This is a genomic window from Halalkalirubrum salinum (assembly GCF_005543295.1).
GTDB lineage: Archaea > Halobacteriota > Halobacteria > Halobacteriales > Haloferacaceae > Halalkalirubrum > Halalkalirubrum salinum.
In genome coordinates this window covers 1-57671 of record NZ_SRSG01000026.1, presented here as the reverse complement: position 1 = coordinate 57671, position 57671 = coordinate 1, and the positions used below count along the sequence as shown (strand labels likewise).

Genomic DNA, 57671 nt, shown 5'->3' with positions numbered 1-57671 from the left:
GCGTCCAGTCGCAGTTCGAACGCGGCAACGGGGAGTTCAAGATCGTGTTCGACGAGCACGGCAGGATGGATCTCCCCGAGAACGCCAACGTGTTCACCGTCAACGACGATCGCTGCCGCACGGCCGGGGATGAACGTCGGATGGTCGATCGCGGGCGTGGCGAATTCGACATCGAAGTCCGCACACAGCGCTTGCAGACGGGCTTTCGCGTCCTCGTAGCTGGCGTCGTTTCGCGCGAGCACCGCGGCGATCGATCGGTGCTCGGCGACGTTCGTGTTCTCCGTTTCGTCGACCCGTGCTGCGAGCCCAATTTCGGCGATATCCTGCGGATACGCCCGATGGGTGTTGTTTTCGAGCACCATCAGTAGCGAGGGCAGCACCCACGATCGAAGCTGGGTGTAGTCCTCGCTGTAGGGCTCAGTAATGACCGCGGGCTCGCCCGCACCAAAGTCGTCAGTTCCGGGTTCGATTCGCATTCGATCGTAGTTGTCTTCCACGGAGATCATGTGGAAGTTCAACAGGTCTTCGAAGCCGAGGCCGATGAGGCTCGCGCGGGCGGCGTCTTCGAGACGCGTCCGTTCGTGGCGGCCGCCAACGGTGCCGACATCCGGGTATGCCGGCTCCAGATTATTGAACCCATACGCGCGCCCGACATCGTCGATCAAGTCGTACGGATGCAACACGTCGACGCGATATGGCGGCACCTCGACCGTGTAGACCGTCTGCTCTCCAAGCGTGTACGTTGCGTCCAGTCCCGATCGCTCGAAGTGGTCGACGACCTCGTCAGCGGTGAGTTCGATCCCCAGCATCCGCTCGATTTCGGCGTGTGAAACCGCCTTTTCGTCCGTCTCGAAGTTCGGTCGAACGAGTTCCGCGCCGACGTCGGCGTACGGACCGGTCGCGTCTGGGTAGTGGATCTCGACTTCCTCGATCGTCCCACCGCGGGCGTCGAGCGCATAACAGAGGATGTTACACATGTGGTCGATCGTCCACTGGTCGGTTCCCGTTAGCTCGATGAGCAGGTCTCGCGAGTCCGTCGAGACCTCTGTCCGGCGGCCGTTGATGACCGGTGGAAACGAAAACAGCCCGAGCTCGTCGTAGATCGCCGGGTAGCGATCGTACTCGCTCACGAGGTCGGCGAACTTCTTCCCGGTGTCGTGTTCGGTGAGTACCTCACCGGGCGTGAGTGCAGCGTCCGAGTCCAGGGGCACGAACCGATCGCCGTCTGGCTCGATGCCAGTGTAGGTAATCGAGTTTCCGGTGGCGTCTTCGGCGAGAACCTTGCCTTTCAGCATCGTCAGGTCGTGAATGCCGATCGCGCCCTTCGCACGCTGACGGCCCATCGTCGCATGCAGCTTCTCTTGCAGTTGGATGAGCGAATCGAGCGCCTGCTCAGTGAGGTTCACGCCACGGACGACCGCGCCGGTGACGTAGGGACGCTCGTCGGGGACGTCTGGGTCAACTTCGTAGACCCAGTCAGGATCGTTCGTCTTCGGGACGTAGACGCCGCGGTCGTCGCCGTACTGGTAGCGCAGCGATCGCGCGACACCCTCGACCGAGAGTCGATCGAGCCGATCGGGCGCAAATTCCAGTTGCATCTCGCCCGAATCGGTTTCGCCCTCGTATTCGAGCCCGAGATTGAACAGATCGGTTTGCAACTCTTCGTCGGTCTTTTCGGCTGCGCCGGTGAGCCGGCGGAGTTCGTCGGGATCGACATCAACAACAGGCATCAGTAGAGCACCTCCGTTTCGCGAAGCAACTGCAGGTCACACAACGTTCCGTGAACGTCGCGGATATCCTCGAAGCCGTACATCAACATGAGCAGCCGCTCGAGTGCGAGCCCCCACGCCATCACGTCGACTTCGATTCCGAGCGGTTCGAGCACCTCCGCGCGGAACATCCCGGAGTTGCCGATCTCGACCAGTTCGCCGGTCGTCGGGTGCGTCCCGAACAGCTCGAAGGACGGCTCCGTGTAGGGATTGTAGTGGGGTTTGAACTCCAGATCGGTAATCCCGAACTGGGCATAGAACTCCTCGAAGGTGCCCATCAGGTCACGAACCGAGAGATCCTCGGCCATCACCCAGCCCTCGATCTGGAAGAACTCGAGGAGGTGGGTCGGATCGAGCGTGTCGTTACGGTAGACCTTCTCGACCGAAAAATACCGCTTTGGCGGCTCGATGTCCGCGCCGGCGTATCCGGAGAGGTACCGCATCGACAGCGAGGTCGTGTGCCCGCGCAGCGCGATCGCCTCGGCGAATTCGCGGCTCCACGGGGAGTGATAGCCGTCGCCGTCCTCGCTCACCCCGTTTCGGTGGGCGTCTTCGACCCGCTCGGCGAGGTCTTCGGGCACCGACCCGATCGGATCGACATCGAGCGCGAACCGATCCCAGTGGGTTCGCGCCGGGTGGTCCTGGGGCATGAACAGACAGTCGTTGATCCAAAAGTCCGCGTCGGCGTGTGGCCCCTCCATCTCTTTGAATCCCATCCCGACGAGGACGTCCTTGACCCGATCGGCGGTCTGTCTGAGGATGTGTTTCCGGCCGCCGTCGAGTTCGGGCGCATCGGCCTCGACGTTGTACTCGGTGAATTCGACATCTTCCCACTCCCCGGAGGTGAGCAGTTCGGGTGTGAGCCGATCGACCGTCTCTGCAGCCTCGATCCCTTCCATCAGCGCGGTCACGCCATCGTCGGTGAGTGTCACCGATCGGACCGTGCGCTCAGAGCGTTCGAGCAGCTCACGGCGTTCGAGTTGCTCGAGCAGTCCCGTGTCGTCGACGGACTCGCCGTCCGCGATCGCTGCAAGCGCGGTGCGTTCAGAGTCGGTGTCAGGATCGGCATCGGGATCCGCTGAGACGGCCCCGGCGTCGATCGAGCCGTACCCTTTGCGGGCGAAGTTCGAGAGCGCGATGTTGACCGCCGATCCCTTGAGTCCAGCCGTACCGAGCAGTTGTCCCATCTCGACGGGCTCATTGGCTGCGCCCGCCTCGATCGCTGCACGGTAGAGCCGCACCTCCGGAAGCCCCTCGGTCAGGTACGTCTCGCCCTCGGCAGTGAGTTCGGCACTCGTGGCCGTCGTTTCGTCGATCGAGACCAACCCCTCGTCGCGGAGATCAAACGCCGCCCGGGTGACGGTCTCGGGCTTCAGGCCAGTTTCCTCGGCCAGGCTGTCGACGGACGTGGGGTCGGTCGCGCTCGCAGCTTCCATGACTGCGAGCTGTGATTCTGGAAGTCGCATACTGTCTTGATTGCATAACGGAGGGGTCCGCAGTTATCCGTTCCGGACTCCGGCCAGCGGCTATCCGGCGGCCGAATGGCGGCGATCAGGCGACGGCGGCCGCCTCGATCGCATCTGGGTCCACTTCGAGGAACCGCTCTTCACAGTCCGCACAGACAACCGCGATGACATCCCAGGAGCGACAGCACGATTTGACAGTCTCTTCAGTCATCGCCACCTCGCCGCCACAGACCGGACAGCGATCGAGGAACGACCGGAATGCTTCGAGAATTGCGAACCGCTGGACGGGCACGATATCCATCCACATATCGGTACTCGAAGACAGCACCTCGTGGGCGGCAAGATCGGCGAGCAATGCCCCTTCGCTCGTCCAGCGGGCAATCCGGTCGCCGTCGGCGCTCGCAACGTGCCGATCGAACTGGTCGGTCTCGAGGGTCACTGACTGCGCCGATGGGAGGCCACGAAGTGAATGGATAGCCGCCGCCTGGGCGTCACGATCCGCTTCGAGTTCGTCGAGTGCAGCCCGCCACCGATCGGCGAACGATGCCGTGAGACAGACGTCGTCGTCGCAGGGTTCGATGACGCCCGCCGACAGGAGCGTCTCGACGGGATCGACGAGATCTGCTTCGTCGGGGACAGTGTCGTCTATGGTATCGATATCGGGTTGATCGACCGGCGAGCCGTCCGCTGGAAGCTTATCGAACCGTGCGAGCAGCCAGTCGGGGAAGTATCGCTTTGTCAACTCGGGTGTCCCCGGGACGAGGTACCCACGGAGCCAGATCGAGCCGAGTCCGACAAGGGTGAAGGCGATCGCAAGCGGCACCGAAACGAAAAAAAGCGCAATCGCTCCGATCGCAGTCAATGCGACATTTACGATCGTACACGGGATGCAGCGGTTCTCGCCGGTGTACTCGGGTTGACGTATCTGGGTGAATAGGGACATAGCTACGTATACCACAACTGAAAAGATAAGCGTTTGCGCCAGGCACAGACAGCAGCCAGCGGCCGTGTTACATCATCAACGAGCGCACGGAGAACGCGCCTCGGCGATCGAAATGCGGTATCCGCGGCTGAAAGGAGTGTGCCAGCGAGTACAATTAGTGTGCGCCGCCGGGGCCACGGCGATCGAGATCGAGATCGATGTCAAGCTCCGAAAGCAGCTCCGCAGCTTCCTCGCGTTTTTCGTGATGATCGGCGAGGAACTCCTTCATGAGCTGTGCGGCCTGTTCTTTACAATCGCCACAGAGTCGATCGCCGCCGGCACACTCCTCGTAGACGCGGGTTGCGAACTCGTCGTCGTCCGCAGCGAGGAGGTACGCGTACAGCTCGTAGACGGGGCACTTGTCGGGCTCGCCGCCGAGTTCGCGCTGTTCGGCGGCGGTCTGTCGCCCACCGGTGGAGGCGGCTTTCACCTTGTCGTAGCCGTCTTCGGGATCGTCGAGCAGCGAGATGTGGCTCGCAGGGATCGACGAAGACATCTTCCCGCCGGTGAGCCCGGACATGAATCGGTGGTAGATCGACGACGGCTGCATGAAGCCAAAGCCGCCGTGGTCGAGTTCGACCTCGCGGGCCAACTCCTCAGCGGCTCCGAGATCGAGGTCAAACGAGTCGATGTGACCCTCGTAGACGCGTTTCTCACCGTCGATCGCCCCGATCATCGCCTCAAACGCCGCCTCGGGGCCGTGACGATGGAAGAACCGCACGCGAGGGCGAAGCGGTTCCTTGCCGGCGGATTCGAGCTTGCCGATCGCCGATCGGCGGGCGGGCTCGAACTCTGGGTCTATGTCGGCCATCGACAGCCACTGGGCGGCGTCCTCACAGCGGACCGGCTCATCGGCGGCGGTATGGCCATCTGCGTCAGGGGCCGTCTCAGACGAGAGCGAGTCGTATGCGTCTCCCAGGAGGACCCGCTCGGCGTCGTCAGCCTCGAAGCTCGCGAACGCCTCAGTTACTTTGAAATACCGCATTCTGACGGCCAGATCGCGGGCGAACCGGACGTGTGGGTCCTGATCGGGGCCGACCGGGATGACGGTCGGCTTCGGCTCGTCGGCCAACTGCGGATAGAGGATGTCGGCCATCTGGGTTACGACGCTTTGCATGTGCGAGACGCTCGTCTCGCCGTCGAAGCCGTAGATCGCCTCGAACTCCGAGAAGTTCGCCCGCGAGCCCAACTCGAAGCCCAGGTCCTGGACATCGCGGTTCGTCGACTGCCGGTAGAGCGTCCCTTCGTCGGGATCGAACCCGAGCGCGAGCAGGCTGAGCAGGTAGTTTCTCGCGTGCTCGTCGATCTCCGGCCAGCTGATCCCGCGTGCGGAGTGTGCCTCGAGATCAGCAATGAGCCCGTAGACGTCCCCGCCGCGCTGTTGATGCCAGATCAGCTCGTCGAAAACGAGCTTGTGGCCGATGTGGGGATCGCCGGTCGGCATGAACCCAGACAGCGCCGCAAAGGGGTCGTCGTTGGCCATCGCCGCGGCGACACGATCGTACTCGCGGTGCCCAAAGATGACACCGCGGCGCATCAGGTAGTGGGGATACGGCACGTCAGCGAGGACGTCCTCGAAGGATTCGATCCCGAACTCAGAAAAGAGGTCCCCGTAGTCGCCGATCGTCGAGGAGCCCCACGGATCGATGGCGACGCTGTCGGCTCCTTCTGCTGTGCCACCGTCCGCATAGATGTCGGTTGGGGTGTCCTCGTCGGTCATGGTGTCAAGCGGCTCGCCGAAAGCCACGTTATCTGTCCTGTCGCGTCGGTCAACGCAAAAACCATTCGTTTCCGGACCCCGCCGGCAAGTCGGACGTCGAGTGACAGCTCCCTAGGATCGAAAACGTGATCCGGCGGAACGACCCGAACCAGCCGCTCTGAGTGTGGCAGCTCCGAGACCGTCTCGACCGCGTCGTACGTCCGGAAATCCGCGCCGAATTTGAATCCCGTTTTGGGAACTACGTCCTGTGCGCGAAGGTGTTCGTACACTGCGAGCCGGCGATCGAACCGCTCGCCCTCAACTGCCCGGCCGCGTTCAACGATCGCCGCGTACGGATCAGACTCACCAGCCACAGAGAGTCGATCGATCGCCGCAAGTCCCGCAGCCTCGACCAATGACAGCTGGATCGCTCCCTCGACGATCGCCGCTCGTCCCGAGAGCGGCTGGCCGTAGAATCCCCGTTCGTGGACTGCGTCAGGTGGATCCCAGCAGACAACCCGATCGCCGATGAGTTCGGCCTCGATCGGCTCTGGTGGTTCGTACATCGAGGCCCCCTCGAACGACGGGCGCGTCAGCTCGAAGTAGGTGATCTCGCTTTCTTCGTCGACGATCGCAAGCGTCCGGCCAGCCAGCCCGGCGGCTGGGATCCGCTCACGCTCGCCGTGGACCGAGATCCGGTGTGCAACCGACCCGTCGCCGGGCCCGCTGCCGCGTGGGTAGACCGTGAAGTCGATCGGAGACGTCTCGTCGAGAGCGTCCGCACCAGGCCAGCCCTTCCGTGCCGGTGAGAGGTAAAAACCGCGATCGCGCAGGTCCGAGTAGACGAGAAAGCGCTTCGTGAACGCGGTCGTCTCCCCGGCTGTGTGGATGAAAAACGGCTCGAAGTCGAGGCGATCGCCATCGACGACAACCGCGTCGAGGTCGCCCCGGAACAGCAGGTGGGCGGCCTCGACGGCCGTGAGTTCGATGCGATCGCCGCCGGCTGGTCGGCCGTAGCCGCGGGCGTCGTAGAACCGCTGTTTCGCGTTGCCGCCGAGTTCGACGGCGTCCTCGCGGAGGGTTCCGTCCATGTACCGAGGGGGGTTCTGGGCAGACAAAGACGCACCGATCGTCCGCAACTCATAGCGTCGATGAGCACCACCAACCCAGAGCGTGGACGATCGCTGCTAACTCACAATGCAGACGATCGCCGCTAACTCACAATGCAGACGATCGCCGCTAACTCACAATGCAGACGATCGATCGCCGGACGGCCAAAACGGTCGACCGCCGTCAGTAGCGTGCGATCCGTGGTCACAGGTCCCGTCGAGACAGCGCTCGCCCGCGGGGGTGTCGAACACGGGGAGCCCACAAGCACAGGCTCCTGAGATCGTACCCGAAGGGATCGAAAACGTCGTCTCGCAGTCCGGATACGCCGAACAGCCGAGAAAGATTCGTCCGTCTGGGCTTTTCACCGACAGCGGCGAGCCACAATCTGGACAGTCCCACTCGCCCTCGAAACGATCGCGGACGGCATCGGCGAGACCCTCACACGCGTAGTCGACACAAAGTTCGAATCGCTCCCCGCGCTCGACGGCCATTTTCGGTAGTCCACACGCCTCACAGGTATCGTCGAGGATGGCCGCACCCGAGGGGAGGCCGTAGCGGTCCTCGCAGTCGAGACACCGTACGTCACCGCGAATCCGCACGAGCGGTCCCGAGCAGTCCGGACAGGTCCCGATCGGCGTGCCGGCCGCCCCGATCGGCGCAGACCACGCACGGCCCTTTGCATTAGAGACAACTCGTAGCGTCTGCTCGCCTGCCTGTGCGACGATCGAAAACCCGGCGTCGTCCTCCTCAATCGTGAGTTCGTCGGGACGGGTCAGCCACGCGACGGGCTGGTAGCCGTCAGCGTCGTGGACGAGTACGGTGCGATCGGGCTTGACCACGATCACGACCGTGCCGCGTTGGGTCTGGCTCCGCGTCCCGTCGAATTTCGTCGTGCAGTCGCCGGTGAACAGCCGAACAGTCTCGGACATACAGCGGGGTGGCCTCGCGATCGTACGTAAATCTCCGGCGACCAGGGCCAGTAAAGTACGCCTACTTTTCACTCGACGCGGACCGTCCGCGAGGCCTGCACCGGCAACAGCGGCAGATCGGGAAACGTCACCTCGATCGTATACTCGAGTTCGTCGGCCGCCGGCGAGCCAAACGCCGCGATCGGCGTCGTCGTCCGATCGGCGAGATACGCCGTGGTTTCGCTCATCTCGACGCCGTTGACTGTGACGCGAATCCCGGCACGGGCAGCACCGCCGTGGTTTTCGATCGTTGCCTCGACCAGTTTGTTATCGCCGGTCGCGATCTCGTCGGGCAGCACCCCCCAGTCGACCTCGATCCGTGGGAGTTCACCCGCAGCATCGACGACTCGTGTTGCGACCCCGGCAGAGAATCCGGCGTTCGTCAATTCGCGGTGGCCGGCCGCGAGCACGTCTGCCGGCGAGGTCAGCCCTGCGTTCGCGAGCGTCTCTGCACGCCCCGCGCCGACGCCGTCGATCGCAGTGAGCGCGACCGCGGAAGCAGCGACACCGTTTTCGACTCGCGATTCGACGCGGCAGGCGAGGTTTGCCGCCCGCGGCCCCGAGAAGCGATCCAGAAACTCCCCGAGCGCCGCGAGCAGCCGGAGGGCGTTCTGGCGGATTATCCATGCGTCACTGCGGAGGTCGCCCGGGATCGAATCGGCCATGCTCGCCTCCAAGATCGCACGGACCTTCCGGTGGCCGTCGTCGAGGTCAGTGTCGACTCCCCGGAGGACGTTTCCGATCGCGTCCGATTCGGCTTGTCTGGCAGAGACACTGTCGAAGGCCGCGCTCGCAGCGACCGTCTCGAGAATGTCGTCGGCAGTGAGCCGATCGCGATCGGCGAGCTGTCGGAACGCGTAGGCGGTATCGAGGTCGAGGTAGTACTTCGAGGTGAGCCGGCCAAGCGCGGTGGCGTCAATGCCGAGGTCGTCGTCGGTCTCGACGAAGCCGCGATCGACGAGCCGTTCGAGCGAGGATCGGACCCGATCGCGCAGGCCGTCGAAACCGTACTCTTCGGGCTTCGAGCGGGCTCGCTGGTAGTAGAACGTGGTTTCGAGCCACGACAGCACGTCCTCGAGATCGGCGATCGTCCCCATGGCGATCTCGGCGTTCAGGTGAGCGTCGAGATCAGCCGCGAGTCGCGACTCGATCTCCGTGCCGTCGGTGAGCAGCGTGCGGTACTTGTCGGCGTCGCCACGGTCGCACACGACCCAGCCGTAGCCCACGTCGTCGTAGCCCGGCCGCCCAGCCCGCCCGAGCATCTGGAGGATGTCGAGTGGGCTGATGTCGACCTCGCCCTCCAGCGGATCGTGGTGTTTGGTGTCTCGGATGACGACACACCGCGCCGGGAGATTCACGCCCCACGCGAGCGTAGAAGTCGAAAACAACAGCTGAACAGTGCCGTCTTTGAACCACGCCTCGACCTGGTCGCGATCGCCCTTCGACAGGCCCGCGTGGTGAAACGCGACGCCGTCAGGGATCGACTTCCGAAGCGTCTCGTTGTCCAATTCCTTTGCGGCCGTGTGGACATCGTAGTCGCCGCGAGCGCCCATTGGGATATCGCGTTCGGCAATCTCGTCACGAGCCTTCTGGGCCGCCCGAACGGTGTCCTGTCGCGACGAGACAAACACGAGCGCCTGCCCGCCGTCGGTGATGTGTGGCTCTGCGAGGTCGATCGCCTTCGAGAGCCGGATGTACTTGTCGACGAAGGCGTTCTGTCCGTGCGTGTACGTCTGTACGCCCGAGTGCAAGTCGACCGGGCGGTAGTCCTCGTCGAACGCAAAGACCGCGTCGGGCGGCGCATCGAGCCACGCGGCCACATCATCGATGTTAGGCATTGTGGCCGACAGCGCGACAATTCGGGGAGCACAGAGCCGCCGGAGCCGCGAGACGGTAACTTCGAGCACGCCGCCGCGGCCGTCCGAGTCCAGCAGGTGAACCTCGTCAATAACACAGCAGTCGATATCGGTAATGAACGAGTACCGCGGCGAGTCGTGCTTTCGGGTCGCCGAGTCGGTCTTTTCAGGCGTCATCACGAGAATGTCTGCCCGTTCGGCCCGGCGGGGATTGAGATCGCGCTCGCCAGTGACGACGTACACCGAGTATCCAAGCGACTCAAAGCGCTCCCAATCAGCCTCTTTTTCGTTTGTGAGCGCCCGAAGCGGCGCGATAAACAGTGCCGTCCCGCCGTCCTGGAGCGTTTTACAGATTGCGAGCTCAGCGAGTGCCGTCTTCCCGGAGCCAGTTGGTGCGCTCGCAACGACGTTCGCGTCGCTGTCGAGCAGTGCAGACAGCGCCTCGCGCTGCATTCGATTGAACTCCGAAAACCCGAACGCGTCGGCGAATTCTGGAACCGCATCGGCAACCTTCATCGGCTCTCACCGGCGGCAATCCTCATCACGCAAAGCCGAGTGCTCCGCAGGCAAATGCGTTTCCTTCGATCGCGCCAGGCCGCGAACTGCCCTGCCAACAACTCGATATACAAGTATGAGGTGATTTTTCGTAAAGATTTAACTCGGCGCGTTGACTGCATACGAGACAGAGTCACGCATGTACAACCGCCCCCCAGTACACCGAAAGGCATGAGCGATCGACCACACACCCCGACGGCGAGCCGGCGGGCCGTCCTCGGCGGGCTCGCGGGAATTGGACTGCTCTCTGTGGCCCCGACGGGCGCGGCCGCCGATCGGCTCGCCGCGCGCAGGCAGGTCACAGACGTGGGTGCAGCCTCACACCACCCCGGCGAGCCGCGGTTCGTCCACGTCGGCGAGACGCTCTGGAACCCGGCGTGGGTCTCCCCGGAGTACATCAGCGATCGCGATAACCTCGCCCCCCGGATCCCAGACCCGAGCGCCGATCCTGAGGGGTACGACGCCGCAGATTTCTCGTGGCGCATCGTCGATCGCCCGGACGGCAGCGACGCCGAGATCACGTACGCGTCCTCGCTGTTCGACGACCAGCCGCGCTACGACGCCGGCCGAGACAACGTCGGCGAGTTCGAGGCAGACGTCCCCGGACGGTACACGATCGAACTCGAGGCCCCGGACGGCACCCATGAGTGGACGATCCACGCCTTCCCCGAGGTCGACGACAGCGAGGGCGGTCCGCCGCGAATCGAGCTGTCCGGCTCCGTCGAGGGCTCGACGTTCGAGATCGAAACGAACGCGAAGACCGCGCCGAACAGCCGGACATCGATCGCCGATCTGGAGGCGATTTTTGTCGCTGACGACCGCGACGCGCTCGAAACCGAGGCGATCGAGGTCGACGGACTGACCGCAACGGTTCCCGTCGACGCACTCAACGACGAGCGTGCGCGCGTCCACGCGGTCGTCTACGACGGGAGTCAATCCAGCGTTGTTGACACGATCGAGCTCTCGCCGGACGGGGCAATTGAGCTGCCGAACCGCCCGCCAGAGTGGATGAACGACGCGGTCATGTACCAGATCTTCACGCGATCGTGGGCGGGTCGTCGCGGCGAAACGACGTTCCAGACGCTCGCAGAGGGCGACGAGATCGCCCGCGGCGTCGACTACCTCGACGAACTCGGGATCGACGTCGTCTGGCTCACGCCGATCCACCCCGCGGTGAGCGCCGAGCGGGAGTTCCCCGGCGGCGGCCCACACGGCTACGACATCACCAACTACTTCGACGTTGCCGATGATCTCGTTCCCGAGGGTGAGGAAGGGCTTGCGGCGTACGAGGCGTTCGTCGACGCCTGCCACGACCACGATATCAAGGTCTGTTTAGACGTCGTCATCAACCACTGTGGGCGGACACTGCCAAAGTTTCAGGACACGATCGAACACCAGACCGACGAGCCGGAGTTCTGGCCGATCGTCGAGGCGTGGGACGAGGAGTCGCCGTACTTCGACTGGTTCGATCGCCTCGACGTTCCCTTCGAACACGACGGCGAGACGCTCGAAGTCGCTCCCCATGCAACGGGCTTTTGGAACCTGCAGTTGCACCCGAACTTCAACTTCGACAACGTGGCCGTCCGCGAGTACATGCTCGCGTTCGCGGACTTCTGGGCCGGCGAGATCGGCGTCGACGCCTTCCGCTGTGACATCGCGTGGGGCGTCCCCCACAGCTTCTGGAAGGAGTTCCGCGAGGTCGTCCGCGCCGCCGACAGCGAGTTCATGCTGCTCGACGAGGCGATCCCCAACGATCGCGCGTTCTCGGAAAACGAGTTCGACGCACACTTCGACACCGAGGAATTCACCGTTCCGGCCCACCAGATCGCCCGCGGTGAGGCCGATCTCGACGCCCTCTTCGAAGCGATCCGGGAGCGTCAAAACGAGGGCTTTCCGGATCACACGCTGTTTTTGAACGCGATCGAAAACCACGACGAGAACCGGACGCTCAACGAGGCAATGGACGGCACGCGTGGCGATCCACGTAAAGCTCAGCGGGCGGTATGGGCCGCTGGCGTGGCGCTGCCAGGCGTCCCGTTCGTCTACTACGGTCAAGAGCGAGCGGTTTCAGAGTACGGCGAGAATCGCCATCAGGGCGACGAAGATCCCAGAACGGAAGGCGACGTCCGGCCGGACGGGATGCAACGAGCGTTCATGAACTGGGAGGAATACGACGAGGAGCACCTCGCGTTCTACCAGGAACTGATCGAGACCTACCACGAATTAGACGTACTCAAACCCGAGGCCGCGCTTTCGGGCGCGTGGTCGAACAGTATGAGCGACGCGCTCGTCTTCGGCCGGGACGCGAGCGGGCTCGACGACGTGGACGGTCCCGATCGCGCCATCGTCGTGATCAATCCCGATCCGGGCGAAGCGGGAGTGTTTCTCCGCCCGAGCGTCGACGGCGTCGACCTCGTCACCGGCGCAGATATCAGCCAGGAAACGGTCTCGAACGCAACGGAGGTCGCCGTGGACACGATCGCGATTCTCGAAACCCCCGATCTCCTCGAGATCGGCTCGCGCGTCGCGGCGTTCGACCCCGAAACCGGCACCGACGACGGCCCAGGCGGCTACGTCTATCCCGCTGACGAGGCGTACACCGAAGGCGCACTCGACATCGACGAGTTCACCCTCCATGAGACGCCCGAGGCCTACCAGTTCCGGTTGGTCGTCGACGGCGACCTGACGAATCACCGCGATCGCCCAGAAGGCTTCACCGTCCAGCACCTGCAGGTGTACCTCCGCGACCCCGAGGCCGACAGCGGCACGACCGCGATGCGAGAGGGCGCAAACGCGGCCCTTACCGAGCCGCACCAGCTGCGGGTGGTCGTCGACGGCGATCGCGGCGCGCGGCTCGAACAACACGATGGAGAGGAGGTAACCGAGGGACGCGTCCAGGTCAACGAGGTGACCGGCGCGATCGTCGCAAACCTCCCAAAAAACGCCTTCGAGCGCCCGCTGTCGGCCTACAGCGTCGCTCCGGTGTTGTTCGGCTACGATCCCGACAGGCCGGGCAACATTGCGCAGGTGGCTGCCGATGCGACCGAGACGACGTTCGGCGGCGGTGAGGACGGCGACGCGAATCCGAACGTGATCGATCTGGTGACCGACAGCACCGTCGATCGCGCCGACGCGCTCGCATACAGCGCGGACTCGCCCGCAGCGATCGGGTACATACCGCTTGAAACCCCGTTCGAGTCAGTAACGACGATCGACGTCCCGACGGGCGAACCGTACGGTCCAGGAACCTACGAGGTCCCGACCGGCGAAGACTACTACGAGGCCGCCTGGGATATCGACGAGTTTGCGATCGAGGCGTCCCGCGACGACGTGGCCTTCGAGTTCACGCTTGCGGAGCCCCCAGAGAACCCCTGGGGCTTCGATCCGGGCTTTAGCCACCCGTTCTTCCAGGTGTACGTCCACGATCCAGACGCGGATGGCCCCGAATCGACCACCGGACGGACGGGAACCAACATCGAGACGGAGGTACCCTACCACTACCGCGTGGTCGTCCACGGGGAGGGGACGATGGCCGTCGAGGACGCCGAGGGCAACGGCGTAACGAACGACGTGTCAGCAGAAACCGACGGCGAGACCGTTCAGATCGTCCTCCCACGGGCGGCGATCGGCTGGGACCGCGAGGCCGGGATTGCACTCGCGCCAACAGTAATGCCCTACGACGGCTTCGGCGACGGTGGGATCCGGCCGATCGGTCCCGAGGCCGAGGAACACACGATCGGTGGCGGCCGCGAAGGCGGGCGCGATCCAGCAGTCATGGACATGGTCACGCCCGACGGTGTCGATCGCACAGACGTGCTGTCGGAGTACGACGAAGACACCCGGGCGGCGATCCCGTTCGTGACGGTCGGCGATCTAAGCCGCGAGGATCTGCTCGCAGACGTCGGTGACGATGAATCGGAAACGGAGTCAGACGGAGCGGATGACGACACCGACGAAGACAGCAGCGAAGATAGCAGTGAAGATGATAACAGCGAAGACGCGTCGGACAACGAGTCTGAGGCACCCGAAGGCGAAGCCGACGGTGCGGACAACATTCCCGGCTTCGGACTCGGTGCGGGCGCGGCCGCGATCGGCGGCGGCGCACTCGCGGCAAAACGGCTGCACGATCGCGATAGCCCCTAATATTGGTTCTGATATTTTTACCAGCATCACTATATATCGAGGTTGCAACCGGGATGTATGTCAAGTAGATCATACAAGATTTCCAGCGAAGAGCGCCGGATGGTAAACGGTAGTCAACTGACAGGCGAGATCGGTGTTGACGAAGATGAGATCGCGTGGCGGAAAGAATACACCCAATTCACAGCGACTGATGCGCGCGAACTCGAATCGGTAGGCCACCTCTTTGCGGATATTGCCGAAGGGCTCGTTGACGACTTCTACGACCATCTCCAGAGCCACAATGAGACGATCGCAATCCTTGATTCCTCATCGAAGCCGATTCAGGCCCTCAAGAACGATCAACAGCAGTATTTGCGGGAACTCGGCTCAGGGCAGTACGGCCAGCAATACTTCGATCGACGGGCGCGGATCGGGAAGATTCACGATATGTTAGATCTCGGGCCGAAAATCTACTTTGGCGCGTATACGATCTACTACCGTGGAATTATTGAGCGGTTTGTCGAAGACGTCAAATCATCATTTGATCCAGAAGACTTTGAGACTGCAATAGAGACGCTTGCTGGGCGAATTTTAGCTGTGCAGAAGCTCATCAACCTTGACCAGCAGATTGCCATGGACACGTACATCTACTCCTACAACGAGCAGGTCGAGGATGCGATGGCAAAACAAAAAGCGCTTATGCAGCAGGTCGAGGCAGATCTCCAGCAGCCGATCGAGCAGGTTGCCGAAGCCGCACAGGGTGCCACTGAAAGCTCAAAGCGGGTCAACAAAACGGTGCAGCATCAGACAGACTCGATGAACGAGGTGGCTGGGGAGGTCTCAGACATGAGTGCGACAATTCAGGAGATCGCCTCAACAGCGACCGACGTCGCCGAAACGAGCCGTCGGGCAGAGGAGTTAGCTGAAGAAGGGAATGAATCAGCAGACACGGCGATCGAGCAAATGGTGTCAATTGAGGGGGCAGTGTCCGAGGTCGGCGACGAGATGAGCGAACTTCGATCGCAGATGGACGCAGTCAGTGAGTTCACAGAACTGATCAACAAAATTGCCGATCAGACAAATCTCTTGGCACTAAACGCGAACATCGAGGCGTCACGGGTCGGTGAAGACGGCCGCGGGTTCGCTGTCGTCGCTGATGAGGTCAAAGGACTCGCTGAGGAATCCAAAGAGAACGCCGCCGAGATCGAACAGACGATCGAAGCGGTGCAGTCGCGGACCCAAGAGACCACTGAGAGTCTGGTCGATGCAACTGAGAAAGTCAGTCAAGGAATCACCCAGGTGAGCGAGACGCAGGCTCGGCTCCAGACGATCGTCGAACGCGTCCAGGACACCGCACAAGGAATCGATGAAGTGTCGCGGGCAACTGATGATCAGGCTGCATCAACCGAGGAGGTTGCGAGTATGACGGATACGGTTGTGCGCGACCTCGAGGAGGTGGCCGAGGAGGTTGACGAAATCGCGGCGGCGAACCAACAACAGGCCACGCAGATCCAGGCGGTCTCGAAAACGGTCGATCGGCTCACCCAGTAAGTCGTCTCGTCCGCCAGACGAACCGTACGTTTTTGCCGTCAGGCCCGAAGTCTATGGTATGGCGTCCAGACGGCGGAAACCCGACTGGCTCAAGATGCGTCCCCCGTCGGGACAGCGATTCACGGAGATCAAATCAACCCTCCGCGATCGAAACCTCCACACCGTGTGCGAGGAGGCCAACTGCCCGAACCTCGGAGAGTGCTGGAGCGGCCGAGACGGCCCCGGGACAGCGACGTTCATGCTCATGGGCGATCGCTGCTCGCGAGGCTGTAACTTCTGTGACGTACAGACCGGCGGGATGGAACCACTCGACCCCAACGAGCCCGCGAACGTTGCCGAGGCAGTCGCCGAAATCGGGCTGGATTACGTCGTGCTCACGTCGGTCGATCGCGACGATCTCGCCGACGGCGGCGCTGCGCACTTCGCGGAGACGATCCGCGAAATCAAGCGGTGCGATCCCTCGATACTCGTTGAGGTACTCATTCCCGACTTTCAGGGCGAGCCCGAACAGGTCAGACAGATTATCGAGGCCGAACCCGACGTGATCGCCCACAACGTCGAGACCGTCGAGCGGCTGCAGTGGCCCGTCCGCGATCGTCGCGCGACATACGAACAGTCGCTGTCAGTACTCAAACAGGTCAAACGCGAATCAGACATCTACACGAAAACCAGCCTCATGTTGGGCCTCGGCGAGTACGCCCACGAGATCTACCAGACGCTGTCGGACCTCAAAGAAATTGACGTTGACATCGTCACGCTTGGACAGTACCTCCAGCCGTCGGCGTCGCATCTGGACGTCTTTGAGTACGTCCACCCTGACGCCTTCGACACCTGGGAGCGGATCGCAGAGGACGAACTCGGCTTCTTGTACTGTGCGTCGGGGCCGATGGTCCGCTCGTCGTACAAAGCCGGCGAGCTGTTCGTCGACGCGCTGGTGCGTGACGGCAAAACAGTCTCGGAGGCGCGCGCGGCCGCCGCGGCCGCCGAGTGAGGAGGCACTCGGCAGGACGATCGATCGCGTCGTAGACCGCTCGATCGGCGGTCGAACCGTCCCACAAGCCATATGCCGCCGTCACGCTAACGAGTGACTATGGTTGACGCGAAAGACCTCCTCAAGTGGGCGGCGATCGGTCTCGCGGTACTCGTATTGCTCCGGCTCGCACTATTTTTATTCGGTGTCGTCGTGAGCGCGATCATCTGGGCGATCCAGATCGCAATCCTGCTGGTCGTACTCGGCGCGATCGGGTTCGGCGTCTACTGGCTCTACACCACGTTCATCGCTGACTCCTCTACGGCAGGGTCGAAGAGTCGAGAAAAAATCTACGAGCGGTGAAAACAGCCTGCGGTTGGGTGGTTCTCACCAGAAGCCGAACTCCGCGGTGAGCAGATACCGCGTTCCAGGATGGACGATCGGCTCGTCCGGCTCGTCAGATCGCTCAGCGCCCCGATCGGATTCGTCGGCCATCGGATCACGGTCAGTTGGCGTCGATCGATCCGAGCGATCATCGATTTCGGAGTCGAACGGATTGTGCGTCGCACTCATATGTGAGTCAATACCATACACTCTATATAAAACTGCGTGTTGAGAGTAACGCCCGTTTTTGTGAACGCGAAAGTGGCGAGGAGTTACCCAGAAAAGAGGCTGGTATGAACGGGCGCAAACTCCGTGTCTGAGGAAGACTCCTCGTCATCGGAATCCGTGTCTGTGATCGCCCGCCCGTCGAGTCCCGCCTCGAGTAGGTCCGCAAGCGGCGGACCAACGTGTTCGGGTTCGACGAGGAAGGCGTCGTGCCCATGATCGGAGTCGATGACGTGGTGAGCAACCGGAACGTCGACCGATCGCATGGCCGTCGCAAGCGATTCGGACTGTTCGACCGTAAAATGCCAGTCGCCGGTGAACGACAGTACGAGCGCCTCGCCCTCAAAGGCCGATAGCGCCCGCGCGTCTGTCCCGTGGCCCTCTGCAAGGTCGTAATCGTCCATCGCACGGGTGAGATACAGGTACGCGTTCGCGTCGAAGCGATCGACGAAGTTGCCCGCGTTGTAATCGAGGTACGACTCAACCTCTCGGTACGGGAAAAACGCCCCGGCGCGATCGGCGGGGAACAACTCCGCGCCCGCGGGAGCGTCCCTGCCGGCCGATCGGCGGCCGAACTTCCGCTCCATCGACGCCTTCGAGAGGTACATCACGTGGCCGATCTGTCTGGCGAGCGCGAGCCCCTGGTCTGGGTGCTCGGCGTCGTAGTAGTCGCCGCCATTCCAGTTGGGGTCCATCCGGATCGCCCGCCGAGCGATCGAATTGAGCGCGAGACACTGCGGGTCAAGGCGTGCCGCAGCGGCGATCGGGACGATGAAGTCCGCGTCGTCCGGGTAGCGTTTGGCCCACTCGAGGACATTCATCCCGCCGACACTGCCGCCGAGAACTGCCCGAAGTCGGCCAACGCCGAGCGCGTCGAGCAGCTGTCGCTGTGCACGGGTCCAGTCGCCGATCGTCACTGGTGGGAAATCAGTGCCGTACGGTTCGCCGTCGGGTCCCTCCGAGGCCGGGCCGGTCGAGCCGTAACACGAACCGGGGACGTTCGCGCAGACGACGTAGTAGTCGTTCGTGTCGATCGCCTTGCCCGGACCGACGATGTCGGCCCACCACGCCCGCGCCTGCCCCGCAGTCCCGGGTGTTCGCCGGCTCGCGACATTCTGGCTGCCGGTGAGTGCGTGGCAGATCAACACCGCGTTCGAGCCGTCGAACTCCCCGTAGGCCTCGTAGGCGATGGTGAGTTCGTCGATCGACTCGCCGCACTCGAAATCGAACGCTCCGAGGTCGATCGCACCGCGATCGGTCTCGCTCATGGCTGTCCCTCCACGCTCGTCTCGGGGAGCGTCATGTCGTCGCCTCCGTGAGCGCCCGATCGAGATCAGCAACGATATCTTCTGGATCTTCGATTCCGACCGACAGCCGGAGTAGTTCGGGGTTGATCCCCGCCGCGCGCTGCTTGTCGGGGCTCAACTGCGCGTGCGTGGTCGAGGCTGGATGGATAATGAGACTCTTTGCGTCGCCGATGTTCGCAAGGAAGCTGATCAACTCGACGGTTTCACACACCCGTTTTGCGGCTGTGTAGCCCTCAGCGACACTAAATGTCACCATACCGCCGTAGTCAGCGAGGTATTCAGTCGCGTTGTCGTGGGTTGGATGCGTCTCGAAGCCAGGGTACGTCACCGTCTCGACCCGAGGATCGTCTGCAAGGAATTCCGCAACGTAGCGGGCGTTCGCACAGTGTTTCTCCATCCGAAGCGGGAGGGTTTCGATCCCCTGCAGCGTGGCCCATGCGTCGAACGGCGACTGTTGGTTGCCGAGCGATCGAACCGCTCGGTGACGCACTGCCATGGTGAACGCTCGATCGCCGAAGCGTTCGACCAAATCGACGTCGAAAGCGGGGTTTTCACCAGAAAGCTCCGTGTACTCCGCGTCAGGGTGTCCCCACGGGAACGTCCCGCCGTCGATAACAGCGCCGCCGATCGTCGTGCCCGAGCCGTGGATCCACTTCGTCGTCGACTCCCAGATGATGTCTGCACCGTGTTCGATCGGTCGACAAAGGACCGGGGTTCCAAATGTGTTGTCGACGACGAGCGGCACCGCGTGGTCATGAGCGATATCGGCGAGTCGTTCGAAATCCGGCGTGACGAGCGACGGGTTCGCAAGCGTCTCGACGTGAACAAAGGCTGTGTTATCGTCGATCGCATCCGCGTAGGCATCGTAGTCGAGTGTCTCGACGGTTTTGGTGTCGATTCCGCGGCGGCTCGTGAGCTTCGAAAAGTAGGTGCTGGTGCCGCCGTACATGTCCTCGCTGGCGACGATCGAATCACCAGCATCCGCAAGAATCGTAGTAATCGAATCGAGCGCACCCATGCCGGCGGCAGTCGCAACCGCGCCGACACCGCCTGAGAGGTCCGCTAGACGGTCTTCGAGCATTGACACAGTCGGGTTCGAAATGCGTGAGTACACGTGGTCTTCCGCTTCGAGCGCGTACAGTGCGGCGGCCGTGTCCGCGTCGTCAAATTCGTAGGATGTGGTCTGGTAGATCGGTGGCGCACGCGCGCCTGTCTGGGGATCGGGCGCCTGCCCGGCGTGGAGACTCCGCGTGTGGAACCCGTTGGTCATGTATCTCATGCATATATCTCCACTCGTTTATGACCGTCAGTTACGGCAAAAGCCGCCGCTGCCCGATTGTTGGCTGCTGGAGCGATCGCGGCGAACACGCCGGGGATAATCCGGGATAATTCGGCCAAATTCTGGGTTACGATCGACGTGCTATAACTGACCGCATCGCCACTAGCCAGATATGAACCGACAGGCCACGATTGCCTTTTCCCTGGTGCTGATCGCCCTCCTCGCGGTCATCCCGGCCGCCACAGCGGTCGGCAGCGGGCCACTCGCACAGTCCGACGGGAACACAGCACAGCTCAACGAATCAGCAGATGAAAACGAAACGAAGCCGGGCGAGCAGTTCGCTGGCGTCGTCGGCGTACAAAAAGCCGAAATTGACGGCGAAGTCGAAGCCCGATCGTTCGGACTGCAGGTCGCACAGGCCGCCTCGAACGAATCGCGAGCCGATCTCGTCGACGAGCGACTCGAGAATAACGAAGCCCGACTGGAAGAACTCGAGGCACAACAAGAAGCGCTCCGTGAGCAGCGTGAAGCGGGTGAACTGTCTGAAGGGCAGTATCGCGCACGAATGGCGCAACTAGCCGTCGAGATTCGGTCGATCGAGCGGACGACAAACGAGAGCGCTACGGCAGCCGAAGGAATTCCGACGGAGATGTTAGCCGATCGGGGCGTCGACGCTGAACGGATCTCGACGCTGAGAACACAGGCAAGTGAGCTTCGCGGTCCCGAGGTCAGAGAAATTGCCCGCGGCATCGGCGGCGATCGAGCCGGAAGCCCGATGGGCCCACCTGCGAACGCATCACAAGCCGCAAACGGCTCTGACATGCCCGGCGGCCCCGGCGGGAATGCCGGCGAGGAAACCGGACCGCCAGGCGATCGTGACCCAGGACAGCCCGACGATCGCGCGGGGAACGGCACCGACAACCAGGCAGGAACCAATACTGACGATGACAGAGACGGGCCATCCGGAGACCGTGACAGCGGATCATCGAACGATCGCTCTGAGACAGGCCAGTCGAACCAATCGTCCGAGCAGCAAGAGTGGGAATCCGTACAATAACGAGCCGTGCGACGTGTGACAACCGTTTTATTGGGGCAAATCATTGACCCGTCCGTGCGCCGAATCGTCACCGTCGGGGTTGTATGCTGGCTGCTCATCGCCGCATCGATCGGCGTCGGCGCAGTCACCGCGAGTACGGGGGCAATGCCAAATGGAGAGACCGTCGATCGCACACAGCTCGACGGGACGGCGCTCGAACAGACTGATATTGATCCCGATGACATCCTGTTATCAGTCGACGTCGCAGCGAACGGGACCGCGAGGTGGACGATCGAGTACCGTACCGAGCTGACGACCGACGAGGACGTCCAGGCGTTCGAAGCGATCGCCGACGAGATCGCGGCCGATCCCAGCGAGTACGAGTCCAGGTTCGAAGACCGAATGAACACGACCGCCGAGGAGGCCTCGGCGGCGACTGGCCGAGAGATGGCAATAACGGGGATGACCGTGAGCGCCGATCGCCGCGAGCTGCCACGGGAGTACGGCGTCATCAGCTACGAGTTCCAGTGGCAGGGATTTGCCACGACAGCGGACGATCAACTCGTGATCGGCGACGCAATCGAGGGGATGTTCCTCGATGAAGACACCCGCCTGCTCGTTTCGTGGCCGGAATCGTATGCGCTCGAAACCGCCTCACCGAACCCCACAGAGACCCGCGATCAATCGGTCATGTGGTCTGGGCCAACCGAGTTCGGCTCCGGACAGCCACAGATAGTCACGGCCGAGCGCGGGCTCCTGTCGGCGATCGGCCCCCTCGGTGGACTCGCGGCCGCGGCAGTTATCCTCGCGCTGCTTGCTGGAGGGATACTCTTCTACAGGCGGCGACGCGGGGACGACGCGGAGGGTACTGTACCAGAACCGGCCGCGGTTGACGGAACGACCGGTGCAGCCGCCAGTGGAACTGCTGGAACAGCTGCCGATGAAGCTGACACCGCAGACGCGGACGAGACCGACGAAACAGCCGACGCGATCGATCAAGAGCTGTTGAGCAACGAAGAGCAGGTCATCAAACTGTTAGCGCAAAACGGCGGGCGGATGAAACAACAGGCCGTCGCCGAGGAGCTGGGATGGACCGACGCCAAGACGAGCCAGGTGACCAAAGGGCTCCGCGAGGAGGGCGATCTCGACGGGTTCCGACTTGGCCGCGAGAACGTCCTCTCGTTGCCCGAAGAAGACGACTCGGAGTGAGAAAATTCGGGTGCCGTTTTTAGTAGCCCCAGCGTGTTGAGCCGCGTATGGCCCCCACAGACGACCCATCCAACGAGGACGAGACAGTGTCAACGGCGGATCCGACCGAGCTGTGGGGAACGGATTCAGACGTCGAGATGCCTGAACTCGAGCCGATCGAGATCGCTCCCCGGCAGTGGGCGTGGCTCGCTCGGGAGGTCGATCGCTGGCAGACCGAAGGCCTTGTCACTGACAAGCAGGCCGAAATACTCAGGTCGCGGTATGAATCGCAGCCGGCCGAACCGGAGACCGAAGATGGCGATGCCGCAGGCAGCCAGGCCGGTAGGGACCGATTAACGACTGATGATCAGCTCGTCTACGGACGATCGCGGCTCGTCGCGATCGTCTCGCTGATGGGCGCCGTTCTCGTGACGGCAGGAATTGTCGTCTATCTCACCGCCAACTGGGCCACAATTTCCCGGACAGCCCGCGCGGCCCTGTTGGTCGTCGCACCGATCGGCTCGTTTGCAATCGGCTGGCAGCTGTGGTCGACGCGCGTGGCACCCCGGTCGGGAGCCGCGGTGTGGACTGCTGGTAGCGGCCTCGTCGGACTGGCGCTTTTCATGCTCACTGACCTGTACGATCTCGCAATCGAGCCCAGGGTCCTGCTGGCGGCGTGGGCGATCGTCGCAGTTCCTGCGGGGCATCTCATTGCGTCACGACTGGCGACAGTACTTGGGTTGGCCGTCGTCGGAGCGCTCGTGATTTCGCTGTCAACCCCGGTGGTACCGTTCGTGTCCGTGGCGGCGTACGGCACATTGTTGGCGGCGATCGCTACCGCGCCGCTGGGTGCAAGCGACGAGGGAGTCGCCGACGCCTACCGGTTCGTCGGACTCCTCGGGATCGTCATCCCGCTTTTGTGGGCAATCAGCGACGGCTTCGCAGCCACAACGTCCCCGTTCGAGCCGGTTCGGGTATGGGGCCCGATCGCGATTGGGGCGACCATCGTTCTCGCGCTCTCTGCGCTTGCAACCCGGCGAGATTCCGCAGAGTCACGGTGGGTCGATCGCCTCGCATGGCCGGCCTTCGGCGGTGCCGCGGCCGCAGGCGCGATCGCATTGGCGGGAGCCCCACCAGCGGTGCTCGCCGGCGATCCGCTCGTATTCGTGCTCAACGCAATCTGTTTAGCCGTGTTGGTGCTTTCAGTCTGGGCGGGCTACACCGCGGGATCGACGGCACTCGTCAACGCGGCGATCGCTGCGTTCGTCGCACAGCTTGGGCTGTTCCTCCTGTCAACCGTCATCGACGGCCTCTCGGGGCCGATCGCGCTCGTCGTCGCAGGTGCCACGTTACTCGCGGTCGGCTACGGGCTCGAACGCGGACGTCGATCGCTGTTCGAGCGGATGCAGCATGGGTGATCGCTGTTCGAACGCATGCAGCATGAGTGATCGCTGTTCGCGCAAATGTGTCGCAGATAGTCGCCGAAAGCCGATCGCTGTTCGACGATCGCACAATCCGCGGATGACCACGGCGCGGCGACATCCTGATCGGTTTTTCATCCCTGGAGATCCTAGCCTAATCAATGCCAACAGACTCCACGCTGTCTGAGTGGTCGAATCCCTATCTGTTCGACCCACCGACGGAGTTCGAGCCGGTCGAGTCCCTCTCACGAGAGGCCGCCGAAGCGCAGGCTGACGAGCTCAGAGAGGCGATCCGCGAACACGACTACCGCTACTACGTCAAGTCTGATCCACTCATTGGCGATCGCGTCTACGACCGGCTGTTCGAACGACTCGTCGAACTCGAAGAGGCCTTCGACCTCGATCGGACCGACAGCCCCACCGCACAGGTCGGCGGCGAACCCGTCGACGAACTCGAAACGGTCGAACACACCGCACCGATGCTGTCGATCGACCAAAGCGGTGAGGCCGCTGCCGTCCGCGAGTTCGACGAACGAACGGCCCGCCGGCTGCGGGAGGCAGGATTCGATCCGGTGGAAATCGGCTACGTCTGCGAACCGAAGTTTGACGGAATCTCTCTGGAGGTGGTCTACGAGGACGGCCAACTCGTCCGGGCAGCCACCCGCGGCGATGGCCGCTCGGGTGACGACGTCACCGCCCAGGCGAGGAGAATCCGATCGATTCCGGGCCGGCTCCGCAGTGACTCCCCCGACTTCCTCGCGGTCCGCGGCGAGGTGGTGATGCCGAAAGATGGCTTCCGTGAGTACAACCGCGAGCGCGTCGAGCGCGGCGAGGAGCCCTTTGCGAACCCCCGAAACGCGACCGCAGGGACGATCCGCCAGCTCGATCCCGGGGTGGTCGCCGAGCGGCCACTGGATTGTTATTTTTACGACATCATGGTGCTCGAGGACGAGGCGATCGATCGTCCACAGACGCACGGCCACGAGCGCGATGCGCTCGACGAGTGGGGGCTGAAGACCGACGATGAGGCCGAGCAGGTCGACGATATTGAGGGTGCAATTGAGTACCGCAACGCGCTCGGCGAGCGCCGCGAGTCACTGAACTACGAGATCGACGGCGTCGTGATCAAAGTTGACAACACGGCCGCTTGGGAGGCGCTGGGATCGACGGCGCGATCGATCCGGTGGGCGTTCGCCTACAAGTTCCCCGCTCGCACGGAGGTCACACGGATCACAGATATCGTCGTCCAGGTCGGCCGGACAGGTCGGCTCACCCCGGTTGCGCTGTTAGAGCCCGTCCAGGTCGGTGGCGTGACGGTCTCGCGGGCGACGCTCCACAACCCCGGCGAGATCGAATCACTCGGCGTCGACGTCGGCGACGAGGTCCGGGTGCTGCGGGCAGGCGACGTGATCCCCTACATCGACGAGGTGGTGGAAAAACACGCAGACGGGACGTTTGAGTTCCCCGATCGGTGCCCCGTCTGTGACAGCGCAGTCGAGCGCGACGGACCCCTCGCGTATTGTACCGGCGGGCTCGGCTGTCCGGCCCAGCAGGTGCGAGCGATCGAACACTACGTCAGTCGCGGGGGCCTCGACATCGAGGGATTCGGCCCCGAGCGGATCGAACAGCTCCGCGAAGCAGGCCTGCTCGAATCGTTGCCGGACCTCTATCGGCTCGATCGCGACTCAATCGCCGAACTTGAGGGGCTTGGCAAGACGAGCGCGGACAATCTCGTCTCGGAGATCGAAGCCGCCCGCGAGCCGCCGCTTGCGGACTTTTTGACCGCGCTGTCGATCCCCGATGTCGGGTCGTCGACCGCCGAAAACCTCGCGCGATCGTTCGGTACGCTTGAGGCGATCGCCGATGCCGATGAGGCGGCGCTCGCCGAGGTTGACGACGTAGGGCCGATCGTCGCCGAAAAGATCGCGACCTTCTTCGAGAATCCAGAAAACGAGGCAGTGATCGAAGAACTACTGGCGCTCGGGGTCGAGCCGCAGTCGGTCGAGACAGACACCGGCAGCGACGAACTCGACGGGCTCACCTTCGTGTTCACCGGCTCGTTGTCGGCGCCCAGAAGCGACGCCCAGGCGCTCGTCGAGCGCCACGGCGCGAACGCAACCGGCAGCGTCTCGGGCAACACTGATTACCTCGTGATCGGCGAGAATCCTGGACAACGAAAGCGCGATGATGCGGAATCCGAGGACGTCGCGATCCTCGACGAGGACGCCTTCAGTGCGTTCTTGGCCGAGCACGGCATCGAGTGGCCGCCAGAGGAGTGAGCGGAGCGAGTGGACAGTTTGGAACCACGTGCGATCGCCGGACGATCGCACTGCAGCCGACTACGGGGCGGGCGGCTCGCCGTCGTAGGCGTCGTGATCCCTGAAGAAGTTCAGCATAGCGAACTTGAGCTTCGTGGGCGCAATGTCGGTTAGCTCCTCGCGTTCCTCGATTGGGAATGCCTTTCGCACGCTGTATTTGCCCATATCGGCGTTCGTGTAGCGTTTGTCCGCGAGAATCCGGACGCCGAAGTCCTCTGGCGATCGGATCACCCGGCCGAGCGCCTGTCTGGTCTTTCTGATCGTCGGAATCTCGACGGCGTACGCCCAGCCGGCGTCGCGACCGCCGGGGGAGCCGCCGTAGATGCGATCGTACGCCGCCTGGACGGCATCCATTCGCTCTGAAAGGTGCGGATAGGGAACACCGACCACGACGACAGTGCGGGCGTCGTCGCCGTCGAAGCTCACACCTTCTGCGAGTGTGCCCCAAAGCGAGGTGAAAAGCGCCGCATCCTCGCTCGTGACGAACTGCTGGCGGAGGTCTTCGGTCGGGACGCCCGCCTCGTCGAGCAGCAACTCGCCGAGGTCGCCTGCGGCTGGCCCGCCGATCGAACCGCTGAGTCGCCCGTGGTACCGTTCGGCTTCGGCGTAGGAGGGAAAGAACGCGAGCGTGTTGCCAGGCGTAAAGCGGATTACGTCTGACAGCAGGTCGGCGATAATCGACTGGGTTTCGGGGTTCGATCGCTCGCTGGCGAACAACGCCGGCGTCTTGACCGCGTATGTCCGGCGGTTCTGTTCAGGATACTCGAGACCGTACGCGAGAGTTGCAGGGTTGTCCAACCCGAGGACGTCCTCGGTGACGTCGAAGGGCCGAAGCGTCGCGCTCATGAGCACACTCCCGTACACCTCCTCGAACAGCCCGCGCGTTACCTCTCGGGGAATGCAGGTGTACAACTCTGCGCGGCCGTAGACCTCGTCGGTGCCGGCGTCTCGACGCACGCCGAGGACCGGATGTTGGCCCAGTTCGGCACCTTCGTCCATCCACGTGCTGATGAACGTCGCCGCCTCGAGCGTCGACGACTCTGCGCGCGTAGTTGCTTCGCCTTCCTTGTACGCTCGTTCGTACTCCTCGTCGAACGCCTGCCCCAGCTGGATCGCCAGTTCAGTTTCGATACCAATCCCTTTGCCCTCGTAGCGATCGAGGAACGCAAGCGTAAGCTCGTCGCGGGCGTCCTCGTTCGCGATGGGGACGTCCGTCCAGGCGTCGCCGACGGATTCGCGATCGCCGAAGCCGAACGACGACTCGTACGTCTCGATGAGCGCCTCGTGGAACGCACCGATCACGTTCAGCGCCGGCTGGGCGCGAGAGTCGTCTGTTCCCTCTAGTTCGTCGATCGCCGAGGCGAGGGTGTTCTCTGTCAGCGTCCGTGTCGCGTGGTCGCGGGCGGCCCCCTCGATATTGTGGGCCTCGTCGAACACGGTGATCACGTCCGCCGGGTCGCGATCGAGCCACCGGAAGAACTGCTCGCGGATCATCGGATCGAGCAGGTGGTGGTAGTTACAAACCACGAGATCGACGGATTCGAGGCCCTCCTTGAGCAGTTCGTAGCCGCAAAAGCCCTGGCTGCCGGCGTGTTCGAAGATTTCGTCGGGTGTCCGGACATCCTCGAAGAGCCAGGAGAAAAACTCGTCAGTGTCGTCGGTGAGGTTGTTGTAATAGTAGTCACAGACGTTCGTCTCTGCGACATCGTCGATCTCTGCCTCGACCGATTCGAGTTCCTCGACGATCGCCCCTCGGGCCTCGGTGGCGTCTGTGTCGCCCTCGCGGCCCTCCTCAAGGAGCTCCTGTTCGCGGCGTTCGAGCTGGGCCCGATCGGCCTGTTTGTCCACGAGCGATCGGGTGGTGTCGCGCAGCGACTGACACTCCTGATAGCCAACGTCGATGTGACACATCGAGGACTTGCCGCGGAAGACGACCGCCCGGATCGGCTCGGTCCGGGTGATCGCGCGGGCATCCTCGATGAATTGGCGCATCTGCTGGTGGACGTTTGTCGTAATGACCACCGTCTTGTCGTGTTCGCGGGCGAACGACAGCGCCGGGACTAACGCTGAGAGCGTCTTGCCAGTCCCCGGCGCGCCCTCGAGCAGGACATCCTGCCCGCGCGCCAGCGAGTTCGCAATCCGATCGATCGCCTCCCGTTGGTTCGGGTACGGCTCCTTGTAGGGGAAGAACCGAAGGCTGTCGTCGACGGCTGCCACAGGGAGTGATTCGCCGCGATCCGGCTAAAACCCTCGGCTGCAAACCCACAGGGCAACATGAAACAGTGCCAACCCGAAGGATGTGCAGTATCGCCGCACAATAGCAGCAATCCTTTCCGGTAACTTCGCGATTACTAACCGTATGTCGACACAAACTGAATCAGCGACAGCAAGCACAGTGACCGACTCAGAGAGCTGGAAGCCGGGTGTCGTCGGTGGGTTGGCCGGCGGACTCGCCTTTGGGGCGCTCATGAGCCTCATGACACCGATGGTGCTGCAGATGGCGATTCCAGCGCTGTACGGTATCGAGGGACCGGCAGGTGCGATCGGCTGGATTATTCACATGTCTCACGGAGCAGTTCTCGGGCTCGTGTTCGCCGCGATCGCCGGTGTCGCCCTCGAATCGGACGCGTCGATCGGGAAAACAGTCGCAACCGGCACGGTATACGGGATTGCGGTGTGGGTGATCTTCGCGGTACTTGTGATGCCAATCTGGCTGTCGGCGGTCGGCTTCGCCGGTGCGCCGCCGCTGCCGAACATCGGTGTCGAGAGTCTTGTTGGCCACACGGTCTACGGGATTGTACTCGGCGCGGTGTACGCAACCATGCGTGAGTAATCAGTCGACGAATACCAAATTCAGCGAACGGGATCGATATTTTTTGCCGAAACCACCGCGCAGAGGCAGGTGAGTGCGACCGATCGCTCAAGTTGTTCGACTAATACGATCAGCCGAGTAGTTCGACCAGATCAGCCGAGCAGTTCGACCAACAGCGCGTTCTGGGCGTGCAGGCGGTTTTCGGCCTGATCCCAGACGATCGCCCGATCGCTCTCGACGACGGCGTCGGTGATCTCCTCGCCGCGGTGGGCGGGCAGACAGTGCATCACCTTTGCGTCGCTGCCCGCAAGCAGCGTCTCGTTCAGCTGAAAGCCCTCGAACGCCGCCAGCTTCTCCTCGCGTCGGTCTTCCTGTCCCATACTGACCCACACGTCGGTATAGACGACGTCCACACCCTCGATCGCCTCGGTTGGATCTGTGGTCACCGCGGGTGGGTTGCCGATCTCGGCGGCGCGATCGAGCACGTCGTCGTCCATCCCGTAGTCGGGCGGCGTGGCGACAGTCAGCTCAATGCCGGCGAGCGCGCAGCCGATGACGAACGACTGGCCAACGTTGTTGCCGTCGCCGACCCACGCGACCGAAACGTCCTCGTCGAAGCGCTCGCGGATCGTCAACAGATCTGCGAGCGTCTGACACGGGTGGGCGTCGTCGGTGAGGCCGTTGATGACGGGAACCTCGCTGTACTCGGCGATCGTCTCGATATCTTCGTGGGCGAACAGCCGGGCCATAATGCCGTCAACATAGCGTGAGGCCGCTCTGGCGGTGTCTTTCAGCGGTTCGCCGTGACCCAGCTGGATATCTTCTGGACCCATGAAGATCGCGTGCCCGCCGAGTTTCGTCATCCCGGTTTCGAAGGAGATCCGCGTCCGGGTGCTCGGCTTCTCGAAGAGCATCCCGAGCGTCTGTTGGGGGAGTTGGGCGTCGTCTGCGCCGGATTTCATGGCTTCAGCCCGATCGAGGACCGTCTCAAGCTCCGCGGCGCTCAGATCGTCGATGTCGAGGAAGTGCTCGATCGAGAGGCTCATTTGCCCACCTCCATGGATTCACAGACCGACACCAGGACGTCGACGGCTCGATCGAAGTCCGCGAGCGGGAGATGCTCGTCGGGGGCGTGATCAAGGGAAGAGTCGCCCGGCCCGTAGGTGACCATCGGACAGTCCCAGTCAGCCGCGTAGAGGTTCATATCGCTTGTGCCGGTTTTTCTGAGCAGCCGAGGGTCACCGTCGGTCGCACGAATCGCGACGCGGAACGCCCGCGCCAAGGGCGTTCGGGGGTCTGTCATCACCGGTGGGATCGGCTCTTTCCAGTTGACCGTCCCGGTTTCCAGTTCGGCGTCGGCGAGTTCGCGGACCTCGTCGATCGTCAGGTTCGGCGGCACCCGCAACTGCACGTCGACAGTCGCCTCCATTGACAGCCCGTCAACGGAGACGCCGCCGTCGAAGCCGACGGGTTTTGTCGTCACCTGCTCGAACGTTGGGCGCCACTCGTCGGGATCGAACACGGCCTCGACACGGTTCCACCACCCGATCGCGTGCTGGATTGCGTTCGGCTCCGGCCGGGAGGTGTGGCCCGACTCGCTCGTCGCGACGTACGTTCCCGCGAGGAAGCCGCGGTACCCGAGGGTAATCCCGTCCCACCCGGACGGTTCGCCGTTGATGACCGCCTCAGGTTCCTCGCGCGTCTCGACGAGGTGTCTCGCGCCCCGGGAGCTCGTCTCCTCGCCGACGACACCGACGAAAGACGCCCCAGTCTCGACAGCAGCAACGGCCATCGCCGCGAGCGGTCCCGTCGCGTCAACGCTGCCTCTGCCCCACAGCTCAGGCCCCGCCTCGCCGTCTTTGATCTCGACGGGGATCTCGCCGGGAACCGTGTCGATGTGTGAGGTCAAAAGGGCCGTATCGTCACCCGGCGCGTGGACGTTGCCGACCGCGTCGGTGAACGCCTCCCGATCGTGCGCCTCGAAGAACTCCACGAGCCGCGAGGCCGCTTCGGCTTCCGCACCGGAAACCGACGGCGTCGACACCAGCTCGTACAGGAGCGTCCGCCCCTCGGTGGTCAACGCTGGGTGGGCGTCCGCCGAGACGGGTTCGTAGACTGCGCTCATGATAGTGCCTCCGTGAGTGCGTCGACAACCTCGTCAGCGTGAGACTCCTCAATAATGAGCGGCGGTAAGAGCCGGACGACCGTCCGACCCGCCGGCAGCGCCAACACGCCGTGATTGAGCGCGAGGTCGCGAAGTACCCGGTTGGCCCCCCGTTTCACCTCAATCCCGATCATCAACCCGTTGCCGCGGACCTCCCGAACCGGCAGGTCGTGGTCGGCGGCCGCAGTCTCCATCGACTCCATCAGATACGCCCCGACGTCGCCGGCGTGGGTTGGGATATCCTCGGCGAGGAGCGTCTCGATCGTCGCGTTCGCAGCCGCACAGACGACCGGATTGCCCGAAAAGGTCGAGCCGTGGTCGCCGTGGTTCTCGGCGATCCAGTCCGCACACAGCGTCGCGCCGAGCGGCATGCCGTTGGCGATGCCCTTCGCGGTCGTGAGCATGTCCGGGACAACCCCGGCCTGCTCGCAGGCCCAAAGCGTTCCCGTCCGGCCAACGCCGGTTTGAATCTCGTCGAACACGAGCGCCGACCCCGTCTCGTCGGTTATTTCACGAGCGCGTTCGAGGTACTCGATCGTCGCCGGATGGATACCGCCCTCGCCCTGTACGGGTTCTAAAAATACCGCCGCGGTCTCCTCGTCGACCACCTCGGCCAGTTCCTCGTCGTCGCCGTAGGTCACAAACTCGATATCGCCGGCTAACGGCTCGTACGGCGCTTTGTACTTCTTTTTCCAGGTCATCGCGAGCGCGCCCATCGTCCGCCCGTGGAAGGCGCGTTTCGTCGCGATAATCTTCGAGTTCCCGGTGGCCGCGCGGGCAAACTTCATCGCCGCCTCGTTGGCTTCGGTCCCGGAGTTACACAGCCACACGTTTGGCAGCGCTCCCTCCGGAGAGGCGTCCGCAAGCCGATCGTACAGCTCCGTGCGAACCTCGGTCGGATACGACGCTTGCACGTACGTCAGTGTCTCAGCCTGCTGTTGGACCGCCTCGGTCACCGCCGGGTGGCTGTGGCCGAGCGGCGCGACCGCGTAGTTCGCCCCAAAGTCGAGGTACTCGTTGCCAGCGTCGTCGTAGAGATATGGTCCCTCGCCGGATTCGATCGTGATCGGTTTTTCAGAAAACACAAAGCCACTCATTGGTCCACCTCTGCGGGGTCGCTTCCCGCTGATTCTGTTGCCAGCGCGCTCGCGTCGATGTGCGTTCCCGCCCCGTTGACCGCCGAGACGATCGGCTTGTCGGCGTTGGCGTCTGAGACGATCGCCGTCGTCGCCCCGCCCGAGAGCGCCTCTGTGGCGGCCATGACCTTCTTTGTCATGAACCCCTCGGCCGCCGACTCGATCGCGTCGAGTTCGGCGGGCGTCGTCGCTGCGTCGATGAGCGTGTCCGGATCGTCAGGGTCCGCGTAGATCCCCGAGACGTCCGTCAAAAGGACTAGTTCCCCGCCGAGTGCACCGGCGATCGCCGCAGCCGAGCGGTCCGCGTCAGCGTTGACCGCGGTTACGCTCCCGTCTGACTCTTCGCCCAGTATGGGCACAGAGACGATCGGGGTGTAGCCGTCTGCGAGCACTCCCGTGAGGAGGTCGACGTTGACATCCGTGATCTTTCCAGAGTGATCGCCGCGTTTGATCTTCTTTTTGCCGTCTTCGAGCACTCGAACCGCGGACTTTCGTGGCCCGGTCAACAGCCCGCCGTCGACGCCGGAGAGCCCGAGCGCGTCGACGCCGGCGTTTCTGAACGCGACGGTCAACTCGGTGTTGAGCTTGCCGGCCATCACCATCGAAAACACCGACATCGTCTCCGCGTCGGTAAAGCGGCCGGTTACACCGCCGGGGGTCTCGACGTACGTCGGGTCGATCCCCAGCCGTTCGAGCGTCTCGTCGACGGCCGTCGAGCCGCCGTGGACGACGACAACCTCCCGTCCGTTCGCGACGAGGTGGGCGACATCTGCGATCGCCCCTTCGGGATCGACCGCGCGTGCGCCGCCGATCTTGACGACGAGTGGCGGAGCTCGCCGCTCGCCGCCGTCGGTGCGTACCTGGTTCGCCGAAGCGGCGGGCTGTGCTCCCGTCTCATCGACCGCATCGATGAGCTCGTCGTGTGCGGCGAGGAGGTCCTCGCGCGTGTACGTGGATTCCATGTGTCGAGTGTCGAACGTAGTCGGTTCGTCTCAGGGTGCGCCAACCGGGTGAAGTCCGATGAAGTCGAGGCCAGCGGTCTCTTCGAGTCCGAGCGCGACGTTCGCGCCGTGGATCGCCTGGCCCGCCGATCCTTTCATCATGTTGTCGATCGCCGAGAAGACGACAATCCGCTTGTTCGAGGGGTCAAGCTCGAAGCCAACCTCGCCGTAGTTCGTCCCGGCGACGGCTTTCGGCTCCGGATAGCGGTAGACGCCACCCCCGCCGGCGACGAGCCGCATGAACGGCTCGTCCTCGTAGCTGCCGCGGTAGGCCGTCCAGAGATCGCCTTTCGAAACCGGTCCGTCGGGGAAGACGTGACAGGTCGCCGAGGCGCCGCGGATCATATCGACCGCGTGGACAGTAAAGGAAACCGAGAGCCCGAGGAACTGTTCGATCTCGGCCTCGTGGCGGTGGCCGATCGGCGCGTACGGGCGGACAATGCCCGATCGCTCGGGGTGGGAAGAGGCAGGGCCGCCGCCGGCACCACCCTCCGAGGAGCCGACCTTCACGTCGACGACGATGTCTTCGGAGCCACCCAGGATGTCGGCGTCGAAAAGCGGCTTCAATCCGAGGATCGTCGCGGTCGCGTTACAGCCGCCGGAGGCGATGAGGTCTGCGCCCGGCAGCGCCTCACGGGTGAGTTCGGGGAGCGCGTAGACGCTGCGATCGAGATATTCGGGTGCGCTGTGGCCGTCGTAGTACTCCTCATACTGTGCTTCGGTGTTGAGCCGAAAGTCCGCCGAGAGGTCGACGACGGTGTCGGCGTGGTCGAAGAACTCGTCAATTTGGCCCATCGACACGCCGTGGGGCGTCGCCGCGAACAACACGTCGACGGAGTCGAGGTCTTCCGGCGAGGAGAAGCGAAGGTCGAGTCCCCGAAGATTCGGGTGGACCGAGCCGACGGTCTTGTTGTCGTACGATCGGCTCGTCGCCTGGGCGATCTCGAAATTCGGATGCCCAGCGAGTAGCCGGAGGAGTTCACCGCCAGTGAACCCAGAGCCGCCGATAACAGCCGCCGACAGCGTCTCCGAGTCGATCGGGGTGTCCTCGCTCATGCAATCGGTGCCTCCGCCGCGTCTGATTCGGCCGCCTTCGTCTCCAGCCAGTCGACGACCCGCGCAGGCACGTCGACGTCGGTCGAGTCGTTCAGCGCTTTGAATTCGACCGTGTGGTTGACCTCGTGGACGGTGTATTCGCCGCTGCCCGCGCCGCCAACTTCCATCAGATCGATGCCGAGCAGCCCATCGCCGACCGCGTCGCTGGCTGTTTCGACGAGATCGAGCGCCGTCTCGTCGAGTTCGAACGCCGCGGTCTTGCCGCCCTTGGCGGCGTTCGTGAGCCAGTGCTCCGATGATCGCGTCATCGCGGCCACCGGCTCGCCGTCAGTTGCGAGCACGCGGATGTCACGGCCCGGCTTGTCGACGAACTCCTGGACGTAGAACACCTTGTGCTCGTAGTGGCCGAGGGTCGCTTTGTGTTCGAGGATCGCTTCGGCGGCGTTTCTGGAGTCGATCTTGGCCATCAGCCGCCCCCACGAGCCGACAACCGGCTTGAGAACACAGGGGTAGCCGAACTCCTCGATCGCCTCAAGCGCCGCGTCGGTCGTGAACGCGACCTTCGTGTTGGGCGTGGGCACGCCCGCCTCAGCAAGCGCGAGGCTGTTTTTGGCCTTGTCCGCACAGATGTCGGCGGTCCGTGGGTTGTTGATCACGGTGACGCCGTAGCTGTCGAGGAACTCTGTGGCGTACAGCGATCGGCTCGTCGCCAGACACCGATCGATCACCAGATCCAACTCGGAGACGTCAGTGGTCATCCTGTCGAGGCCGAACTGCTGTTTGCGGACGTCGATCTTTTCGACCTCGTGGCCGCGATCGCGCAGCTCGTTCAACAGCAGCTTCTCATCCCGGCGAATCCGTGAGTAGAGTATCCCGACGTGCACTGTTACTCACCCCAGTCCTCTTCGAGCTCGGGGGCTCGATCGAGGACTGGTGGTGCCGTATCGATAACCTCGAGTTCTGCACCGCAGGTGCCACAATCAATGATCTCTCCAGCCTCCAGATCGTCGTGCAGGGATAGTTCGGCCCCGCATTCGACGCATTCTGCTTCGCTCATAGTGTACCTGCCACTATCGCGTACGAGTACATAAAGGCTTCGAACTTATCAGACAATAAACATTCTACGCAGCCGAAGCTACCGGTGAATTCAGGCGGTTAACGCCGCATGAGAAATCATATGTCAGATTTCATGATATCAAATTCGTCCCGTTAGGGACGGTCGTCGGATCGCCGGCTCAGACACGATCGAGTACCTCCGTGTCGAGCATATCGGCGGCCGTCTCGAGGGCCGATCGGCGGTCGGCTACCGCGGCCGTGTGGGCATCCACGTCGGCAGTCGCCGCTTCGATCGTCGCGTCGACCGCGGTAGGAGCCGGCCCGCCGACGGAGTCACGGCTTGCGACGCTCGCCGCTGGATCCAGCGCCTCCTCGATCGCCGCTTCGGTCACGTGTTCGAAGAGGGACTCACCGAGGACGGCTTCAGCGGCCGCGTCAAGATTTGCGGCTGTGACCCCCTCTGGCTGTGTTTCGGCAGCCTCGGCGGCGTGGGCGACGAGCTCGTGGGCCGTCCGGAACGGGATCCCAGCCATTGCGAGCAGGTCGGCGATCCCGGTCGCCGTCGAGAATCCCTCACCCGCGGCGGCCGCAAGCGCCTCGGAGTCCCAGTTGGCTGTCGAGACCGCGCCAGCCGCGACGGCGCTTGCCTCGGTGACGACGTCGATCGCCTCGAACGCGTGACCATGCGCGCGTTGCAGGTCACGGTTGTACGCCCGCGGGAGCCCTTTCAGCGTCGAGAGCACGCCGGTGACAGAGCCGATCGCGTCGCCGGCGACCCCCCGTGTCAGCTCCATCGTGTCAGGATTCTTCTTTTGTGGCATGATGGAAGAGGTCGAGGAGTACGCGTCCGACAGCTCGAGAAACCCCTTGTTCGAGTAGACGATGAGGTCCTCAGCAAGTCCCGAGAGCGTCGTCGCGTGCGCTGCGAGCGCCGCGGTCACCTCCGCGAGAAAGTCTCGCGCGGCAGCGGCGTCCATCGAGTTCCGCATGACGCCGTCGAACCCAAGCAGCTCGGCGGTCCGCTCGCGATCGATGTCGAAGGGCGTCCCCGCGAACGCGGCCGCCCCGAGCGGTGATTGGTTCGTCCGATCGTACGCGTCACGCAGGCGCGCAGTATCGCGGGCGATCGTCGCCTCGTAGGAACACAAAAAGTGGGCGACAGTAATGGGCTGGGCGGGCTGGAGGTGCGTGTAGCCGGGCATCGTCGTATCGAGATGCTCGGCCGCAGTCTCGAGCAGGGACTCCCGCAGCGCGATCGTCGCCTCGATCGCCGACAGCAGGTCTTCGCGCAACTGGTAGCGAAGACAGGCTGCAACTTCGTCGTTTCTGCTGCGGGCGGTGTGCATCTTTCCGCCGACGGGGCCGATCCGATCGATGACAGCGGATTCGATCGCCTCGTGGACGTCCTCGCCGTCCGGCAGCGCACCGTGACCCGCCGTCTCGACGGCATCGAGCGCCCCGAGGATTTCGGCGGCTTCGTCATCGTCGATGATCTCCTGTTCGGCGAGCATGAGCACGTGGGCGCGATCGACCGCGAGATCCGCCGCGAAAATCCGCTCGTCGGCCGCGAGGCTCGACATGAACCCGCGGGCGGGACCGCCGCTGAAGCGATCGCGGCGAACGACCGTTTCAGCGCCCTCGTCAGTCATTGTTACTCGAAGGTGCCGCCGTCGGCTTTCAGGGTGTCTTCTTCCTCGGACTCTTCGGACTCTTCGGACTCTTTAGACTTATTCGCGGCTTCGGTGACCGCGGCGGTCACCTTGTTGGCCAGCCGGCTCTGGAAGCCGTGGTACTTTGCGACGCCCGTGGCGTCTTCCTGTTTGATCCCGTCGACCGTCTCGGTGTTGAACGAGGCGGCGGATTCGGAGTACACCGCGTACTCACTGTCACGACCGACGACGCGGGCCTGTCCGCCCTGTAGTTTGATCGTCACCGTGCCCGTAACTTTCGTCTGGGTCTCCTCGATGAAGCCCTCGAGCGCCGAAACCAACGGCGCGTCGACGAGACCCTCGTAGCCCTTCTGGGACCACTCGTTGTCGACGAGCGTTTTGAAGTCGCGCTCTTCTTTGGTCAACACCAGCTGTTCGAGCCCCTCGTGGGCGTTGAGCAGCGTCGTGGCAGCCGGATGCTCGTAGTTCTCACGCACCTTCAGCCCGAGCATCCGATCTTCCATCATGTCTGTGCGGCCGACGCCGTAGGAGCCGGCCAGTTCGTTGAGCGTCTCGATCAGCTCGACCGGTCCGTAGGCCTCGCCGTTCAGGGCGACCGGATAGCCGTTCTCGAACTCGAGTTCGATCGTCTCGCTCTCGCCGGTCGGGGTAGTCGTCCACTCGTAGATATCCTCGGGCGGAACGTAGCTCGGGTCTTCTAAGTGGCCGCCTTCGATCGAACGGCTCCAGATGTTGGTGTCGATCGACCAGACGCCTTCGTTGCCGCCCTGGACAGGGAGGCTCTTTTTCTCGGCGTACTCCATCTCCCACTCGCGGGTGAGCCCAAGCTCGCGGACGGGGGCGATGACCTCCAGGTCGCTCGAGCGCCAGACGGCCTCGAAACGGAGTTGGTCGTTGCCCTTGCCCGTGCAGCCGTGGGCGATCCCCGTACAGTCGTGTTCGAGTGCGACTTCGAGAATCGCCTGTGCGATCACCGGCCGGGCGAGCGAGGTCCCGAGTGGGTATCCCTGGTAGTCTGCGTTCGCCCGAACGGAGTCCAGACAGAGCTGTGCGAACTCTTCGGTTGCGTCAACGACGTAGTGTTCGAGATCGAGCGCCGCCGCAGTCTCTTCGGCCTCCTCGAACTCGGCTTTCGGTTGGCCGACGTCGACGGTGACGCCAATCACTTCGTCGTATCCGTACTCTTCTTCCAGAAGCGGAACGCAAACGGTCGTGTCTAGTCCACCGCTGAACGCGAGTGCCACGCGCTGTGTCATTACACCGTTCTCGGACGCTCTACCCCTTAAATTCAACGTTTTTAATTTTGTAATAAAATGGGGGACTGGACGCTACGGAACCAAGGACTGGAGGAATTCGAGGCAAAAGCCGACGACGAGAGAGAATGTGTATTAGGCCCAGAGGGCCGGTCGTCGTCGGTCACCGACCGGTCGCGGTCGGCGTCGAGGCGATCGGACCCGTCGCTCAGCGGGAACAGCGGGCGCGCTGGGACGGAATCCGCTCATTGGTTACTGTACTGGGCTTAATTCATAAAAACATGTCGTGAGTACTGGTGACAGTCCACGAAAACAGACAGCAGCGATCGCGGACGGTCAGCCGTCGATTGGAGCGATCGAGTCGTCGAGTAGATCAGTTGTGTCGATTGTCACAGTAAAGCGCGCGCCGCCGGCGTCAGCCGCCTCGACCGCGATCGACCAGCCGTGGCTGTCGATCACCTGCTGGACGATCAACAACCCGAATCCAGTCCCTTCCGTGTCGGTCGAGTAGTCCATCTCGAAAATCTGGTCGCGCTCATCGAGATCGATTCCAGGGCCGTCGTCTGCAATAAAGAACCCATCATTGGTCGGAGCGACGATAATCGAAACGTCCGGACCCGCGTGCCGAACCGCGTTGCTGAACAGGTTTTCGAACAGCTGCTGAAGTTGGCTTTCGTTGCCGGTGACTGTCGGGAGGCCATCATCGATCGCGATCGCCGCCGCCGGTGCGTCGATCATCTCCCATGCCGCTTCCGCACAGGAACCCAGATTGATCGGCGTCTGCTCGCTGGCGGCACCTGATTTTCCAGCCACCGACAGGAGGCTATCAGTCAGCTCCTCAACACGTTCGAGCGCCGTAATGACCGGATCGATGTGCGAGATATCGCCGGTTTCGGCCGTCAGTTCCGCACGCCCGCGAGCGACGTTCAGTGGGTTCCGGATGTCGTGGGAGATGACGCCCAACAGTTCGTCGAGTCGATCGCGCTGGGTCGCAATGAGCTCCTCGCGCTCGATGCTCCGCAGCGTCGAACGAATGTTTGCCCCAAGCAACTCTGCGAGCGATCGATCCCCGTGGCTGAATGCGTCCTCGCTCGTCGTCGCAAAGACCATCACGCCATAGGTCCCGAGCGGCACGTGCAGTTCCTTGCGGAACGGGGTCTCCTCGCGATACCGCTCAGATTCGGTCGTAATATCGTCGTAGTACACCGTAATCCCGGTCTCGTAGGCCTCCCAGACGAGTCCCTCGCCGCGATCGAACGCCGGTGGCGGCGATCCGATGGTCCGCCGGAGCGCAGGCGTGTACGCGATCGGTTCGAGCGTATCTGTCTGCTCGTCGTAGAGGTGGAGGCCGACCTTGTCGAATCCGAGGACGCGGTCAGCAGCGGTGACCGCAATCTCGGCGACCGCCGAGCGGGTTTCGGCCTCGATGAGCGACTGGGTGACCTCATGGAGCGCGTTCAGCTGGTCCTCACGTCGCTTTCGGTGCGTGATATCGCGAGCAATACCAACAAGCTGGTCCGATCCATCGACCTCGTTGTAGACGCCTTTGGCGGTGTCGTGAATCCAGCGGACCTCACCGTTGGGCCGAACGATCCGATACTCAATGTCGACCCCGTCGTCTGTGACCCCGTCGAACGCGGCCCGGACCCGATCGTGGTCCTTGTGGTGGATCGAGTCAAAGAACCGATCGGGCTCGTCGTACAGCTCTGCTTTCGGCCGATCCCAGACGGTTTCGTACGCCTCGCTCACGAAAGCAAAGTGGTTGTCATCGCCCGCACGGATCCAGACCACCTCGTCGAGATTTTTTGTCAGCAGTTCGAACCGCTCGGTTTGCTTGCGCAGCGTTTGCTTGCGTTCGCGATCAGCCGATACGTCGCGAATAATCCCACAGAACAGGGTATCGTCGATCGGCTGATCGAGTTGGGTAGCGGTGTATCTGATCGGTACAGACGCGCCAGTCGCGGTCTCGAATCGAGTCTCGATGTCGATCGTCGAACCATCCACGGCTGCGTGAAACCGTGATCGGAATTCTTCACGCTCGGACGCTGGAACAAGCTCAAGCAAGCTCATTCCTGAAAGCGACTCGGTCGAATAGCCAGTCAGTGACTCAAACGAACCGCTCCAGTGGCGGATCCGACAGTCGGGACCAATAATCAAGACAACATCGTTGGCCGTCTCGATCGCCGTTCGGATAGTCCGAGTGTCGAGATCAGTCACCAACGCGCCTCGTGCCGGTAGTGACTCTGTTGCATTTTTTTACGATAACCGCGCTGGATACATATATCATGCGGGCACAGTCAGACGATCGTGAGCGGTTCGAAAATTGGGATCCCGATTGCCCACAGCACCGCGGCGATCGGAAGCGTCGCCGCCGGTGGAATGGTCAGATTGTCGTCGATCGGAACGCCCCCGATAATCGGTTTGATTCCGTCGGCAACAGCCGCACCAAGCGCGCCGAGCACCGCGGCGATCACTGCTGGCAGTCCACCAACCGCAGGAATAACCACGATCGCTGCGAGGGCGAAGCTCACAGAGAACATCGTGATCCAGACCCGCGGCGATTTGTGCTCGTATGGGCCGTTCGAGCCGAGTAGCCCGCTGATCGGATCGCCGATCGCGAGCATCAACATTCCCGGCACCGCGACCGTCGGCGCAAACACGAGCCCAACGGCAGTCATACTCAGCATGTACAGCGCGTAGCCGGCGAGCGCCTCGCGTTCGTACTCGCGGGTGAGCCGATCGTAGATCGCATGATTCAATCCGACGACGATCCGCAGGAACTCGAGAGTGAGCGCGATCGTGGTCGCGAGCACGAGCAAGTACTGTACCTGCTGCCACGTCCCGAGTCCAAGGAGATACACCAGTGGAATCCCTGCCCCGCTTGCGTGTACCACCCGCCGTCCAATCTCAAGGCTCACGACAACCGCCTCACGACGAATCGGTCGTCACGGTGGTCTCGACAGCACCGTAGGCCGCCCGAAGGTCGGCAAAGGTGCGATCGCTCTCGGGGTCGAAAAGCGCCGATAGCTCCGCCGACAGCGACGGAACCGGCACACGCACCTGCTCGGCGGTGTCGCGCTCGCGGACGGTGACCGTCGCGTCGCCGTCGCCTTCGATCCCGTCACGGTCGACAGTCACACAGAAGGCAGTCCCGATCTCGTCTTGTCTGCGATACCGCCGACCGATCGATCCGGAGTCGTCGTACGCGACGCTCACTCCCTCGTGACGAAGCGAACTGGCAATCTCGTTTGCTAATTCGACGAGCCGATCGTCGGAGACAAGCGGAAACACCGCAACGTCTGTCGGCGCAATTTCGGGTACTAACGAGAGGTACGCCCGTGTTTCACCATCGACCGCGTCGGTCGCGTAGGCGTGTTCGATGAGCGCGTACACCGTCCGGCCGACACCGAAGGAGGGTTCGATCACGTGCGGCGTGATGTGTTCGCCCGACTCGGTGCGCTCTTCGATCGAGAAGTTCGCGACATCGCTGTCGACGGTGTAGGAGTCGCCGTCGACCTCGACAGTGACCGTATCGGCGTCGAACGCGGCTGGATCGTGCTTGGCCAACGACGCCAGCGCGTCGGCAACATCGCCAGCGTCGGCACCGAACTCGGGTCCGAGCGTCGCCATATCCGGATCGACCGTTGCCGCCTCGATCGTTTTGGGTTCGTCGTAGCGTTTGAACACGGTAAAGCGATCGCCGGAGTGCTCGGCGTGTTTTGAGAGATCGTAGTCGCCGCGGTAGGCGAAGCCAGCGATCTCGATCCAGTTGCCCGAGATCTCCGCCTCGGCGTCCCAACAGTCTGAGGCGTAGTGGGCTCGCTCGCCCGATCGGTGCTGGCGGAACCGGAACCGATCGGTGTCGATCCCGACCCGCTCGTACCACGCCTGGGCGACCCCGAGGAAGTACCCAACCCACGGCGAGGCGATCGTCCCGTCGGCAACCGCCTCGCCGATCGTGGTTTCGACGTATCCGCCGTCGTCGGCTTCCTGTTCGGGGGCCGGATACAGCGTGACCGCGACGTCAGCAACCTCGTCGATCGGCGGCTCGTCAGCTTCTGGGTCGATAAACTGCTCTAATTCGGCCTGGGTGAACTCACGAACACGAATGATACCGCGCCGTGGACTGATCTCGTTTCGGTACGCCGGCCCGATCTGCGTCACGCCAAAGGGTAACTGTCCGCGGGCGTACTCTTTGAGCCGCGGGAACTCGACGAAGATCCCCTGAGCCGTCTCGGGACGGAGGTACCCGGGTTGCCCGCTGCCGGGGCCGATCGCCGTCTCGAACATGAGATTGAAATCCTCGACTGGCTCGCCGGCCAGCGCCGCGTCGCACGCGGGGCACGCGAGGTCGTGCTCGGCGATCAGGTCCGCGACGGCCTCGATTCCGAGCGCCTCGGCGTCTTCAATGCCCTCGATCGCGTCCTCAACGAGGTGGTCCGCACGGTGGCTCTCGCCACACTCCGCACACTCGACGAGCATGTCGTCGAAGCCATCGAGGTGCCCAGACGCCTCAAAAACGGGCTCGGGCATGATCGTCGGCGCCTCGATCTCGTCGTTGCCGAGTTTGACCGTAAACTGATCGCGCCAGGCGGCTTCGACGTTGCGCTTCAGCGCCGCCCCCTGTGGGCCAAACGTGTAGAAGCCCGCCACGCCGCCGTAGGCCTCATTCGAGCCGAAAAAGAAGCCACGTCGCTTTGCGAGTTCCATGACGTCGGCTTGCTCGGCCATCTAGATTGCCTCCAACAGATCAATATCTCGGACGACACCGATCAGTTCGCCGCCGGAGACGAGTGGGATCTGCTCGATGTCGTTTGTGATCATCGCCTGGGCTGCCTCGCGCGCACTCCGTTTCCGAGTAACGGTGACAACATCCTCGCTCATGAATTCCGAAACTGCCTCCGCAGGGATCTCGACGTTCCGGGTCGGCAGGTAGCGCCCACCGACAGCTTTGATGCCCTCCCACGCCCACGCAGAGTCCTGTTCGGCGATCGACTCGCCGGTTTCTTCTTCACCTTCGACCACACGGGCCACCTCGACGATATCGACCTCGGTGATAATGCCAGCCATGTCGGCGTCGTCGTCGAGCACGATCGCGTAGGGGACGTTTGCGTAGTAGATCTCGCGCTCGGCGACGGGCAACGGCGTCTTGACGTAGGTCGTGTTGATGTCCGTCGAGGCGAGGTCGCCGACCGCGACGTCGCCGTTGGCGTTCTCGCGGGCGATCGCCCGAATGAGATCGGTGACGGTAATAATGCCGTCGAGGTCGCCGTCACCGTCCTCAGCGACGACTGGAACCCGACGGGTGCCGGTCTCACGCATGAGTGCGGCGGCAGCGGCCAGGGTTTCTCCGGGGTCGATCGTTGGGACGTCCCGCATGAGAAGCGCCAACTGGTCCTCATCGGGGTTTTCGATCAGGTCGTCCCGCGAGACGAGTCCGCGGAATACCGCTGTGCCGTCGACATCTTTGACAACCGGGACAGACGAAAAGCCGTGCTCTTGGAGGTACACCAACACGTCGTCGCGCGTGCCGGGCAAGGAAACCGTCACCAGCGTGTCGCGCTGTGTCATTGCGTCCGAGACGTTCATACCCGCTGTAGCGTTGGCCAGCCTCTTGTATACTCCGAAGCCGTATTGACTGTTCCACTGCCCGAGACCACGGTTAATCGGCGAAAGGTCCACAATTCGGTTCGAAAGGCACAAACACCAGCATTCTCGACGAAAAAGCAGCACATATGTGTACATATATCGGCAGATCAATACACAAACGTGTTGATACACCAACGACAGTTTCGACGGGCTTTTGTATCAACGGATGAGACATACAACCATGACACCGAACCCCACACCAGGGACGGACGGATCGAACCCCGAGGTCATGGCCTCGGTCGATGGAGACGATTCCCGCCCGAGCCTTATTATCGCGGACGTTTCCCGCGACGAGGCGTGGGTTTCGGTCCGAGCCGACGATGCGCCCGTGCTGGCTGAGTGGTGCTGATCAATCGCTTTTGCGGGCACAACCCCGTCTGATTTGTCGGTGTTACTTCATTCGATTGCCAGCGCCGCCGCCAGACACGTGTTCGCGTTCCCATGCCGTGACAAGCGCGTCGAGTAGTTCAATCGTTGGGACGTCGACTCCCCGTTCTGTTGCCCGATCGACGATCGCCCCACAGATCGCCCCGATTTCGGTTCGACTGCCGCGTTCGACGTCTTGAAGCATCGACGATCGATTCGCGGCGGTGGCGTCGACCACAGCTTCGACCGCCTCGATCGCGCGATCGGCTGCGAGTTCGACACCACAGACGCGGGCGGTCTGGGCAGTTTCGCGGGCAGCCGATCGGGCGATCGAGTTGAGCGGGGGCTCTGCAAGCACGCCGTTTGGCGACCGCGTGAGTGCGGTAAGCGGATTAATCGCCGCGTTCACCGCGAGTTTTTCCCATCGTCGCCGCGGCATGTCGGTCGCGACGAGAGCGTTTGCGCCGACATCGCGGAACGCCTTCCCGACCCGCTCGGCCCACGCATCCGTGCCACCGCCGTGGCGGCCGATCGTCACCCGTCCGCGGCCGGTACATTCGACCACGCCCGGCTCTGGAAGCCGCGCGCCGTAGGTCGCGGTCCCCGCAAGAACAGTTCCCGCAAGCCCCGCGGCGAGGCGCTCTTCAGTCAGGCCGTTTTGTAGCGAGAGCACCGCCGTGTAGCGGTTCGATGCGAGTGCCGTGACTGCCGCGTCTGTGTCGTACGCTTTGACCGTCACGATCGCGACATCGGCGTCACAGCCACGCGCGCTCGTGACAGCGGTGGGATACACGTGGTCGTCGATCGCCCCGCGAATTCGCAGCCCATCCTCGGCGATCGCCGCCATGTGTGGATCGCGGCCGACGAGCGTAACCTCGTGTGCGCGCGCGAGCAGGCCACCGAGCAGGCTGCCGAGGCTCCCCGCGCCGAAGACGACAATCTCCATACCAGCGGGTCACGGGCGAGCAGTATCAAAGATGGCGATCGAAGCCGATCGGCCGGCACGCCGCGACAACAGAGCGAATCAGTCCTCTGCCCAGTAGTACAGTTCCTCTTTGCCCGCGCCGCAACTCGGACACGACTCGGGGAGTTCGTCGATTTGGCCCATCTCACCGCACTCCCAACATCGCCACATCAGATACGCTTCGCCAGCGCCGCCGGCAGTCGATCGATCGAGCGCCAACTCCCCCGTGGCCGTGGGTGCAGTCACGTAGAATCCGGAGCCGTCGAAACCTCTGATGACGCCCAGTTTGGTCCCATCGGCATCGTAGATTGCGTCGCCGATCTCGACGTGCTGTGCGTCCGCGTCACCGCCGCGTGTAGTCGGATTCATGAGTATGTTTATGTGTCACACGATATTGACCGTTCCGACGATACAGACCACACAGATTGCGATAGTGAGAGCCACAGACCGTGATAGTGGGAAGCACAGACCGTGATAGTGGGAAGCACAGACCGTGATAGTGGGGAGGATAACTATACGATCGCCCTGCGTGCGTTGTGGTATGAGCGACAATCCAGCGGACGGGAGAGTTCTCGAGGAGCAGAGACCACGCAAACGACGATCGATCGCGTCGTTCTTCCGCCAGTTCGCCGATCGGCTCGCTCGCGGTGAACCGGTTGCGGTCGATGCGGCCCAACACGTGGCCGTCGAAGTACCGGACGAACCGGACATGGCAGTCACAGTCGACCGCATGAACGGTCTCGTCTCGATTGACATCGAACTCGAATGGCCCGAAGAAGCCGGTTCAGTCGAGACAAGCGTTGTCGCCAGCAAGGCCAGCTTCGAGCGCTACGAGGACGCCGCCGGCGACTACCGCTGGCGGCTCCGCCACGACAACCGAAATATCATCGCCGACAGCGGCGAGGGATACACCTCGAAACAGAAGGCGACACAGGGCCTCGAAAGCGTGAAACGGAACGCCCCAGGCGCATACGTGCTCGATCGGTCACGCGACGAAACACCGCTAGGGGAGGGCGGCAGTAACGCGACGTTCGAGCTGTTCACCGACGAAGCTGGCGAGTGGCGCTGGCGGCTCCGCCACGACAACGGAAACATCATCGCCGATAGCGGGCAAGGCTACGCGTCGAAACAGAAGGCCAAACAGGGCCTCCACAGCGTCCAGACGAACGCTCCCGGCGCACCGATCGACCCGGTCGAGTGAATTGCGCAGCCAGCCAGCGCGATCGCCCGCCGACGCTCACATGAAGTCCGCAATTCCGCTTTGTTTGTTCGTGTCGTCCTCGAAGACTGATTCGAGCGATCGCTCCAAGATGGCGAGGCGCTGTTTGGTGTACTCACGGCAGTCGAACCGATCGGCGACCTCGATCGCGGTGTCGATGTACTTGTTGACCGATCCCTGATGGACGGTGAGGTTCACCCGGCCGCCGCACTCGCGACACTCGCCCGTCAGCGGCATCCGCCGGTACTTTTCGCCGCAGTCGAGACACCGCGTCTCCTGTCTGGAGAACGCCCGAAGGTTGCCGATCAGATCGGGCAGGAAGTGGTACTCGATCACCCGTTCGGCCACGTCAGTCTCGTCGACCGCCCGGAGTTTTCTGGCCAGCGCCAGTTGGGCGTCCATCTTGTCCATCATCGATCCGAGCGTCTTGTACGCCGAGAGGCTCGGTCCCATGTGGATGGTGGTTGTGTCGTGGGTATGATCGAAGCCGTGGTACTCTTCGTCGGTGCCGAGGATATCCTCGGCGATCGTGACCAGCTCCTCCGCCTCGTCAGGGTCGGCCATCCGCAGCGTCGCCTCGTAGAACTCTCGGGGATACTCCCTAACGATGTCCATGTTGTGCGCCTCGTCGTCGATCTCCGAGGGATCGATCCGCGAGGACATCACGAGGGGTGCGTCCATAGAGTTGTGTGCGTACAGCCAGTTAGCCGTGAAGACTGGATCGCCGCCGACCTGCAAGTCGTAGAGGAACCCGTCGTACGCGACACGCTCGATGTTCTTGACGCGGAGGTACGAGAGGTCACCGTCGACGAGCGGTCGAACATCGTCCAGTTTACGCTCGGCTACTTCCGGGAGGCCCCTGGCGTCGAGTTCGTCGATCATCTCCCGGAGTTTCTCGAGAGAGACATTGTCGCGGCGTTTCAGGTACTTCGGGATAATCTGTTTCACGCCGGAGATATCCAGCTCTCGGATGTCTATCAAGGCCTCAGGAACCGATACGACGAGGCTTTTTTCATGGTACGGTCGCTCGCCCTCCAACAGCCGTCGAAGGGGGTTATCCGTCGCACCGCCGGAGACCGTAACGTTGTAGATCGGCTGTCGGCGTGCGTCGCGTTCCCGTTTCGAGATATTCGCGACAAGTCCGAACCGATGGAGCAAGAACACGATACCATCTTTCACATCCTCGCTCGTGGTGTAGAACGCGATCGTGGTGTGGTTATCGTCACGCTGTTCGCTTCCGTCACCGGCGATAAATCCACGGAGGAACGACAGCGCGACCTCGTCTCGGCTCCGTAAGATGCAGTCTGGAATAATGTTTTCACTCGAACGGTAGCTGTCTCGATCTTCGAATCCGAGGTCGTACAACACCGCACGAAACACGGCAGGAAACGCGACCTCGTATGCTTTGTTTGTCCACCGGATTGCCGGTTCGACACCAAGGGATTCCTTGCTCGCAGAGACAACGCGATCGATCAGTTCCTCGTCCGCATTGTGGATCGTTGGACGAGTACCGGAGAGCGATCCCTCGGCAACGAACATGCCGAGCAGCCACGCAAATGACTCGTCGACGTCGACGTATCGATCGATACCCGTCGACGACCGCTGGAGTCCGATAGTCGCGTTCCAGTCCGGGGCGACGCCGGCCGTCGAAGCGATGTCCGTAAGCGTTTCAAAAGCAGTCTTGTTCTTCGAGAGACGATACGAGAGACCGCCGTCAAATGCGGCTCTCGTCTCACTACCCCGCGCCGAGTCCTCCCAAACGTCCGTGAGATACGACTGCACCGCGTCGTCAATGAAGACGTACGGATCGTCGACAGCGTCAACCACATCGATTGTCGTCGGTTCAGCCTGGACACCGAGTGTCCGAGGCGCGACGATCAGGTCGCCAGCCGCAAGATCGGCACCAGCCACCTCCTCGATACCGTCGTTGTACCGGAACAGACTATGGTGTTCGGTAATATCCAGCGATCGGCCGAACTGCGTCTCGATTCGGAGGAGATGCTCGTTTTCGTCTGCCTCGTAGCGGATCGCCTTCTCGATGGGTTTCAGAGACGCCTCGTGGGTATCGTCAAACGCGTACGTTTTCCAGCCTTCTGCGAAGCACGTCTTTTTCCGGAACTTCCCGTCGTACTCAATCGGACTCTCGAGTTCGTTCCAGAACTCCTCGAATGTGGTGAAGTGTATCGAACCGTCCGGCCCGACTGCAACGAGCCGTGAATCTTCGGCGACGCTCCCACCGCGTTGATCCGGCAGATACGACTTACTGAAGTTCAATAGCCCGTCCATGAGGAGCATCACACAGTCTTCGTCGCCGTCGCACTGCTTCTGTGAGAGATCGTTGGCGACGAGCGAGTGCGTCTCGGCCACGGTGAGACAGTACGTGTGGTCGATGTCCGATTCGACCACTGTGACAGAGCTGATGGGATCGACGATCGCGTCTTCGCTGCCGCCGTCGGCAGCATGCTCGGGCTGAGGACGGTGGCCTGGATCGGTCGCAGTGCGTTCTCTGCGGTCGATCGCGTCCCTGGACTGAACGGAGAGCACGTAGCGTTGGGCCGCCGCCTCTGAATCTTCGATCTCGGCCGCTCCGTCGATTCCGAGCCGCGAGAGCAACGCGAGCAGGTCGTCTTTGTGGGCCTGGCTGGCGATTGGCACCGATCGAACCGCTCCGTTGCGGTCCATGGTCGCAGCACCACCGAAGAATCCACGAAGATAGCCCGCGACGATGTCGTCGCTCGCGTTGAAGATACACTGTGGGACCCGTTTCGTGGCGTCAGCGTCAGCGTCGAACACGCTCTCGAAGATCGCCCGAAGCAGCCGACTGTGGACAATGACCGTCCCGTCGTCCGTACACACTGGGTCGACACCAAACGCTGAACGCAGCGTGTCGACGCAGCGATCGCGTGTCTGCTCGTCGGCAACGCGGATCGTCGTCTGGTGGACCGTTTCCGCAGGTGTCTCTTGTTCGGAGGTTGAACCTCCAGCCGCATAGCAGCCGAGTAGCGCTGCGACTCGTGGAGTCACCTCGATCGTTCGATCGATCTCGATCGACTCGCCCGCCAGGCTGAGTGTTGCATCTCTCGGCACGGACGCGAGCAGTGAGTCGATCGAGTCGGTGGTGCCCTCCAGCTCCGAACGCACCAGCTGATCGACACTAATCCCATCGGTGTCAACGACTGCTGCAAGGAGGTCGATCGTCGGCACTGGGTCACCCTCGATCACGTCGAGGTGTGCCGGCGTGATGAGGTGCTCATCCGCGGTTAGTTCGGTCGCCGCGCGCGAGCGAATCTCCGAGCCGTCGAAGACGTGCATCTCGTGATCCGGCGTGACGGTTATTTCCCGGCCGCGCTCGGTTTCCACGCGGACCATGTGGTCGGGAGCAACGTGTTTCGAGACCGCTTCGACCGGCTGCAATACCTCCTCGCCGTTCTCGGTCAGTGACGGGACAAACACGTCGCCGTCGAGTTCGGAGACGAGTGTGCCGAAGTCGTCCTCGGCGGGATCATCGAGGCGCGCGTCGACGAACTGGTCGATGCGATCGTGATGCCACGCGCCGGCTTCGTCGCGATACCAGAACGTCGTCTCCGGATGAAAGCAGTTGCGTCGTTTGGCCGCGTGAAAGTACGGATGTGCGTAGCCGACCGCCGCGGTGGTGAACCCGACGACTCGGCCGACAACCGCAGCGCTCGTGTGGGGAGCCATCCCGAACACCAACTCGCCGATCAGATCGTCGCGCTCGTTGATCTCGTAGAACGCCGGCAGCTCGTAGAAATCGGTCAACAGCTCGTCGACGAAGTCCGCGGTCCGCATCATGTGTTCGGCTGCCCCGTCCGAGAGCACGATATCCTGGACCTTCAGCTCGACAAGCTGATCGTCGTGAACGAGCGGCTCGCCGTCGATGTCAGTCTCATAGCCCAACTGTCGGAAGTGATCGGCAGTCACGTCGAGCTCCTCGGGGCGAACCGACGTAACCGGCAGATCGGTCATGTCGTAGCGGACAGTGCCGTCTTTGAACGTCGAGACGCCGTGTTTCGCCCGGAACACGCCCTTTGCGATCGGCTCGGGAACCTTGTGCTCTGAGGTGAGCCCCTTGACGCCTTTCAGAATGTCGAAGGATGCCTCACGCTCACCGAGTTCCGAGAGCGCGTTGCGATACTCCTCGCGGAGATCAACCTCCTGCCAGACGGCCGAGGAGACTTCCGATTCACAGCGCGGACAGACCACGCGGCCGGACTCGTCGGGTTCGCACTCGATCCCGCAGTTCTCGCACTCGTAGTACGGCTCGGTGTGAGTGTCGCAGTCCGGACAGGCAGATTTGTACGTATGTGTGCCACAGTCCGGACACTCACGGACCCCGATCTGGACGTCGAAAACACCTCGCCGGCCGCGATCGTCCATCTGCCGGGACGCCTCGGCGACGTTTCGCTGGTTCCCGCCAAAGTCTCGGATCGGAAACAGCGTGTGGACCGCCGGCGAGAGATCGCGCTTCTCTGATTTCTCGGGCCGACCCATCCGGTTGCCGATCCGGGTTGGGGCTCGCTCGCGGACCTCGAAGGGCGCGACCTCGTTGACGAGTTCGATCGCGTTCTCGCCGTCATCCCACGTTAACGCCCGCTCAGAGAGGTCCTCACGACTCCACTCGCGGCGCAGCCCGGCGGAAATACCGAGCGATCGGACGAGCAGCCGCCACTCGGGAACCCGTAGCGCGTCAGCGGTCGCGCTGTGTTCACACAGGAGGTGTTCGAGCGCCCGCTGGGTCGTCTCCGTGCGCTCGATCGCGAGCACGCCGTCGACGATTTCGCCGGCCTCGATCGCCTCTGCCAGCGACAGCGCCGCCTCGACAGAAATGTCATGCCACAGATACGTATACGCCGGATGCAGCGGACAGTCGTAGTCAGTTGCCCACGCGATCGCCTCCTCTGGGGTTGGGTCGTGCAAGTCGACGCGCGGGTCATCCGACAGCGCCTGGACGTCCGCACCAGCGGCCTCGAAGTCCTGAATCCACCACTCGTAGACGTACGAGGCAGGGACGAGCGAGTGGTTGTTCTCGATGAACTCGCCGATGTTGACGAGATACTCGCCCACGTCGATGATCTCTTCGACGCCGTTTCTGATCTCGAGGGCCTCCGCCGGATCGTCGATCGTCCGCACGTCGCCGTTGGCCAAGCGGACAGTTGGACCCTCGATCGAGTCCACGGGGACGACGCCGGCGGCTTTGCCCGGGCGCTCAGTCTTGATCTGTGTGCCAGTCGCAAGGAAGTCGTCGATCAGATGCATCGTCGCCGGGTGGACGCCTGCAGTCGCGAATCCGTGGTTTCGTGCACGGCCGTATCGGAGCCGGAAGCCGCCGGCTTCGGAGGGGTGTCCAAAGACAGGCCGGCCGGCGATCAGATCCCGGAGGTACTTCGTCGCCGGCTCCGCCCGAACCGGCCCGTGGCTCTCCGCAGAAGCGTCAGCATCCGTGCCGTCGCTTGCAGAATCATCCGTTTCCTCGCTCTCGTTGTCCTCGGTATCGCCGTCGGTGTGAGCAGTCTCGTCGTCGGCCGGGGCGTCTGTGCTGTCGGTCCCGATCGTCCCGTCGATGAGGTCCTGCAGCCACGGCCAGTCGACTTCGTCTAACTGGCGGGTGTAGCGCTGGATTTTCGGTGCCTTCAGCGCGATCCCCTCAGCCATGACGAGACACATCCCGCCGCGGGCGGAGTTGGTGTCGACGCGTTCGAGGTCACGATACCCCGAGACCTCCTCGTCGCCGGTGGCTTCCCCGTCGAGCATGATCGGCATGTTCCGGGCAATAAACCGGGTCTCTTTGTCTTTCGGGCTGTACTGGAGACCGGTCTCTTTGTCGTACAGACCGATCTCCTCGACGTAGCGTTCGACCTCGTCGTCGCGAGCATCGTACTCGGAGATGCCCAAAAGCGATCGCGCGTAGTCAGCGACGAGCACCGACAGGGCCTGGGCGGTCCCGCCTGCAGAGCGGATCGGCCCCGCGTAGTAGACGTTGACAAACTCGGTCCCGTCGCTGTTTTCGAGGAGTTCGACCCGATCGATCCCCTCAATCGGCGCGGCGACGACACCCTCGGTGAGCAGCGCGACCGCGGTCCGGACCGCGCCCTCGATCTTGCCCTCGCGGCTGTCGTAGTCGCCGACGGTCCCCTCGACGAAGTCGGTCACGAGTTCGAGAGCAGCCTCCTCGCGAGACATCTGGGCTTCCAGTTCGCGGACCCGTTCGGCAACGCCGTCGATCCCGAGGATGTTCTCGACGCGATCGGCCATGTCGCGGGCGACAGGGATCTCGATCTCCGGCTCGGGATCTTTGCCCTGGGATTTCGCCTCGCTCGCGAGCTCGATCGCCTCGTCGAGGCGGTCTTCGATCCGTCCGAAGTAGCGCTCGTCGTCGGGTCTCATATGTCAGCCCGACTCATCTTAGAGCCACAGGTCCAGATCGGTGACCTCGTCGTGGGATCGAACGAGGGGCTCCTCGAAGGCCCGCAGGTACACCTCGCCAGCAAACACGGTTCCGGCGTTGAGATGTCCCGCAAGCGCCTGTCCGCTGGGGCGCGATAAGACAGCGTGGGTGTGTGCGAACACCTCGCCGTCCAACAGCGCGATGTTGCCCACGCAGGCGGCGACCTCGAGTGGCTCTTCGAACGTCACAGACTGATACTCGGTGTCGGCTTGATCGTAGAACCACACCTCCGCGTCCTGGACCGCGCCCATCGCGTTGAACCAGCCGGCCTCAACGTCTTCCGCGCGCGCGAGTGACTCAATCTCCTCGCGCCAGTCGGCTCCGGTTTCGAGCCGCGCGAGGTACTCTCCGGTCGTGGTGACGTCGCGGTAGTGCATATCCACGCTGTAGCACGACGCGAAGAAAAAGCTACGTATCGAAGCGATGTTCCGCAGCCGATCGGCCTTTGCGGCTGGGTCACCAATACCCGAGTACAATGGTATCTGCACTATTCATTGTCAGCGAGCATGGCTACTGGGGCGAAGAATGTATCGAGCCGTTGACCACGCTCACAGAGGCAGGCGTCGAGATTACGGTTGCCACACCGACCGGGAACCCGCCAGTCGTCGACGAGCGATCGGTCGATCCCGAGGAAGTCGGCGAGGCACAGGCCGAACACGTGATGGAGGTCCACGAAACCGACGAGCGGCTGAACAACCCGATCGCGCTTGCGGACGCTGAGCCAGCAGCGTACGACGCGATCGTCTTCCCCGGCGGCCACGGAACCGAGTGGGACATCACCCAGGACAAACACGCGCGGGCGGCCCTTCGGACTGCCGTCGAGGGCGAGGACGGAACGGCACTCGTCGTCTGTCACGCGGTCGGCATCCTGGCGTTTACTCGTGACTCCAACGGGGAGATGCTCGTCGAGGGGCGAAACGTGACCGGCTTCCCGAACGCGTGGGAGGAAGGCATCGTCGACGAGCAGGACCTGATGCCCGACGGCCGAAAGCTCCCGTACTGGGTCGAAGACGAGGTCAAGGCTGCTGGCGGGAACTGGGATGCCGAACTAGACGACGACACCTCGGTGACCGTCGACGGCGATCTCATCACCGCCCGCGGTCCGCCATCCTCGCACGAGGCTGCGGTGACGCTGTTGGACGAACTCGGCGTCGATCGCTGAGGCGATCACGTCTGCGTTCGATCGCGAGCGAGTCGGGCGATCGGTTGTGACGGCTCACGGTTTCGAAATCCGAGCAAGGCCGTCATATTCAGCGATCGTCCGATATGGGACACAGCACCCAGTTTCATCGATCCACGTCGACAGCCACTCCTCAGCGATCGCTTCATCGATCTTCCCGGCATCGATGGAGCCCAACCTGACTGTTTGGCATTTCTACAAACGAAATGAGGGGGTGAGCGATGGTTCAGGTGACCAAACAAGTCGTACGAACGAAACCCGCGACAGAAAACTCGGTTAGATTACCATTCGAGTGTTGATCGGTGAGATTTGGGTGGAAATACCGCTGAAAAAACAGAGCTGCCGCTCGTGAAAACAGGCTCACACGGAGAAAATCGGCGGTCAGTCAGGTGGGGTGAACAGGCAGAACGCGACCAACGCAATCAGCTCTCCCGCAAGAATCGGGGGAGATTCACCCAGATCGACATCCATTGCGTCCCGCAGCATGAAGTTCGCCATCCGCCACACGTTATACAGCAGTGTCCCGACCACAAAGTACAGGAACCGGATGCGGAAGTCCTTCGATGCCGTCGTTGGCAGGAAGTGCTTCTTGATGGTCTTGTACTCGTTTTCAATCTCCATCCGCTGGCCGTACTGTCCAAGCAGCGCTTCTGCGCGGTGATGATCAATGTGCTCGTTCACCGTGAACACCGCGTACTTATCCCCGTCCTTCTTCGACGGCGTGTAGATGTACGTGATGTCGTGTTCACGACCGTCGTACTCGTGCGTGCCGTGCCCGATACGACTGTCGTACACGTCGTTGTCTTTGATCTCCTCGATGTTCTCCGCATCTACTTCCGCACGGGCTGGCTTCCCCAGCACGTATAGCAATCCACGCCGGTCGATCACATCCCGCGTCTCTTTGCTGCTGAACCCACGGTCAAGGAACACCTTATGAATGTTCACGTGACGGGCCGCCTGTTCTAACAAACTTTCCACGATGTCAGCACGAGATGTTCGCTCAACGTCCCATTCCATCTCGTGTTCCCACTTCCGCTTATCGCGTACCGGTTCCACCCCGAGGACAATCGGCGTGTTCTCTGCGATAATCGTGATCGTCGCAAGCTTGTATCCACGCTCATCGCTGTTTTTGAGCCCGGAAACCAAGTCCGGGTGCTCGGGGTCCAACAGTTTCTCTTTCCCGTCAATGGTCACTCTGATGGGGTCTCTGTCCGAGTCACGAGCTTGTTTCTCGGACATGAACGGCGAGGCGTAGAAATTCCATGCAGTGATGTCTATCGCCGCGTGAACCGGTTCCGTGAACCCAGCATCATCGTACGCTTCATCGGTGAGCTCCTCTAAGATGTTCTCAACGCCCGCGTGGAACGGTTCGAGGACTTCGTCACGGATTCGTTTCCACGCGGGAACCTGCGTCCCAGTCACGAATTCATCGAACGTGAGTTGTGATTCAGGCTTGGCGACCTTCTTCATCGTACGGTTATGCGAAGAGCCGTGCGGAACGCTTTCTCGTTCGCTAAGCCGGGCGAACCGGCGCGATGGAGTCGTTGTCCCGGCCCGAGACATATTTAGGTACCCTTGTCGCTCGAAATACGCTTCCAACGGGTACTTCGCGTTACTGGCACGATCTGCGGTGAATTCACTGAACCCAAGTTCAGTCGCACGCTCCACCGCGTCCATGATCTCCGTGTCACTGACCTGGTCGTGCTGAACCGTTTCAGGTCAAGTGCTGGCTCATTCGTCCGGATGATGTCGTGATCGCTGTACACTGACCGAATGACTTCAGCAGCGTCTTTCAGCAGTCGGCGTTCGTCCGGGTCGAACCGTTCTCGCTTATTGTGACTGATGATCTGCTGTGAGATCGGGCGGTCGAATCCGAGACGGAGATGCACGTACGCAGCGCCTTGCAAGCGGCGGGCGAGCTCCGACTGATTCAGATCGCGTGCGTGCTTGTAGAGGAATAACCGAACCATTGGTTCCAAATCGAACTTCGCACGACCGGGGTCGTCGTACCCGCTGAACCACTCGGCACCGATGTCGAGATTCGTGATGATGCGTGTGATGTGGTCGTGAATGTGGCACAGATCCTCTGTCTGGGCCTCAATAGACCGAAGGATTTCGTCTGAAGACGGTGTTTCAGACGCTGTCATCGACACCACCTTTCCGGAAGTCGTAGCTGTTGGTGACGCTGAAGCGAAGCAGGAGTTGACGCGTGGCTCCCGACCGCGAGCAGACCGTGGCCGAATAGTGGGGAGCCGTTCATAGCGTACCAGTATATTACTTTGAATCGAAGTGTAAGGATCGGGGTGTTGTTTCCGGAAACCTGCCTTAACCTACGCTATGGGTGGTTAAACGCGATGTGCGTGCGGGATAATTCGATTTCCAAATTGTTCCAAATCAAATTGTGTTTTGGAACGAAGCTAAGTTCAGAGTAGAAGAAAGTTTGACTACGGATGCCAACAGGGTATAGCGTGTGACACATGGCAGACACGCTTAGGGAATTCTTTGAGCTGCGTGGCGGGATCGGCCTTCTTGTCGTATTGAAAGGTGGATCAAAACGATTCAAGCATCTGAACGAGCGATTACAGATTAGTTCATCAACTTTGTCGAAGCGGATTGGGGAAGCGAAAGACCTCGGGCTGATTACCCCAGAAATCGATGACCGGGAGACATCGGTGAAGAATCAGTATCGGGTTACAGAGCGTGGGCAGTATGTAGTAGCAAAAATGGACCGATTAGACATCGTCCACGCGTATCGAACAATGCTTGATATGCAGGCACAAGTTGAGGATGGAAAGCACGAACTGGTGGAGTGGATTGAGGGTGAGAAGACGAAAGAGGAGTTAGCGAGACGTAGTGACAGCGATCCGTACGTTGATCCGTTCGGTGAAGATGTGACGGGCTTCTCCGGTGAAGACTCGGATCGAGATTATGATGATGAGTTCTTTACTAAGGAATAACTCTCCGAGTGACTTTATTTCGAGATATTGTTTCTTGAGACCGTAGATCACTACGACTGCGCACTGAGCATCAAGAAGGACGGAAAACCTATTACCCTTACGAGAAATATCTTGTATGGAACAGAACATCATCGAACGGAACTTCGTTGTGAGCTTTCTCCTCGGCTTAGGCGTCATCATGATGATGGCATTTGTTGGAGAACGGCTTGCAATTGGTCTGTTAGAATACGGTGTTCCATACGGAGAATGGATTGGTGTCGGTATCGGAGCAATTGCTGTCTTTATCGCATTTGCAGCGGTGTACACTCGCTTCGATTCAGTCTACGGATACCCTATTGCACGCTCAAAATTAGTTCGACCGGCGGCATGGGCTTGACTGAATTAGTCTCCTCACCGGTGGACTGTACGTTCTTATCACGCATTATCTGATAGGAGTTGCTAAATTTGCGGGTGTCTCGACCCAATATATCATGTGATGGTCACAAAACAGAGCCGCCTGAGAGCGACGCCTCTCAG

Annotated in this window: 43 protein-coding genes and 2 pseudogenes (1 of these 45 running past the window's edge); 14 read left to right on the top strand and 31 right to left on the bottom strand. The window is 62.3% G+C overall.

Annotation, left to right across the window (positions count from 1 at the left end; genetic code table 11):
- The 7 genes from pheT to E5K03_RS10860 all read right to left on the bottom strand — a co-directional run.
- Positions 1 to 1730: the 5' portion of a phenylalanine--tRNA ligase subunit beta gene (gene pheT, locus E5K03_RS10890; protein ID WP_138006877.1), read on the bottom strand. It extends 13 nt beyond the left edge of the window; 1730 of the gene's 1743 nt are visible here — the first part of the coding sequence; its start codon is at positions 1728 to 1730; its stop codon lies beyond the left edge, outside the window.
- On the bottom strand, positions 1730 to 3235 hold the full coding sequence (gene pheS, locus E5K03_RS10885) for a phenylalanine--tRNA ligase subunit alpha (RefSeq protein WP_138006876.1): 1506 nt from the start codon (positions 3233 to 3235) through the stop codon (positions 1730 to 1732). The genes pheT and pheS overlap by 1 nt, the downstream gene beginning before the upstream one ends.
- Before the next feature lie 85 nt (positions 3236 to 3320).
- Positions 3321 to 4178, bottom strand: a complete 858-nt coding sequence (locus E5K03_RS10880; protein ID WP_138006875.1) for a hypothetical protein — start codon at positions 4176 to 4178, stop codon at positions 3321 to 3323.
- A gap of 154 nt (positions 4179 to 4332) precedes the next feature.
- Positions 4333 to 5937, bottom strand: a complete 1605-nt coding sequence (locus E5K03_RS10875; RefSeq protein ID WP_138006883.1) for a tryptophan--tRNA ligase — start codon at positions 5935 to 5937, stop codon at positions 4333 to 4335.
- Positions 5934 to 7007, bottom strand: a complete 1074-nt coding sequence (gene endA, locus E5K03_RS10870) for a tRNA-intron lyase (protein WP_138006874.1) — start codon at positions 7005 to 7007, stop codon at positions 5934 to 5936. The genes E5K03_RS10875 and endA overlap by 4 nt, the downstream gene beginning before the upstream one ends.
- Before the next feature lie 153 nt (positions 7008 to 7160).
- Positions 7161 to 7955 carry a topoisomerase DNA-binding C4 zinc finger domain-containing protein gene (locus E5K03_RS10865; RefSeq protein ID WP_138006873.1) on the bottom strand — a complete coding sequence of 265 codons (795 nt, stop codon included), beginning with the start codon at positions 7953 to 7955 and terminating at the stop codon, positions 7161 to 7163.
- A 68-nt stretch (positions 7956 to 8023) separates the two neighbouring features.
- Positions 8024 to 10366 (bottom strand): DEAD/DEAH box helicase, encoded by a 2343-nt coding sequence (locus E5K03_RS10860; protein WP_138006872.1) that lies wholly within the window; start codon positions 10364 to 10366, stop codon positions 8024 to 8026.
- 210 nt (positions 10367 to 10576) lie between these two features.
- Here E5K03_RS10860 and E5K03_RS10855 point away from each other — a divergent pair, with 210 nt between their 5' ends.
- The 4 genes from E5K03_RS10855 to E5K03_RS10840 all read left to right on the top strand — a co-directional run bounded on the left by E5K03_RS10855 (position 10577) and on the right by E5K03_RS10840 (position 17411).
- Positions 10577 to 14548 (top strand): glucodextranase DOMON-like domain-containing protein, encoded by a 3972-nt coding sequence (locus E5K03_RS10855; RefSeq protein ID WP_138006871.1) that lies wholly within the window; start codon positions 10577 to 10579, stop codon positions 14546 to 14548.
- 57 nt (positions 14549 to 14605) lie between these two features.
- A complete protein-coding gene (locus E5K03_RS10850; RefSeq protein WP_138006870.1) occupies positions 14606 to 16078 on the top strand; it encodes a globin-coupled sensor protein in 1473 nt (490 codons plus the stop codon).
- Positions 16079 to 16136: 58 nt separating this feature from the next.
- Complete coding sequence (gene lipA / locus E5K03_RS10845) at positions 16137 to 17069, top strand: lipoyl synthase (protein ID WP_138006869.1); 933 nt, start codon at positions 16137 to 16139, stop codon at positions 17067 to 17069.
- A 99-nt stretch (positions 17070 to 17168) separates the two neighbouring features.
- Positions 17169 to 17411, top strand: a complete 243-nt coding sequence (locus tag E5K03_RS10840) for a hypothetical protein (RefSeq protein WP_137198146.1) — start codon at positions 17169 to 17171, stop codon at positions 17409 to 17411.
- A gap of 24 nt (positions 17412 to 17435) precedes the next feature.
- Here E5K03_RS10840 and E5K03_RS10835 read toward each other — a convergent pair whose 3' ends face one another.
- The 3 genes from E5K03_RS10835 to E5K03_RS10825 all read right to left on the bottom strand — a co-directional run bounded on the left by E5K03_RS10835 (position 17436) and on the right by E5K03_RS10825 (position 20234).
- Complete coding sequence (locus E5K03_RS10835; RefSeq protein ID WP_138006868.1) at positions 17436 to 17621, bottom strand: hypothetical protein; 186 nt, start codon at positions 17619 to 17621, stop codon at positions 17436 to 17438.
- A gap of 83 nt (positions 17622 to 17704) precedes the next feature.
- Positions 17705 to 18925, bottom strand: coding sequence for a homoserine O-acetyltransferase MetX (gene metX / locus E5K03_RS10830; protein WP_138006867.1), 1221 nt, complete (start codon positions 18923 to 18925; stop codon positions 17705 to 17707).
- 31 nt (positions 18926 to 18956) lie between these two features.
- Positions 18957 to 20234: an O-acetylhomoserine aminocarboxypropyltransferase/cysteine synthase family protein gene (locus E5K03_RS10825; protein WP_138006882.1), complete on the bottom strand. Its 1278-nt coding sequence runs from the start codon at positions 20232 to 20234 to the stop codon at positions 18957 to 18959.
- 181 nt (positions 20235 to 20415) lie between these two features.
- On the opposite strand from E5K03_RS10825, the gene E5K03_RS10820 reads away from it, so the two are divergent.
- The 4 genes from E5K03_RS10820 to ligA all read left to right on the top strand — a co-directional run bounded on the left by E5K03_RS10820 (position 20416) and on the right by ligA (position 26167).
- The gene (locus tag E5K03_RS10820) at positions 20416 to 21300 is read left to right on the top strand and encodes a hypothetical protein (protein WP_138006866.1); all 885 of its coding nucleotides are present in this window, start codon (positions 20416 to 20418) and stop codon (positions 21298 to 21300) included.
- A 54-nt stretch (positions 21301 to 21354) separates the two neighbouring features.
- Positions 21355 to 22488: a DUF7345 domain-containing protein gene (locus tag E5K03_RS10815; RefSeq protein WP_138006865.1), complete on the top strand. Its 1134-nt coding sequence runs from the start codon at positions 21355 to 21357 to the stop codon at positions 22486 to 22488.
- Between the two features lie 47 nt (positions 22489 to 22535).
- Positions 22536 to 23885: a DUF2157 domain-containing protein gene (locus tag E5K03_RS10810; protein ID WP_138006864.1), complete on the top strand. Its 1350-nt coding sequence runs from the start codon at positions 22536 to 22538 to the stop codon at positions 23883 to 23885.
- 164 nt (positions 23886 to 24049) lie between these two features.
- Positions 24050 to 26167 carry an NAD-dependent DNA ligase LigA gene (ligA, locus tag E5K03_RS10805; RefSeq protein ID WP_138006863.1) on the top strand — a complete coding sequence of 706 codons (2118 nt, stop codon included), beginning with the start codon at positions 24050 to 24052 and terminating at the stop codon, positions 26165 to 26167.
- Positions 26168 to 26227: 60 nt separating this feature from the next.
- Here the strand turns inward: ligA and E5K03_RS10800 are convergent, their stop codons facing one another.
- On the bottom strand, positions 26228 to 28423 hold the full coding sequence (locus E5K03_RS10800; RefSeq protein WP_138006862.1) for an ATP-dependent DNA helicase: 2196 nt from the start codon (positions 28421 to 28423) through the stop codon (positions 26228 to 26230).
- 142 nt (positions 28424 to 28565) lie between these two features.
- On the opposite strand from E5K03_RS10800, the gene E5K03_RS10795 reads away from it, so the two are divergent.
- The gene (locus E5K03_RS10795; protein WP_138006861.1) at positions 28566 to 29039 is read left to right on the top strand and encodes a DUF6789 family protein; all 474 of its coding nucleotides are present in this window, start codon (positions 28566 to 28568) and stop codon (positions 29037 to 29039) included.
- Positions 29040 to 29170: 131 nt separating this feature from the next.
- On the opposite strand, the gene argF is transcribed toward E5K03_RS10795, so the two are convergent.
- From argF to E5K03_RS10730, 13 genes are all read right to left on the bottom strand, one after another.
- Positions 29171 to 30064, bottom strand: a complete 894-nt coding sequence (argF, locus tag E5K03_RS10790; protein WP_138006860.1) for an ornithine carbamoyltransferase — start codon at positions 30062 to 30064, stop codon at positions 29171 to 29173.
- Positions 30061 to 31143: a [LysW]-lysine hydrolase gene (locus tag E5K03_RS10785; protein ID WP_138006859.1), complete on the bottom strand. Its 1083-nt coding sequence runs from the start codon at positions 31141 to 31143 to the stop codon at positions 30061 to 30063. Before E5K03_RS10785 ends, argF begins: the two co-directional genes overlap by 4 nt.
- Complete coding sequence (locus tag E5K03_RS10780) at positions 31140 to 32279, bottom strand: aspartate aminotransferase family protein (protein ID WP_138006858.1); 1140 nt, start codon at positions 32277 to 32279, stop codon at positions 31140 to 31142. The genes E5K03_RS10785 and E5K03_RS10780 overlap by 4 nt, the downstream gene beginning before the upstream one ends.
- Complete coding sequence (locus E5K03_RS10775; RefSeq protein ID WP_138006857.1) at positions 32276 to 33280, bottom strand: acetylglutamate/acetylaminoadipate kinase; 1005 nt, start codon at positions 33278 to 33280, stop codon at positions 32276 to 32278. The genes E5K03_RS10780 and E5K03_RS10775 overlap by 4 nt, the downstream gene beginning before the upstream one ends.
- A 30-nt stretch (positions 33281 to 33310) precedes the next feature.
- Complete coding sequence (gene argC, locus E5K03_RS10770; protein WP_138006856.1) at positions 33311 to 34375, bottom strand: N-acetyl-gamma-glutamyl-phosphate reductase; 1065 nt, start codon at positions 34373 to 34375, stop codon at positions 33311 to 33313.
- Positions 34372 to 35259, bottom strand: a complete 888-nt coding sequence (lysX, locus tag E5K03_RS10765) for a lysine biosynthesis protein LysX (RefSeq protein WP_138006855.1) — start codon at positions 35257 to 35259, stop codon at positions 34372 to 34374. The genes argC and lysX overlap by 4 nt, the downstream gene beginning before the upstream one ends.
- 2 nt (positions 35260 to 35261) lie before the next feature.
- Positions 35262 to 35432, bottom strand: a complete 171-nt coding sequence (gene lysW, locus E5K03_RS10760; protein WP_137198131.1) for a lysine biosynthesis protein LysW — start codon at positions 35430 to 35432, stop codon at positions 35262 to 35264.
- A 178-nt stretch (positions 35433 to 35610) separates the two neighbouring features.
- A complete protein-coding gene (gene argH / locus E5K03_RS10755; protein ID WP_138006854.1) occupies positions 35611 to 37080 on the bottom strand; it encodes an argininosuccinate lyase in 1470 nt (489 codons plus the stop codon).
- A gap of 2 nt (positions 37081 to 37082) precedes the next feature.
- Positions 37083 to 38357 carry an argininosuccinate synthase gene (locus E5K03_RS10750; RefSeq protein WP_138006853.1) on the bottom strand — a complete coding sequence of 425 codons (1275 nt, stop codon included), beginning with the start codon at positions 38355 to 38357 and terminating at the stop codon, positions 37083 to 37085.
- 333 nt (positions 38358 to 38690) lie between these two features.
- Positions 38691 to 40571 (bottom strand): PAS domain-containing sensor histidine kinase, encoded by a 1881-nt coding sequence (locus E5K03_RS10745; protein ID WP_171006680.1) that lies wholly within the window; start codon positions 40569 to 40571, stop codon positions 38691 to 38693.
- Between the two features lie 80 nt (positions 40572 to 40651).
- Complete coding sequence (locus E5K03_RS10740; protein WP_171006679.1) at positions 40652 to 41272, bottom strand: dolichol kinase; 621 nt, start codon at positions 41270 to 41272, stop codon at positions 40652 to 40654.
- Between the two features lie 10 nt (positions 41273 to 41282).
- Positions 41283 to 43085: a glycine--tRNA ligase gene (gene glyS / locus E5K03_RS10735; protein WP_138006850.1), complete on the bottom strand. Its 1803-nt coding sequence runs from the start codon at positions 43083 to 43085 to the stop codon at positions 41283 to 41285.
- Entirely contained in the window at positions 43086 to 43943 is an 858-nt protein-coding gene (locus E5K03_RS10730; RefSeq protein WP_138006849.1) for a CBS domain-containing protein, read from the bottom strand. It lies immediately after the preceding gene.
- Positions 43944 to 44184: 241 nt separating this feature from the next.
- Here E5K03_RS10730 and E5K03_RS17250 point away from each other — a divergent pair, with 241 nt between their 5' ends.
- Positions 44185 to 44352 (top strand): DUF7556 family protein, encoded by a 168-nt coding sequence (locus E5K03_RS17250; protein ID WP_171006678.1) that lies wholly within the window; start codon positions 44185 to 44187, stop codon positions 44350 to 44352.
- Between the two features lie 42 nt (positions 44353 to 44394).
- Here the strand turns inward: E5K03_RS17250 and E5K03_RS10725 are convergent, their stop codons facing one another.
- On the bottom strand, positions 44395 to 45315 hold the full coding sequence (locus E5K03_RS10725; RefSeq protein WP_138006848.1) for a ketopantoate reductase family protein: 921 nt from the start codon (positions 45313 to 45315) through the stop codon (positions 44395 to 44397).
- 78 nt (positions 45316 to 45393) lie between these two features.
- Positions 45394 to 45702 (bottom strand): DUF7130 family rubredoxin-like protein, encoded by a 309-nt coding sequence (locus tag E5K03_RS10720; RefSeq protein ID WP_138006847.1) that lies wholly within the window; start codon positions 45700 to 45702, stop codon positions 45394 to 45396.
- A 172-nt stretch (positions 45703 to 45874) separates the two neighbouring features.
- Between E5K03_RS10720 and E5K03_RS10715 the strand changes: the two genes are divergently transcribed.
- A complete protein-coding gene (locus E5K03_RS10715; protein ID WP_138006846.1) occupies positions 45875 to 46534 on the top strand; it encodes an HVO_2922 family protein in 660 nt (219 codons plus the stop codon).
- Positions 46535 to 46570: 36 nt separating this feature from the next.
- Here the strand turns inward: E5K03_RS10715 and E5K03_RS18005 are convergent.
- The 3 genes and pseudogenes from E5K03_RS18005 to E5K03_RS10705 form a co-directional block, all read right to left on the bottom strand.
- Positions 46571 to 48559, bottom strand: a pseudogene (locus E5K03_RS18005) (LAGLIDADG family homing endonuclease); the annotation flags it as partial.
- 225 nt (positions 48560 to 48784) lie between these two features.
- Positions 48785 to 52957 (bottom strand): annotated as a pseudogene (gene polC, locus E5K03_RS10710) (DNA polymerase II large subunit); the annotation flags it as partial.
- Positions 52958 to 52975: 18 nt separating this feature from the next.
- Positions 52976 to 53395: a PPC domain-containing DNA-binding protein gene (locus E5K03_RS10705; RefSeq protein ID WP_138006844.1), complete on the bottom strand. Its 420-nt coding sequence runs from the start codon at positions 53393 to 53395 to the stop codon at positions 52976 to 52978.
- Positions 53396 to 53493: 98 nt separating this feature from the next.
- Here E5K03_RS10705 and E5K03_RS10700 point away from each other — a divergent pair, with 98 nt between their 5' ends.
- Positions 53494 to 54180 (top strand): type 1 glutamine amidotransferase domain-containing protein, encoded by a 687-nt coding sequence (locus E5K03_RS10700; protein WP_138006843.1) that lies wholly within the window; start codon positions 53494 to 53496, stop codon positions 54178 to 54180.
- 399 nt (positions 54181 to 54579) lie between these two features.
- Here the strand turns inward: E5K03_RS10700 and E5K03_RS17405 are convergent, their stop codons facing one another.
- Together E5K03_RS17405 and E5K03_RS17400 are read right to left on the bottom strand one after the other, a co-directional pair.
- Positions 54580 to 55668: a transposase gene (locus tag E5K03_RS17405; protein ID WP_240730004.1), complete on the bottom strand. Its 1089-nt coding sequence runs from the start codon at positions 55666 to 55668 to the stop codon at positions 54580 to 54582.
- A 95-nt stretch (positions 55669 to 55763) separates the two neighbouring features.
- Positions 55764 to 56345: a hypothetical protein gene (locus tag E5K03_RS17400; RefSeq protein ID WP_205742989.1), complete on the bottom strand. Its 582-nt coding sequence runs from the start codon at positions 56343 to 56345 to the stop codon at positions 55764 to 55766.
- A gap of 330 nt (positions 56346 to 56675) precedes the next feature.
- On the opposite strand from E5K03_RS17400, the gene E5K03_RS10690 reads away from it, so the two are divergent.
- Positions 56676 to 57155, top strand: coding sequence for a winged helix-turn-helix transcriptional regulator (locus E5K03_RS10690; protein WP_138006842.1), 480 nt, complete (start codon positions 56676 to 56678; stop codon positions 57153 to 57155).
- Between the two features lie 115 nt (positions 57156 to 57270).
- Positions 57271 to 57531, top strand: coding sequence for a hypothetical protein (locus E5K03_RS10685; protein ID WP_138006841.1), 261 nt, complete (start codon positions 57271 to 57273; stop codon positions 57529 to 57531).
- Positions 57532 to 57671 lie beyond the last annotated feature (140 nt).

Excerpts from the sequence above, each read along its gene's own strand:
- glyS (WP_138006850.1), bottom strand. The coding sequence starts at position 43,085 with ATGGCCGAGCAAGCCGACGTCATGGAACTCGCAAAGCGACGTGGCTTC.
- lipA (WP_138006869.1), top strand. The coding sequence starts at position 16,137 with ATGGCGTCCAGACGGCGGAAACCCGACTGGCTCAAGATGCGTCCCCCG.
- E5K03_RS10825 (WP_138006882.1), bottom strand. The coding sequence starts at position 20,234 with ATGACCAACGGGTTCCACACGCGGAGTCTCCACGCCGGGCAGGCGCCC.
- E5K03_RS10780 (WP_138006858.1), bottom strand. The coding sequence starts at position 32,279 with ATGAGTGGCTTTGTGTTTTCTGAAAAACCGATCACGATCGAATCCGGC.
- E5K03_RS10820 (WP_138006866.1), top strand. The coding sequence starts at position 20,416 with ATGAACCGACAGGCCACGATTGCCTTTTCCCTGGTGCTGATCGCCCTC.
- E5K03_RS10730 (WP_138006849.1), bottom strand. The coding sequence starts at position 43,943 with ATGAACGTCTCGGACGCAATGACACAGCGCGACACGCTGGTGACGGTT.
- E5K03_RS10875 (WP_138006883.1), bottom strand. The coding sequence starts at position 5,937 with ATGACCGACGAGGACACCCCAACCGACATCTATGCGGACGGTGGCACA.
- E5K03_RS10750 (WP_138006853.1), bottom strand. The coding sequence starts at position 38,357 with ATGACACAGCGCGTGGCACTCGCGTTCAGCGGTGGACTAGACACGACC.
- E5K03_RS10690 (WP_138006842.1), top strand. The coding sequence starts at position 56,676 with ATGGCAGACACGCTTAGGGAATTCTTTGAGCTGCGTGGCGGGATCGGC.
- E5K03_RS10835 (WP_138006868.1), bottom strand. The coding sequence starts at position 17,621 with ATGAGTGCGACGCACAATCCGTTCGACTCCGAAATCGATGATCGCTCG.
- E5K03_RS10725 (WP_138006848.1), bottom strand. The coding sequence starts at position 45,315 with ATGGAGATTGTCGTCTTCGGCGCGGGGAGCCTCGGCAGCCTGCTCGGT.
- pheS (WP_138006876.1), bottom strand. The coding sequence starts at position 3,235 with ATGCGACTTCCAGAATCACAGCTCGCAGTCATGGAAGCTGCGAGCGCG.
- argH (WP_138006854.1), bottom strand. The coding sequence starts at position 37,080 with ATGACTGACGAGGGCGCTGAAACGGTCGTTCGCCGCGATCGCTTCAGC.
- endA (WP_138006874.1), bottom strand. The coding sequence starts at position 7,007 with ATGGACGGAACCCTCCGCGAGGACGCCGTCGAACTCGGCGGCAACGCG.
- E5K03_RS10795 (WP_138006861.1), top strand. The coding sequence starts at position 28,566 with ATGTCGACACAAACTGAATCAGCGACAGCAAGCACAGTGACCGACTCA.
- E5K03_RS10775 (WP_138006857.1), bottom strand. The coding sequence starts at position 33,280 with ATGGAATCCACGTACACGCGCGAGGACCTCCTCGCCGCACACGACGAG.
- E5K03_RS10865 (WP_138006873.1), bottom strand. The coding sequence starts at position 7,955 with ATGTCCGAGACTGTTCGGCTGTTCACCGGCGACTGCACGACGAAATTC.
- E5K03_RS10705 (WP_138006844.1), bottom strand. The coding sequence starts at position 53,395 with ATGCACTACCGCGACGTCACCACGACCGGAGAGTACCTCGCGCGGCTC.
- E5K03_RS10840 (WP_137198146.1), top strand. The coding sequence starts at position 17,169 with ATGGTTGACGCGAAAGACCTCCTCAAGTGGGCGGCGATCGGTCTCGCG.
- E5K03_RS10715 (WP_138006846.1), top strand. The coding sequence starts at position 45,875 with ATGAGCGACAATCCAGCGGACGGGAGAGTTCTCGAGGAGCAGAGACCA.
- E5K03_RS10855 (WP_138006871.1), top strand. The coding sequence starts at position 10,577 with ATGAGCGATCGACCACACACCCCGACGGCGAGCCGGCGGGCCGTCCTC.
- E5K03_RS17250 (WP_171006678.1), top strand. The coding sequence starts at position 44,185 with ATGACACCGAACCCCACACCAGGGACGGACGGATCGAACCCCGAGGTC.
- E5K03_RS10685 (WP_138006841.1), top strand. The coding sequence starts at position 57,271 with ATGGAACAGAACATCATCGAACGGAACTTCGTTGTGAGCTTTCTCCTC.
- ligA (WP_138006863.1), top strand. The coding sequence starts at position 24,050 with ATGCCAACAGACTCCACGCTGTCTGAGTGGTCGAATCCCTATCTGTTC.
- E5K03_RS10700 (WP_138006843.1), top strand. The coding sequence starts at position 53,494 with ATGGTATCTGCACTATTCATTGTCAGCGAGCATGGCTACTGGGGCGAA.
- argF (WP_138006860.1), bottom strand. The coding sequence starts at position 30,064 with ATGAGCCTCTCGATCGAGCACTTCCTCGACATCGACGATCTGAGCGCC.
- argC (WP_138006856.1), bottom strand. The coding sequence starts at position 34,375 with ATGAGCGAGGACACCCCGATCGACTCGGAGACGCTGTCGGCGGCTGTT.
- E5K03_RS10785 (WP_138006859.1), bottom strand. The coding sequence starts at position 31,143 with ATGAGCGCAGTCTACGAACCCGTCTCGGCGGACGCCCACCCAGCGTTG.
- E5K03_RS10880 (WP_138006875.1), bottom strand. The coding sequence starts at position 4,178 with ATGTCCCTATTCACCCAGATACGTCAACCCGAGTACACCGGCGAGAAC.
- E5K03_RS17400 (WP_205742989.1), bottom strand. The coding sequence starts at position 56,345 with ATGACAGCGTCTGAAACACCGTCTTCAGACGAAATCCTTCGGTCTATT.
- lysW (WP_137198131.1), bottom strand. The coding sequence starts at position 35,432 with ATGAGCGAAGCAGAATGCGTCGAATGCGGGGCCGAACTATCCCTGCAC.
- E5K03_RS17405 (WP_240730004.1), bottom strand. The coding sequence starts at position 55,668 with ATGAAGAAGGTCGCCAAGCCTGAATCACAACTCACGTTCGATGAATTC.
- E5K03_RS10860 (WP_138006872.1), bottom strand. The coding sequence starts at position 10,366 with ATGAAGGTTGCCGATGCGGTTCCAGAATTCGCCGACGCGTTCGGGTTT.
- metX (WP_138006867.1), bottom strand. The coding sequence starts at position 18,925 with ATGAGCGAGACCGATCGCGGTGCGATCGACCTCGGAGCGTTCGATTTC.
- E5K03_RS10810 (WP_138006864.1), top strand. The coding sequence starts at position 22,536 with ATGGCCCCCACAGACGACCCATCCAACGAGGACGAGACAGTGTCAACG.
- E5K03_RS10850 (WP_138006870.1), top strand. The coding sequence starts at position 14,606 with ATGTCAAGTAGATCATACAAGATTTCCAGCGAAGAGCGCCGGATGGTA.
- E5K03_RS10720 (WP_138006847.1), bottom strand. The coding sequence starts at position 45,702 with ATGAATCCGACTACACGCGGCGGTGACGCGGACGCACAGCACGTCGAG.